At 68.5% G+C, this 57671-nt stretch carries 54 protein-coding genes and 1 pseudogene (2 of these 55 cut by a window edge); 28 read left to right on the top strand and 27 right to left on the bottom strand.

The window, feature by feature from the left end; translation table 11 throughout:
- Positions 1 to 312, bottom strand: partial view of a histidinol dehydrogenase gene (gene hisD, locus D5S18_RS35990; RefSeq protein ID WP_120044782.1) — the 5' end (the start) only. The gene continues 1026 nt to the left of window position 1, outside the view; the window shows 312 of its 1338 coding nt (coding positions 1-312); it begins with the start codon at positions 310 to 312; its stop codon lies off the left edge, out of view.
- Between the two features lie 176 nt (positions 313 to 488).
- Positions 489 to 1658 carry a cytochrome P450 family protein gene (locus tag D5S18_RS31580; RefSeq protein WP_239004115.1) on the bottom strand — a complete coding sequence of 390 codons (1170 nt, stop codon included), beginning with the start codon at positions 1656 to 1658 and terminating at the stop codon, positions 489 to 491.
- A 186-nt stretch (positions 1659 to 1844) separates the two neighbouring features.
- Between D5S18_RS31580 and D5S18_RS31575 the strand changes: the two genes are divergently transcribed.
- The 3 genes from D5S18_RS31575 to D5S18_RS31565 all read left to right on the top strand — a co-directional run bounded on the left by D5S18_RS31575 (position 1845) and on the right by D5S18_RS31565 (position 3613).
- Positions 1845 to 2126, top strand: a complete 282-nt coding sequence (locus tag D5S18_RS31575; RefSeq protein WP_203237011.1) for a type II toxin-antitoxin system Phd/YefM family antitoxin — start codon at positions 1845 to 1847, stop codon at positions 2124 to 2126.
- Between the two features lie 2 nt (positions 2127 to 2128).
- Positions 2129 to 2389 carry a Txe/YoeB family addiction module toxin gene (locus tag D5S18_RS31570; RefSeq protein ID WP_120044930.1) on the top strand — a complete coding sequence of 87 codons (261 nt, stop codon included), beginning with the start codon at positions 2129 to 2131 and terminating at the stop codon, positions 2387 to 2389.
- A gap of 99 nt (positions 2390 to 2488) precedes the next feature.
- The gene (locus D5S18_RS31565; protein WP_120044780.1) at positions 2489 to 3613 is read left to right on the top strand and encodes a DUF418 domain-containing protein; all 1125 of its coding nucleotides are present in this window, start codon (positions 2489 to 2491) and stop codon (positions 3611 to 3613) included.
- Between the two features lie 310 nt (positions 3614 to 3923).
- Here the strand turns inward: D5S18_RS31565 and D5S18_RS31560 are convergent, their stop codons facing one another.
- The 3 genes from D5S18_RS31560 to D5S18_RS31550 form a co-directional block, all read right to left on the bottom strand.
- Positions 3924 to 5474 (bottom strand): serine/threonine-protein kinase, encoded by a 1551-nt coding sequence (locus tag D5S18_RS31560; protein ID WP_120044929.1) that lies wholly within the window; start codon positions 5472 to 5474, stop codon positions 3924 to 3926.
- Between the two features lie 248 nt (positions 5475 to 5722).
- Entirely contained in the window at positions 5723 to 7486 is a 1764-nt protein-coding gene (locus tag D5S18_RS31555) for a penicillin-binding transpeptidase domain-containing protein (RefSeq protein ID WP_203237010.1), read from the bottom strand.
- A gap of 98 nt (positions 7487 to 7584) precedes the next feature.
- Positions 7585 to 8439 carry an arylamine N-acetyltransferase family protein gene (locus D5S18_RS31550; RefSeq protein WP_120044778.1) on the bottom strand — a complete coding sequence of 285 codons (855 nt, stop codon included), beginning with the start codon at positions 8437 to 8439 and terminating at the stop codon, positions 7585 to 7587.
- Positions 8440 to 8851: 412 nt separating this feature from the next.
- Between D5S18_RS31550 and D5S18_RS31545 the strand changes: the two genes are divergently transcribed.
- Complete coding sequence (locus D5S18_RS31545) at positions 8852 to 10027, top strand: winged helix DNA-binding domain-containing protein (RefSeq protein WP_120044777.1); 1176 nt, start codon at positions 8852 to 8854, stop codon at positions 10025 to 10027.
- On the opposite strand, the gene D5S18_RS31540 is transcribed toward D5S18_RS31545, so the two are convergent.
- The 4 genes from D5S18_RS31540 to nadA all read right to left on the bottom strand — a co-directional run bounded on the left by D5S18_RS31540 (position 10028) and on the right by nadA (position 14472).
- Complete coding sequence (locus tag D5S18_RS31540; RefSeq protein ID WP_120044776.1) at positions 10028 to 10768, bottom strand: methyltransferase domain-containing protein; 741 nt, start codon at positions 10766 to 10768, stop codon at positions 10028 to 10030. It lies immediately after the preceding gene.
- A 10-nt stretch (positions 10769 to 10778) separates the two neighbouring features.
- Positions 10779 to 11639: a carboxylating nicotinate-nucleotide diphosphorylase gene (gene nadC, locus D5S18_RS31535; RefSeq protein WP_120044775.1), complete on the bottom strand. Its 861-nt coding sequence runs from the start codon at positions 11637 to 11639 to the stop codon at positions 10779 to 10781.
- Positions 11640 to 11740: 101 nt separating this feature from the next.
- A complete protein-coding gene (locus D5S18_RS31530; RefSeq protein WP_120044774.1) occupies positions 11741 to 13348 on the bottom strand; it encodes an L-aspartate oxidase in 1608 nt (535 codons plus the stop codon).
- An 80-nt stretch (positions 13349 to 13428) separates the two neighbouring features.
- Complete coding sequence (gene nadA, locus D5S18_RS31525; RefSeq protein WP_120044773.1) at positions 13429 to 14472, bottom strand: quinolinate synthase NadA; 1044 nt, start codon at positions 14470 to 14472, stop codon at positions 13429 to 13431.
- A 75-nt stretch (positions 14473 to 14547) separates the two neighbouring features.
- On the opposite strand from nadA, the gene D5S18_RS31520 reads away from it, so the two are divergent.
- A complete protein-coding gene (locus D5S18_RS31520; RefSeq protein WP_120044772.1) occupies positions 14548 to 15297 on the top strand; it encodes an NUDIX hydrolase in 750 nt (249 codons plus the stop codon).
- A gap of 63 nt (positions 15298 to 15360) precedes the next feature.
- On the opposite strand, the gene D5S18_RS35190 is transcribed toward D5S18_RS31520, so the two are convergent.
- The 4 genes from D5S18_RS35190 to bioB form a co-directional block, all read right to left on the bottom strand.
- Positions 15361 to 15504 carry a hypothetical protein gene (locus tag D5S18_RS35190; RefSeq protein ID WP_162500999.1) on the bottom strand — a complete coding sequence of 48 codons (144 nt, stop codon included), beginning with the start codon at positions 15502 to 15504 and terminating at the stop codon, positions 15361 to 15363.
- A 154-nt stretch (positions 15505 to 15658) separates the two neighbouring features.
- Entirely contained in the window at positions 15659 to 16324 is a 666-nt protein-coding gene (locus tag D5S18_RS31515) for a DUF2567 domain-containing protein (protein ID WP_239004114.1), read from the bottom strand.
- Complete coding sequence (gene bsaP / locus D5S18_RS31510; protein WP_439651204.1) at positions 16324 to 16539, bottom strand: biotin synthase auxiliary protein BsaP; 216 nt, start codon at positions 16537 to 16539, stop codon at positions 16324 to 16326. Before bsaP ends, D5S18_RS31515 begins: the two co-directional genes overlap by 1 nt.
- Positions 16540 to 16555: 16 nt before the next feature.
- Entirely contained in the window at positions 16556 to 17569 is a 1014-nt protein-coding gene (gene bioB / locus D5S18_RS31505; RefSeq protein WP_120044770.1) for a biotin synthase BioB, read from the bottom strand.
- Positions 17570 to 17711: 142 nt separating this feature from the next.
- Here bioB and D5S18_RS31500 point away from each other — a divergent pair, with 142 nt between their 5' ends.
- The 4 genes from D5S18_RS31500 (at position 17712) to D5S18_RS31485 (ending at position 21491) form a co-directional block, all read left to right on the top strand.
- Positions 17712 to 18296 carry a TetR/AcrR family transcriptional regulator C-terminal domain-containing protein gene (locus D5S18_RS31500; RefSeq protein WP_120044769.1) on the top strand — a complete coding sequence of 195 codons (585 nt, stop codon included), beginning with the start codon at positions 17712 to 17714 and terminating at the stop codon, positions 18294 to 18296.
- A 350-nt stretch (positions 18297 to 18646) separates the two neighbouring features.
- Positions 18647 to 19681, top strand: a complete 1035-nt coding sequence (locus D5S18_RS31495) for a FecCD family ABC transporter permease (RefSeq protein WP_203237009.1) — start codon at positions 18647 to 18649, stop codon at positions 19679 to 19681.
- The gene (locus D5S18_RS31490; protein WP_120044768.1) at positions 19678 to 20460 is read left to right on the top strand and encodes an ABC transporter ATP-binding protein; all 783 of its coding nucleotides are present in this window, start codon (positions 19678 to 19680) and stop codon (positions 20458 to 20460) included. The genes D5S18_RS31495 and D5S18_RS31490 overlap by 4 nt, the downstream gene beginning before the upstream one ends.
- Positions 20457 to 21491 carry an ABC transporter substrate-binding protein gene (locus D5S18_RS31485; RefSeq protein ID WP_203237008.1) on the top strand — a complete coding sequence of 345 codons (1035 nt, stop codon included), beginning with the start codon at positions 20457 to 20459 and terminating at the stop codon, positions 21489 to 21491. The genes D5S18_RS31490 and D5S18_RS31485 overlap by 4 nt, the downstream gene beginning before the upstream one ends.
- Before the next feature lie 30 nt (positions 21492 to 21521).
- Here D5S18_RS31485 and bioD read toward each other — a convergent pair whose 3' ends face one another.
- From bioD to D5S18_RS31470, 3 genes are read right to left on the bottom strand one after another with little or no spacing between them, the layout of a single operon-like run.
- Complete coding sequence (gene bioD / locus D5S18_RS31480; RefSeq protein ID WP_120044767.1) at positions 21522 to 22199, bottom strand: dethiobiotin synthase; 678 nt, start codon at positions 22197 to 22199, stop codon at positions 21522 to 21524.
- A complete protein-coding gene (locus D5S18_RS31475) occupies positions 22196 to 23338 on the bottom strand; it encodes an 8-amino-7-oxononanoate synthase (RefSeq protein ID WP_120044766.1) in 1143 nt (380 codons plus the stop codon). The genes bioD and D5S18_RS31475 overlap by 4 nt, the downstream gene beginning before the upstream one ends.
- Before the next feature lie 32 nt (positions 23339 to 23370).
- Positions 23371 to 24645 carry an adenosylmethionine--8-amino-7-oxononanoate transaminase gene (locus D5S18_RS31470; RefSeq protein ID WP_120044765.1) on the bottom strand — a complete coding sequence of 425 codons (1275 nt, stop codon included), beginning with the start codon at positions 24643 to 24645 and terminating at the stop codon, positions 23371 to 23373.
- Between the two features lie 208 nt (positions 24646 to 24853).
- Between D5S18_RS31470 and glgX the strand changes: the two are divergent.
- Together glgX and treY are read left to right on the top strand one after the other, a co-directional pair.
- A pseudogene (gene glgX / locus D5S18_RS31465) lies at positions 24854 to 26830 on the top strand (glycogen debranching protein GlgX); the annotation flags it as partial.
- Positions 26831 to 26874: 44 nt separating this feature from the next.
- Entirely contained in the window at positions 26875 to 29292 is a 2418-nt protein-coding gene (treY, locus tag D5S18_RS31460; protein ID WP_439651203.1) for a malto-oligosyltrehalose synthase, read from the top strand.
- Positions 29293 to 29301: 9 nt separating this feature from the next.
- On the opposite strand, the gene D5S18_RS31455 is transcribed toward treY, so the two are convergent.
- The 3 genes from D5S18_RS31455 to D5S18_RS31445 form a co-directional block, all read right to left on the bottom strand.
- Positions 29302 to 30435, bottom strand: coding sequence for a T6SS phospholipase effector Tle1-like catalytic domain-containing protein (locus D5S18_RS31455; protein WP_120044762.1), 1134 nt, complete (start codon positions 30433 to 30435; stop codon positions 29302 to 29304).
- Positions 30436 to 30530: 95 nt separating this feature from the next.
- Complete coding sequence (locus D5S18_RS31450) at positions 30531 to 31040, bottom strand: MspA family porin (RefSeq protein ID WP_239004113.1); 510 nt, start codon at positions 31038 to 31040, stop codon at positions 30531 to 30533.
- Between the two features lie 160 nt (positions 31041 to 31200).
- Positions 31201 to 31422 (bottom strand): hypothetical protein, encoded by a 222-nt coding sequence (locus tag D5S18_RS31445; protein WP_120044760.1) that lies wholly within the window; start codon positions 31420 to 31422, stop codon positions 31201 to 31203.
- An 83-nt stretch (positions 31423 to 31505) separates the two neighbouring features.
- Here D5S18_RS31445 and D5S18_RS31440 point away from each other — a divergent pair, with 83 nt between their 5' ends.
- Both D5S18_RS31440 and ilvA read left to right on the top strand, forming a co-directional pair.
- A complete protein-coding gene (locus tag D5S18_RS31440) occupies positions 31506 to 31940 on the top strand; it encodes a nitroreductase family deazaflavin-dependent oxidoreductase (RefSeq protein ID WP_120044759.1) in 435 nt (144 codons plus the stop codon).
- Positions 31941 to 32020: 80 nt separating this feature from the next.
- The gene (gene ilvA / locus D5S18_RS31435; RefSeq protein WP_120044758.1) at positions 32021 to 33376 is read left to right on the top strand and encodes a threonine ammonia-lyase IlvA; all 1356 of its coding nucleotides are present in this window, start codon (positions 32021 to 32023) and stop codon (positions 33374 to 33376) included.
- Positions 33377 to 33389: 13 nt separating this feature from the next.
- On the opposite strand, the gene D5S18_RS31430 is transcribed toward ilvA, so the two are convergent.
- Positions 33390 to 34619 carry a serine hydrolase domain-containing protein gene (locus D5S18_RS31430; protein WP_239004112.1) on the bottom strand — a complete coding sequence of 410 codons (1230 nt, stop codon included), beginning with the start codon at positions 34617 to 34619 and terminating at the stop codon, positions 33390 to 33392.
- A 91-nt stretch (positions 34620 to 34710) separates the two neighbouring features.
- Positions 34711 to 36450 carry a malto-oligosyltrehalose trehalohydrolase gene (treZ, locus tag D5S18_RS31425; RefSeq protein WP_120044757.1) on the bottom strand — a complete coding sequence of 580 codons (1740 nt, stop codon included), beginning with the start codon at positions 36448 to 36450 and terminating at the stop codon, positions 34711 to 34713.
- 64 nt (positions 36451 to 36514) lie between these two features.
- Here treZ and D5S18_RS31420 point away from each other — a divergent pair, with 64 nt between their 5' ends.
- Together D5S18_RS31420 and D5S18_RS31415 are read left to right on the top strand one after the other, a co-directional pair.
- Entirely contained in the window at positions 36515 to 37087 is a 573-nt protein-coding gene (locus D5S18_RS31420; protein WP_120044756.1) for a TetR/AcrR family transcriptional regulator, read from the top strand.
- A gap of 70 nt (positions 37088 to 37157) precedes the next feature.
- Positions 37158 to 38342, top strand: a complete 1185-nt coding sequence (locus D5S18_RS31415) for a Cmx/CmrA family chloramphenicol efflux MFS transporter (RefSeq protein WP_120044755.1) — start codon at positions 37158 to 37160, stop codon at positions 38340 to 38342.
- A gap of 36 nt (positions 38343 to 38378) precedes the next feature.
- Here the strand turns inward: D5S18_RS31415 and dnaE are convergent, their stop codons facing one another.
- The gene (gene dnaE, locus D5S18_RS31410; RefSeq protein WP_120044754.1) at positions 38379 to 41930 is read right to left on the bottom strand and encodes a DNA polymerase III subunit alpha; all 3552 of its coding nucleotides are present in this window, start codon (positions 41928 to 41930) and stop codon (positions 38379 to 38381) included.
- Between the two features lie 240 nt (positions 41931 to 42170).
- Between dnaE and D5S18_RS31405 the strand changes: the two genes are divergently transcribed.
- From D5S18_RS31405 to D5S18_RS31360, 10 genes are all read left to right on the top strand, one after another.
- Positions 42171 to 43367, top strand: coding sequence for a sensor histidine kinase (locus D5S18_RS31405; protein ID WP_120044753.1), 1197 nt, complete (start codon positions 42171 to 42173; stop codon positions 43365 to 43367).
- 20 nt (positions 43368 to 43387) lie between these two features.
- Positions 43388 to 44170: a LytR/AlgR family response regulator transcription factor gene (locus tag D5S18_RS31400; protein ID WP_120044752.1), complete on the top strand. Its 783-nt coding sequence runs from the start codon at positions 43388 to 43390 to the stop codon at positions 44168 to 44170.
- A complete protein-coding gene (locus D5S18_RS31395) occupies positions 44167 to 44535 on the top strand; it encodes a hypothetical protein (protein WP_203237007.1) in 369 nt (122 codons plus the stop codon). Before D5S18_RS31400 ends, D5S18_RS31395 begins: the two co-directional genes overlap by 4 nt.
- A gap of 34 nt (positions 44536 to 44569) precedes the next feature.
- Positions 44570 to 46315, top strand: coding sequence for a sodium/solute symporter (locus D5S18_RS31390; protein ID WP_120044750.1), 1746 nt, complete (start codon positions 44570 to 44572; stop codon positions 46313 to 46315).
- Between the two features lie 147 nt (positions 46316 to 46462).
- Positions 46463 to 46819, top strand: coding sequence for a DUF485 domain-containing protein (locus D5S18_RS31385; RefSeq protein ID WP_120044749.1), 357 nt, complete (start codon positions 46463 to 46465; stop codon positions 46817 to 46819).
- Complete coding sequence (locus tag D5S18_RS31380; RefSeq protein WP_120044748.1) at positions 46816 to 48450, top strand: monocarboxylic acid transporter; 1635 nt, start codon at positions 46816 to 46818, stop codon at positions 48448 to 48450. The genes D5S18_RS31385 and D5S18_RS31380 overlap by 4 nt, the downstream gene beginning before the upstream one ends.
- A 54-nt stretch (positions 48451 to 48504) precedes the next feature.
- Complete coding sequence (gene acs / locus D5S18_RS31375; RefSeq protein ID WP_239004111.1) at positions 48505 to 50439, top strand: acetate--CoA ligase; 1935 nt, start codon at positions 48505 to 48507, stop codon at positions 50437 to 50439.
- 39 nt (positions 50440 to 50478) lie between these two features.
- Positions 50479 to 51438 carry an extracellular catalytic domain type 1 short-chain-length polyhydroxyalkanoate depolymerase gene (locus tag D5S18_RS31370; protein WP_120044746.1) on the top strand — a complete coding sequence of 320 codons (960 nt, stop codon included), beginning with the start codon at positions 50479 to 50481 and terminating at the stop codon, positions 51436 to 51438.
- A gap of 93 nt (positions 51439 to 51531) precedes the next feature.
- Entirely contained in the window at positions 51532 to 51930 is a 399-nt protein-coding gene (locus D5S18_RS31365; protein WP_120044745.1) for a DUF2076 domain-containing protein, read from the top strand.
- Between the two features lie 217 nt (positions 51931 to 52147).
- Positions 52148 to 52699, top strand: a complete 552-nt coding sequence (locus tag D5S18_RS31360; protein WP_120044744.1) for a DUF6529 family protein — start codon at positions 52148 to 52150, stop codon at positions 52697 to 52699.
- Between the two features lie 34 nt (positions 52700 to 52733).
- On the opposite strand, the gene D5S18_RS31355 is transcribed toward D5S18_RS31360, so the two are convergent.
- Complete coding sequence (locus D5S18_RS31355) at positions 52734 to 53435, bottom strand: hypothetical protein (protein ID WP_147404320.1); 702 nt, start codon at positions 53433 to 53435, stop codon at positions 52734 to 52736.
- A complete protein-coding gene (locus tag D5S18_RS31350) occupies positions 53423 to 54370 on the bottom strand; it encodes a hypothetical protein (RefSeq protein WP_345789824.1) in 948 nt (315 codons plus the stop codon). The genes D5S18_RS31355 and D5S18_RS31350 overlap by 13 nt, the downstream gene beginning before the upstream one ends.
- A gap of 84 nt (positions 54371 to 54454) precedes the next feature.
- Between D5S18_RS31350 and lspA the strand changes: the two genes are divergently transcribed.
- From lspA to D5S18_RS31335, 3 genes are read left to right on the top strand one after another with little or no spacing between them, the layout of a single operon-like run.
- Positions 54455 to 55051 (top strand): signal peptidase II, encoded by a 597-nt coding sequence (gene lspA, locus D5S18_RS31345; protein ID WP_239004142.1) that lies wholly within the window; start codon positions 54455 to 54457, stop codon positions 55049 to 55051.
- On the top strand, positions 55048 to 55974 hold the full coding sequence (locus D5S18_RS31340; protein ID WP_120044741.1) for an RluA family pseudouridine synthase: 927 nt from the start codon (positions 55048 to 55050) through the stop codon (positions 55972 to 55974). The genes lspA and D5S18_RS31340 overlap by 4 nt, the downstream gene beginning before the upstream one ends.
- The gene (locus D5S18_RS31335) at positions 55967 to 56719 is read left to right on the top strand and encodes a hypothetical protein (protein ID WP_239004110.1); all 753 of its coding nucleotides are present in this window, start codon (positions 55967 to 55969) and stop codon (positions 56717 to 56719) included. Before D5S18_RS31340 ends, D5S18_RS31335 begins: the two co-directional genes overlap by 8 nt.
- 62 nt (positions 56720 to 56781) lie before the next feature.
- Here D5S18_RS31335 and D5S18_RS31330 read toward each other — a convergent pair whose 3' ends face one another.
- The 3 genes from D5S18_RS31330 to D5S18_RS31320 all read right to left on the bottom strand — a co-directional run.
- Positions 56782 to 57099, bottom strand: coding sequence for a type II toxin-antitoxin system PemK/MazF family toxin (locus D5S18_RS31330; protein WP_120044740.1), 318 nt, complete (start codon positions 57097 to 57099; stop codon positions 56782 to 56784).
- On the bottom strand, positions 57096 to 57425 hold the full coding sequence (locus D5S18_RS31325; RefSeq protein WP_147404318.1) for a hypothetical protein: 330 nt from the start codon (positions 57423 to 57425) through the stop codon (positions 57096 to 57098). Before D5S18_RS31325 ends, D5S18_RS31330 begins: the two co-directional genes overlap by 4 nt.
- 151 nt (positions 57426 to 57576) lie before the next feature.
- Positions 57577 to 57671 carry the 3' end of a PhzF family phenazine biosynthesis protein gene (locus tag D5S18_RS31320; RefSeq protein WP_120044738.1) on the bottom strand. It continues 745 nt past the right edge of the window, so 95 of the gene's 840 nt are visible here — the last part of the coding sequence; the start codon falls outside the window, past its right edge; it ends in the stop codon at positions 57577 to 57579.

Here is a 57671-nt window from a genome sequence, read left to right as displayed (position 1 = left end):
GGCGTGGACGCGGCGGGCGCGGGCGATGGACTCCTCGAGCGCCGCGCGCACCGTCGAATCCAGTTGGTCCAGCGCCTTTTCCAGCTCGGCGGCGGGCACCCGGACCGCGGCGGGCAGCACGCCGTCGAAACGTTCGCCGTATTCGAGGGCGGCTTCGACGCCGCGATCCCTGATCGCCTCGACCACCGGACGCACATGATGCAGCACCGAGTCGACGTCGACTCCCCCGCGCGGCAGCGCGGAGCGCAGCTCGGCTATGGCGGGAGTGCGGCCGCGCAGATCCACGCGGGCGAGCTCGATGGGGGTTGTCATGTGGGCCACGGTCCTTGTCTACTGGTGCTTCCACGCCGAACGGTCGGTTTCACGGCAACCGTTCGCTTACCAGCCTAATGGGCACTGTCGGCGCAGCCGTCCGCAGACCCGCGCCAGGCCGGAGCGAAGGCGGAGGTACGCGTAGTGATCCAGAGAGAACAGCTTCCCGGCGGTGTCTATATGTGCAGCGGCGGGGATTCCGGGAAGACCACCGGTAGCGCGGTCAGCGCGCGATGGAAGGGATCGCGCCGCCAGGACAGGTACTCGGGGGCGATGGCGAGCGACAGATCGGGCAGGGCGTCGAGTAGCTGATCAATGGCGACCTCGGCGATCAACTGGGCCTGGGCGGCGGCCGGGCATGCGTGCGGACCCGAACCCCAGGCCAGGTGGGCACGGGTGCCCGCGTAGGCGGCGGAACCGCTCGTCGGATCGGCATTGCAGGCGGCGATACCGATGAGCACCGGTTGATGGGCCGGTAGCCACGTGCCGTCGATCTGGACAGGTTGGCCAGGGTAGGTGAGCGCGCCCGTCGCCACCGGTGGATCGGTGCGCAGGATCTCCTCCAGCGCGGCGCGGGTGGTCAGCGCGCCGCCGAGGTAGTCCGCGTGGAAGCGGTCGTCGATCAGGGTGAGCAGCAGGGTGTTGGCGATCAGGTCGCGCAGGGGTTCCATGGCGGAGCGGTAGAGTTCGGCGGCCTGTTCGAGTATTTCCAGGTCGGTCAGCGCGGCGGAATGGGTCAGCAGTCGGGTGAGTACGTCATCGCCCGGATCGGCGCGCTTGGCGGCGAGGAGTCCGGTCATCTCCTCGGGCGCGTCGACCAACCGGGTCCCGAGGTCCGGCGGCAGGCCGAGCACGACCTCGAGCGCGGCCCGCGTCACCGGTGCCGCGTATTCGCTCACCAGATCGGCCGCACCGGCCGCGCAGAACGAATTGATCTGCGGCACCGCGATATTCACCACCGTCCGATGCAGCAGATGCAGATCGACCTCGGCGAGGACGTCCGCGACCGCACCCCGGTAGCGGGTGTGGGCGTCACCGTCACAGTGGCGCAATGTGGGTCGCCACCGCATCCGCGCGGGCACCGGGCAGCCCGGTGCGAGGGCCTGCTCCCAGTTCCGCGCATCCGCCGGAAAATGCTCCGGATCCCGCAGCACCCGCAACGCCGCCGCATGCCCGATCACCAAGGTCGCCGCCACGCCCGGCGCCAACTCCACCGGAACCTGCGCCCCCGACCCGCGCATCTCCCGATACACCCCGTGCGGATCCGCCGCGAACTCCGCCCCGTACAGCGAAAACCCCGAACCCCGCGCCCCTGCTTCATCAGGACCGTGGTCGTATGCGCTCAACGAACAACTCCGAAGTGGTCGAATGATCCGAACCGACAACCAATTCCGGCAGCCTACGGCCTCCGACCCGTCCTCGCCCGGCTACCCGTACCCGCACACCCTAGCGGCCTCGACGCAATCCCGTACTCGATCGCGTACAGTTGGGTGTACCCCGCCCATCCATGCGGGATAGGAGGAGTGTTCACCATGAGAGCGATGCACGCCACGGATGCCCGCGCCAACTTCGCCGAGGTGCTGGACGCGGCCACCGAAGACAACGACGAAGTGATCATCACCCGCAGTGGCGGCAAGGCCCCGGCCGTGGTGATCTCCTTGGCCGAGTATTCGGCACTGAAGGAAACCAACTACCTGCTGTCCAACCCGACGATGGCACGGCGACTTCTCGACTCGATCGCCAATGTGGACGCCGGACGTACGGAGGTACACGAATTGATCGATGTAGCCGATGAGGCGGACGACGACCTGTGAGCCTGAAAGTTCGCTTCGATCCGAATGGCTGGGAAGACTACCTGCACTGGCAGCGCGAGGATCGAAAACTGCTGCGGCGCATCAACCTTCTGATCGAGGACATCCGCCGCAACGGCAACGCCGATGGCATCGGCAAGCCGGAGCCGCTGCGGGCGAACCTCTCCGGATGGTGGTCGCGGCGGATCGATTCCGGACATCGCCTGGTCTACCGCGCCGACGACGATACCGTCACCATCGTCGCCTGCCGAGGGCACTACGACTAACCGCAACCGACCATCGCCAACTTTTCATCCTTGGGAACGATCCCCCCTCACACTGCGGTGTGATCCGGGACGAGAACGGGATGCTTAGCGTCCGGGGGTATGGATCAGCAGGTTGCTTCCGTGCCGCGGATCGAGGCGCTCGATGTGTTGCGCGGGTTTTCCCTCGGTGGGATTTTCGTCGTCAATATCATGGCCATGTCGGGACCGTTCACCTTCGAGGGTGGAGCGGCGCATGATCTGGTCGGGATTTTCTTTCATAACAAGTTCTATGTGCTGTTCGGATTCCTGTTCGGATACTCGCTCACCATGCAATTCCGGTCGGCGGAGCGGGCGGGGGCCAATGCGGTGGCGCGCACGGTGCGGCGCTGCCTGGCGCTGATGGCGATCGGGCTACTGCACCGGGTGTTCTTCTACGACAGCGAGGTGCTGTTCGGGTACGGCGCGATCGCCCTGGTGTTGTTGGCGCTGAGTCGGATTCGGATCAGGACGGCATTGATCACGGCCGCGGTGCCGTTCGGCTTGTTCGCCGTCGTGATGACCGCCATGCAACTGTTCGGCGGCGACTCCGCGTCGAGCGAGTCCGACAGGTCGACCCAACTCGAGGCGATGCGAGCCGGGTGGCTGGACGCGGCGGCGTACCGCTGGGACGGGTTCGTGCACAATCTGCCACAGTTCCTGCTGTTCGGTCTGCTGAATGTGCTGCCGACGCTGCTACTCGGATTCGTGGCGGGCAAGCGGCGCATCCTGGAACAGCCGCAGCGCTACCTGCCGTGGCTGGGGCGCGTCCAGATCATCGGGTACGGGATCGGGCTGCCGATCGCGGCGCTGGAGACGCTGACGGATTTGCCGCTCGCCGGTCCCGCCTATTTGGCCGCGCCACTGCTGACCGCCGCCTACTCGGCCACCGTTCTCCAACTGCTGCACCGGTATTCGTGGCTGCGGGAGGTGTTCGCCCCCGCAGGCAAGTTGGCCGCCACCAACTACATCGGCCAATCGGTCCTCGCGGCGATCCTCTTCACCGGATACGGTTTCGCCATGGCGGGTCGGATGAACGACTGGGTGATCCTCGCCATCGCCGCGGCCGTCTACGCCGCCCAATTGGCCGCCAGCGCTTGGTATATCCGCCGCCACCGCTACGGGCCGATCGAATGGGTGCTGCGGATGGCCACTTACGGCACGCTGCATCCGAATCGCACCCAAATCCCTTCTACGGCAGGAAGCTGACTACCCCACGACTGCCAATCCTCTGCCAGTGACGGGTATTCGCCTTGGCGGGACGCCTCGAAGGTGGCAGCGTAGTCGGTGGGGGCGTGAGAATGGCGATGCGAGCGCTCCGCTCAGTCGGCAACGGGGCCGAACAATCGGCGACACCCTCGGGGCGGACGGCAATGGGGCCGCGGACCGCGGCGGTGGGCCGGGGCGTCCGCTGCGACGCCCGCACCGCCCTTGGGCATCGGATTCGATCCGGTGCCCACGGGTGTCTGTGTGGTGCGGTCGCGCAGCGGGTGGCCCTCGCGGCGAATAGCGCAGCGGCTCAGCGAGTATCGCTGTCGATGAGCAACTGCCCGCTGGAGTCGATCACCCGGTATTGCAGCGAGCTGCGCGCCTTGCCATCGGTGTACACCAGGTTGGGCATATGCATATCCGCCGAACCGTCGCCGCTGTTGGAACCGCTGATCCCGCCGCCGAAATCCTGGATCCCGTGATCGGACCAGTACTGCTGGAAGGAGGACTGATTCCCGTACAACTGCTGGGCGGCGGGCGTCAACTGACCCCACGCATTGCTGAAGCGCGAGTTCAGGATGTCCTTATAGAACTGGACGATCACATTGGCGGCCGAACCGGTATTGACCTGACTCGAATTCTTGGTCTGACCGGGTGCGACCTTGGGGGCGGCACTGGATGGTCCGGCGGACGAGGAGGCCGGGGCATTGGCCTGCGCCGAGGGACCGCTGCCGCCACCGCTGTTCATGGAGGCGACGGTGATGGCTCCGGCCGCGACGACCGCACCGACCACCGAGCCGATCAGCACCGCCTTGCGCTTGCTGCCCTTGGGGGCGGCGGGCTGGACCGTGGTGCGCGGATGCGCGGCGGTGGGCGGATGCGCCGGGCTGACCGCGCCGTTGTAGCGGGGCGGTTCGGGCAGCGGACGCGAAATCGGTTCGGTCTGGCCATTGTTGGGGGCGGCCGGGGGGCGCGGGGAGCGCTTGACGCCCTCGGGGAGGCGGCGGGTGGCATATGCCTCACTGGCGGGGACGAAGCCTGCCGCCACCGGGGTGGGACCGGCCTCGGCGAGCGCGGTCAGGTAGTCGCGCGCGGCCCGCATGGTGGGCCGCTCGGTGGGTTCCGGGCTCAGCAGTTGCAGCAGGAAATCCGTTGCGGGACCGGCATTGCGGGGTTCGGTGATCTGGCCGTTGGCCGCGGCGTACAGCACGGCGAGCGGATTGGCGTTGGCCCCGTAGGGCGGTTCGCCTTCCAGGGCGTGAAAGAGCGTGGCTCCCAGGGAGAATACGTCCGAGGCCGGGCTCGGGTCGGTGCCGCGCGCGCACTCGGGGGCGAGGTAGGCGGCGGTGCCGCAGATGAGGCCGGTCTCGGTGAGGGTGACATCGCCGGTGGCCCTGGAGATGCCGAAATCGGTGATCTTCACCGTGCCGTGGTCGTCGAGCAGGACATTGCCCGGTTTGACATCGCGGTGCACGATGCCCGCCTGGTGCGCGGCGATGAGCGCGGAGGCCACCTGCTCGCCGATGCGCCCGACCTGGGTGAGCGGCAAGGTGCCCTGCGCGGACAGCACCATGGCCAGGCTGCGCGATTTGAGGTACTCCATGACCAAGCACGGGTCACCGTCGTGCTCGGTGATATCGAAAACCACGATGGCATTGGGATGTTGGAAGCGGGCGGCATTGCGGGCCTCGCGGATCGCGCGCTGGCGCACCACGTCTCGCTCCCCCTCGGGGAGGCTGGCCTTGATGTGGATCTGCTTGACCGCGACCGAGCGCTGCAGGCGCTCGTCGACGGCACGCCAAACCACGCCTGTGCCGCCGCTACCAATCCGCTCGACCAGGCGGTAATGTTCCGCGATCAACTGACCGGTATCGATGGCGCCTACTCCGAACCTTCTCGAAATCGTGACATCCCGCGCGTCGACCACCTGCGTGGTCGCGAACGAGTGTAGCGGGCCGCGCCGCGACCTCCACGCCGACTCCGGCGTGCCGTCCGTGCACGGGTGCTGACGCGCGTGACGCGCGCGACACTCACCCTAGTGCACGCTGTCGGCGAAGCCGTCCTTGAACCCGCGCACAGCTGGAGGTACGTCCGGCGCATGCGCGGCAATCAGCGTGTGGCGCGCAGCATTCGGCCCGCGGCGGCGACCGCCGGAGCGGAACTTCCGGCGTCGGCGATGAAGACCGCGAAGGCCATATCGCCCTCGATGCCGACGAACCAGCCGTGCGCGTGCTTGTCGTCGATGTATTCGGCGGTGCCGGTCTTGCCGAGCAGGTCCGGGATATCGCGCAACTCGGTGGCGGTGCCCGAGGTGATGGTCTCGCGCATCATGGGTTCGATCTGCTGCGGGATGCTCGCGGGTAACGCCGCGGTCGGGCGATCCGCTTTGCCGGGTGCGCCGCGCACCACGGTGGGCGCGGGCACCGATCCGTGCGCCAGTGCCGCGGCTACCAGCGCCATCCCGAACGGGGTGGCCGTCACCCGGCCTTGACCGATACCGGATTCGACGCGCTGGGCCGGGGTGTCCGCGGTGGGCGCCTTCCCGGTGACGGTGGTCAATCCCGGTGTCACGAAGTCGACACCGAGTCCCAATTGCGCCGCGGCCTTGGTGAGGCCCTCGGGCGGCAACTGGACCGCGAGCCTGCCCATGGTGGTATTGCAGGATTTGGCGAATGCGGTGTGCAGCGGGACTTTTCCGAGATCGAAATTATTGTCGTTGGGAATCTGTCTGCCCTCGATGTTCTCGGTGCCCGGACAGCCGACGACCGTGTCCGGCGTGGCGATGCCCGCCTGCAGCGCGGCCGAGACCGTCACCGTCTTGAAGGTCGATCCGGGCGGGTAGAGGCCGGTGAGGGCGATCGGACCCTGCGCGTCGGCGGCGGCGTTCTGCGCCATGGCCAGCACGCTGCCGGTGGAGGGTTGCAGCGCGACGATGGCGGCGGGTTTGTCGATCGACAGGAGCGCGGCCTTGGCCGCCCGCTGCAGACCCATATTGAGGGTGGTGGCGATATCGGGCATCGGCTTGGCCTCCGCGCCGCCGACGCGCAGGGTATTGCCACCGGCGGTGGTGGCGCGCACCGCCCAGCCCGCGGCGGCGTCGAATTGCTGCTGCCACAGGTCCGACAGGCCGGAGAAGACGGGGGAGGCCAGCGATCTGTCGGAGGTGAGCAGGCGGGGCTGCGGTGCCAGGGTAACGCCGGGGAGGGCGGCGAGCCGTTCTTGGATCGGCGCGATATCGGCGGCGCGCAGTGTGATGACGGTGGCCGGTTTCCCTTGGGCCGCCGCCAGATCCGTTTGCATCGAGGCGGGGGTGATATCCGGGGCGACCCCACCGAGGAGTGCGGCGACCGCGGCGGTGTCTGCGCCCGGCGCGATATTCACCAGGGTGACGATCTGCTGGCTGAGCAGATCGCCACCGCCGGAGTCGAGCACCCGCGCGGGTGTGGCCGGGTAGGCCGGGCCGTAGCTCAGCGGACCCTGGTCCAGGCCGGGTGCGATGCTCGCCGGATTCCAGTGCACCTTCCAGCCGTCGTGGTCGGCGGCGGTGGCCGGGGCGGTGTAGCTCCACTGTTTGGACCCGTCGGGGCCGAGTTTCCAGGTGGCCGCGAGGGTGAACGCGCCCGCGTCCTTGGTCGTGGGGTCGCGGACTTCGAAGCGCACATTCTTGCCCAGGCCGTCGAAGAGTCCGGTGAGCGCGGCCCCAGCGGCCTGCGGGGCGTCGGTGAGCGCGGCCGCGGCTGCCGGATCGTCGCGGTTCAGCGCGTCGGCGAAGCGCTGGGCGACGGTCTTGGGCTGATCGGGTCCCGAGGCGCAGCCGGTGAGGGCCAACGTCGGGATCGCGATCAGGGCGAGCAGGCGTGGTGGGATGCGCACCCGCTCGACCCTACTCACGCGATTCGCGGGCGGGCATCACTCGCACGGGCGAATCCTTTGGTTTGTCCGAGGCTGCGCACCTGTGGACGACTGGGATGTCAGTCGGCGAATTCGAGGCGGCCGAAGTCTTCGTCGCCCAGTTCGATATCGAAGACCTCGCGCAGGATCTCGGGCAACTCGCCGATGGTCGGCTCGCGAGTTTCGAGGCGGCCGTCCGGATAGCGGGTATTCCAGGTGCGGTTGTTGAGTTCGTGGTGCACGTCGGGGTGGAAGCGCTGCGCGTAGGGCCGGGTGGCGAAAGGCGAACGCGGCGAGGTGGACACGTACAGATTGCCCACCTCGAAATCGATCCGGTACTTCGGTTCGACGGTGAAGGTGTAGCGCTGAATCCACCCGCTCGGGCCGAACTGGTGCAGCGCCCACAGTTCGGAATCGAGCGCGCCGCGCAGCGCTTCGAGGCGGAATCGCCAGTCGCCCGAAGGGAATTCGCCGGTATCGGGGGCGAGTGCGTACGGTTCGAGCGGGCCTGCGCCGAATCCGACGTCGCACAGCCAGATCCGGTCGTCGGCGGCGGTGCGGACTCGCAGCAGCGCGTGCGTCGAGGGCCGCAACCCCGTCGGTTCGCCCATCACCACCCGTCCGGTGTGCGCGGTGAACTCGAAGCCGAACCGTTGCAGCGCGGCCGCGAACAGCGTGACGTGCTCGAAGCAGTAGCCGCCGCGCCGGTGGCGAATCATCTTGTCCTGCACAGCGGCCAGGTCCAACGCCACGCCGCGCCCCAGGACGGCGTCGAAGTTCTCGAAGGGCAGCGCGGTGGTGTGCGCGCGATGCAGCAGCCGCAGCGTCTCGGGTGTCGGCGTCGGCTCCCCCGCGTAGCCGATCCGCTCCAAATACGCGTCCAGATCCAGTTCCGCGCCGTTCCAGTGGTATGCGGGATCCACGTTGGTGGTCATCTCACCTCTTATCTCGCAGCCGCGTTCACCCGGCATGTCGACCAACCGGACCATAACCCGGATTGTTCCCCCAGCGCTGCGAGGTGCCCTCGCTCAACCCCACGAACACGCCACCGGCCAGCGCCAATCCGCCGACCGGATTGTCGCCGCGCCGACCGCCGCGTGTTCGCGCGGCCGCTCCAGGGTGGTGGTCATTCCCTACTCCCAAGTTCGAGTAATCCCGTATTAGTACGATCGGAGTCGAACATCAACGCGGTACGAGAAAATTCGTACAAGGAGTTTGCATGACCACCACCGAAATCGCGGCGGGCCGGATCCCTGGACGCGCGTTTTCCGGGACTGGTCGATCTACTGCGCGAATGGCGGCCCATCGAATGACGCGACCGAACATTCCCTCGACTAGGATTCGCTCATGCGTTCGATAAACAGTGCCGAACGGCGGGCCAGACTCGGGATTCGGCATCTGCTCGCCGCCAAGAACGGCGCGCCGGAGCGGATCGCCGAATCGGTTGTCGCCCTGCACGCCACCGATCCGGCCGGCGTATTCCTGTCGGTGGCGGCGCGCGGGCGCGAACTCGAGCCGAAGGATGTGGAGCGGGCGCTGTACGACGATCGCACCCTGCTGCGCATGCTGGCCATGCGGCGCACCATGTTCGTGACGCCGACCGATTCGGTCGGCGTGCTCCAGGCCGCGAGCGCGAACGACCTGGCGGACAAGCAACGTCGCACCTATGCCAAATACCTCGAGCGATCGGGGGCCGTCGAGGGCGATGCCTTGGCCTGGTTCACCGAGGTCGAGGAGCAGACGCATCAGGCACTACTGGCACGCGGGGTCGCCACGGGCGCGCAGTTGAGCAAGGATGTGCCGCTGCTACGGACTCAGGTGAATATCGCTGCGGACAAGTCGTATTCGAAGCCCACCGGCATCACCACCTGGGTGCTGGTGGTCCTCGGCGCGCAAGGGCGGATCGTGCGCGGCCGACCCAATGGCGGTTGGAGCAGTAGCCAATACACCTGGTCGCCCGTGGAATCCTTGCTGCCGCAAGGCATCGCGCGCCTGTCCGCCGCCGAGGCCAGGGCCGAGCTGGTGCGCAGGTGGCTCACCGCCTTCGGTCCGGCCCCGATCACCGATCTCAAATGGTGGACGGGCTGGCCGGTCGGCGAGGTGAGAAAGGCGCTGGCCCACCTCGATACGGCGGAGGTGGACCTCGGCGCGGCGGGCGCCGGACTCGTGCTCGCCGACGATCTCGAGCCGGTCACCGCACCCGATCCTTGGGTCGCGCTGCTGCCCGCCCTCGATCCCACGCCGATGGGCTGGCAGTCCCGCGACTGGTATCTGGGTCCACACGGCCCGAACCTCTTCGACCGCAACGGGAATATCGGCCCGACCATCTGGTCCGACGGCCGCATCGTCGGCGGCTGGGCGCAGCGCTCCGACGGTGAGATCGTCCATCGGCTGCTGGAAGACGTCGGCGCGCAAACCATTTCGCTGATCGAAGCGGAGGTCGACCGGCTCACCGCCTGGTACGGCGATATCCGTGCCGTCCCCCGCTTCCGCACCCCGCTGGAACGGGAGCTGACGGCCTGATCAGAGGTCGGCGATCACCAGGCGGTAACCGAGATCGAGTTCGGTCGCGTCGAGCAGGTCGGCGTAGCGGCGCTCCCACGCGCCCGAATCGAGATCGGCGCGCAGGCGGGCCAGACCCTCGCGCAACTGCTCGGGCGGCGTGAGCCCGAACATGGACGCGCCCGCCTGCACCGCCTCGTCCAGGTAGGCGTGCGGGCGGCGCCAGAACGCGGCGCCGAAACCGTCGCGGCAATCGTGCGGAACCGGAATCGTCCGCACGGTCGTCGCGCCGAGCAACTCGGTGAGCTCCGACATCGGGACGGCCATCCCCGCATCGGTCTCGGCCGCCGCCGGGAGATAGTCGCGCAGCAGCCAGAATTCGCGGGTGACGGTGTGATCCCAGGTGAACACGACAATGCGGCGGCGGGCGATGCGCCGCAGTTCGGCCACGCCCTCGGCCAGGTCGGTCCAGTGGTGCACGGTCAGCAGGGCCAGCGCGGCATCCACGCAATCCGAGGCGAGGGGCAGGTTCTCGGCGGCGGCGCGCACGGCGGGCGCGCTGCCGGGCGGGCGCTGACCGACCATGACCGCGCTCGGATCCACCGCGACAACGGTATTGGCGGGCTCGTAGGATCCGGTGCCCGCGCCGATATTGGCGATCGACGCCATACCCGCCACCGCCGCGTCGATCGCGGCATCGATGCGCGGATCCGGCTGTCGGGTCACCGAATACGTGCGCCCGAGACTGTCATAGCGTGCCATCTTCCATCCCTCACATATCCAGGCCGAGATCGAGCACCCGCACCGAATGGGTCAGCGCGCCGACCGCGAGATAGTCGACACCGGTGCGGGCGTAGTCGGCGGCCGAATCCAATGTCAGGCTGCCGGAGGATTCCAGTTTCGTCGCGGGCGCGACGGCCTTGCGGCGCTGCACGGCGGCCTGCGTCTGCCAGAGCGGAAAGTTGTCCAGCAGTACCAGTTCCACGTTCTCGGCCAGTACCGCGTCGAGTTGTTCGAGGCTGTCGACCTCGACCTCGCACGGCAGCTCGGGTGCGGCCGCCCGCACCGCGCGCAGCGCCGCGACCACCGAACCCGCGGCCGCCACATGGTTGTCCTTGATCAACGCGGCATCGCCGAGACCCATCCGATGGTTGACGCCGCCGCCCGCGCGCACCGCGTACTTCTGCAGCGATCGCATGCCGGGCAGGGTCTTTCGACTGTCCCTGATCCGGCAGTCGGTGCCCGCCACCGCCGCCACCCACGCGGCAGTGGTGGTGGCGATCCCGGACAGGTGGCACACCAGGTTCAGCATGGTCCGCTCGGCGGTGAGCAGGCCCCGCGTCGGTGCGAGCACCTCCAGCACCGGTTCGCCCGCCCGCACCGCCGTCCCGTCCGAGACGCGCTCGGTGATCTCGTACCCGCCCGCTCCGAGCACCTCGTCCAGCACCAGCAGCCCGACATCCAGCCCGGCCACCACCCCGGCCTGGCGCGGCACCACCGCCGCCCGCACCACCGCTTCGGCCGGAACCGTCGCCGCGGTGGTGATATCCGGCCCGAACCGCAGATCCTCCTCGAGTGCGACGCGAATCAGTCGCACCGCTTCCTCACGATCCAATCCTGCATCGAGACTCATCGCACCACTCCCATACACTCGTCCGCCGCATTGCGGAATCCCATTACTGCCCCTGGTAATTCAGCACGGCCGTCCAGCGCGGGACGGCCGAGACGACCCGTTCACGATCGCGGCGCCGCCGGTGGCCTGGCCGCGACGAGTTGGGGTTTGCCGTCCCGGTTCAGCCGGATCGGCAGACTCTGGCGCAGCCGGCCCTCCTGCGTCGGATAGTCCGATCGCGTATGGCAGCCGCGACTCTCGGTGCGCAAAGCGGCCGCGGTGAGCAGGGCGCGCGCGGTCAGTGTCAGCGCGGCGTCCTCGAGGGCCGAGATGCGGCGCGCCACAGTGTCTTCCGTCGCGGCGCCGGTGAACATCCCATGGGTGAGCGTCGTGGCCGCCGCGTCGATGGCTTTGCGGGCGAGGGCGAGTCCGTCGCCGTCGCGCACCACGGCGGCATGGGTGGTCATATGCTGCTGGAGTTCCCCGCGATCGGCGTACTCCCTTGCCAGTGCGGGAATCTCGGTGACGCGGGCGCGTACGCCTCGACGCTCGACGGCGGCCGCTCCCGCGCGCTCGCCGACGACGAGCCCCTCCAGCAGGCTGTTGGAGCCGAGGCGGTTCGCACCGTGCAGGCCGGTGCGGGCCACCTCCCCTGCCGCGTACAGTCCGGCGATCTCGGTGCGTCCGCCGGCATCGGTGATGACACCACCGCACTGGTAATGCGCGGCGGGCGCGACGGGGATGAGATCCACGGCGGGGTCGATGCCCACCGCACGGCAGGAGGCGGTAATCGTCGGGAACCGGTGGGCGAAATCGGCGATGGCGCGCGCGTCGAGGTAGACGTGATCCACACCGCGGGCGCGCATGCGCCGGGCGATGGCGCGCGACACCACATCGCGCGGGGCGAGGTCGCCGCGCGGATGCACGCCGTTCATCACCGACTTGCCTGCTGCGTCCACGAGAGTCGCGCCCTCGCCGCGCACCGCCTCGCTGATCAGCGGACGTCGTCCGCGCCCGCCCGGCGTGTACAGCACGGTGGGATGGAACTGGACGAATTCCAGGTCCGCCACCGTCGCGCCGGCCCGCAGCGCCAGCGCGATACCGTCGGCGGTCGCGCCCGGCGGATTGCTGCTGAGCGCGTACAACTGGCCGAGCCCGCCGGTGGCCAACAGTACGGCGGGTGTGTGCACCACGCCGAGTCCGCGCTCGGAGACGGCGATCACGCCGCGCACACCATCGGGTCCGGTGACGATATCGGCGGCCGCCGCGCCGAACAGCACCGGAAGTCCGGCCGCGTTGAGCGCGCGCTGCACCTCGGCGCCGGTGGCGTCGCCGCCCGCGTGGATGATGCGGCGGGTGCTGTGCCCGCCCTCGCGGGTGCGCGAGACCTGTCCGTCGCGGCCGAGGTCGAAGACCGCGCCGAGGTCGGTCAGCGCCGCCACCGCCCGCGGTCCGCCGGAGACGATGGCGCGCACCGCCGCCGCGTCGCACAGTCCCGCGCCCGCCTCGAGGGTGTCGCGCAGGTGCGCGTCCACCGAATCGCCGTCCGGCGCGACGACGGCGATGCCGCCCTGGGCGTACTGGGTGGAGGTGTCGGTGGGGCCGCCCTTGCTCAGGGTCAGCACCCGCAGTCCGTGCCGCGAGGCGGTGGTGGCCGCGCTCAGACCGGCGACACCGCCGCCGATCACCACCAGGTCCGCTTCGGCCTCCCAGCCGATCGAGTCGTTCATCACGTGCCTATCCCGGTGTCCGGCAGTCGATTCCGCTCGCCGCGCCAGTGGCCTGCGCACGGAATCGACGCGGGCACCTGCTACTCGCCGCCGCCCGGATTGCCGATGGCGATCATCCGCCGCACCGAATTGCGGCCCAGCGCCGCGGTTTCCGGATCCACGTGCACCTCGTCGCGCCCCTCCACCAGGCAGCGCAGCAGGGCGGCCGGGGTGATCATCTTCATGTATTTGCAGGAGGCCCGCTCGTTGACGGCCTGGAAGTCGATGCCGGGCGCGGCCTTGCGCAGCTGGTGCAGCATGCCGATCTCGGTGGCCACCAGCACCTGGTTCGACTTGGCGGCGCGGGCGGCGTCGATCATGCCGCCGGTGGACAGGATGTGCACCCGGTCCGCCGGGAACGCGCCCTCGCCGGCGAGGTACAGCGCCGAAGTGGCGCAACCGCATTCGGGATGGACGAACAGCTCGGCGTCGGGATGGGCGCGAGCCTGCTCGGTGAGTTCGGCGCCGTTGATGCCCGCGTGCACGTGGCATTCACCGGCCCAGATGTGCAGGTTCTCCCGGCCGGTGACCCGTTTGACATGCGCACCGAGGAACTGGTCCGGCAGGAACAGCACCTCACGCTCGGGATCGATCGAAGCGACCACGTCCACGGCATTGGAGGAGGTGCAGCAGATATCGGTGAGCGCCTTCACCTCGGCGGTGGTGTTGACGTAGGAGACGACCAGCGCGCCGGGGTGTTCGGCTTTCCACGCGCGCAGTTGGGCGGCGTCGATGGAGTCGGCCAGCGAGCAGCCCGCCCGCTGATCCGGGATGAGCACGGTCTTGTGCGGACTGAGGATCTTCGCCGTCTCCGCCATGAAGTGCACGCCGCAGAACACGATGGTGTCCTCCGGGGCCTCGGCCGCGATGCGGGACAGCGCCAGCGAATCACCCACGTGATCGGCGACGTCCTGGATCGCGGGCAATTGGTAGTTGTGCGCGAGGATCGTCGCATTGCGTTCGCGGGCGAGTCGCTTGATCTCGGCCGCCCACTCCGGTGTCGCGTCCACTCCGGCATATCCGCCGGGTCCGTCGACCACCTGCCCCAGTGCCGGAGCGACCGGCTTCACACCCACCGTAGCCATGATGGCTCCCTTCCTCGTGCGTCGGCCAGAGCACCGATTCGCACCCAACCAGGTTTTCGACTTATAATCGAAAACGTGCCCCATAGTAGCACCATCCACGAAACGCTCACCGCCGTGTTCCAGGTTCGCCGCTTCCCCAGCACCATCCGCGCAGGTAACGACCGCGCGGCTGCGGCCGCGCACCGCTGCCCGCCGAATCAGCGCACCGAACTGGCGGTGCTGCTGTGGGAGCGCGCACTCGATCCACAGCGCGGCACCTGGTCGCTACCGGGCGGTCGGTTGCGCGACGACGAGGATCTGGACACCTCGGCCCGCCGCCAACTCGCCGAGAAGGTGGATGTGCGGGAACTGGCACATCTCGAGCAACTGTCGGTCTTCAGCGCGCCGGACCGGGTGCCGGGTCCGCGCCGCATCGCCTCGGCCTATCTCGGCCTGGTGCCGCTGACCGCCGAACCGGAACTCCCCGACGACACCGCCTGGCATCCGGTGTCGGCACTGCCCGCCATGTCCTTCGACCACGGGACGGTCGTCGAGCACGCCCGCACCCGGCTGGCGGCCAAACTCTCCTACACCAATATCGCCTTCGCCTTGGCCCCCGCCGATTTCACCATGTCGACGCTGCGGGAGATCTATTGCGCCGCACTGGGTTACGACGTGGACACCACCAATCTGCAACGCGTCCTGACCCGGCGCGCCGTCATCACCCCGACCGGCGCGACCCGCGCACCCGGCCGTGCGGGCGGACGCCCCGCCGCCGTCTACCGCTACACCGATTCCGGTATCCGGGTCACCGACGAATTCGCGGCCCTGCGGCCACCGACCTGAGCCGCGAACCCGAACGCGCATCGACACATTCGACGCCGCGCCGTTCGAATTCGAAGGCGCGCTTCAGTGTTCGGCCGACTTGCGGTGTTTGGCGCCGCGGCGATACCGCCGCTTGTTGGGCAGCGGCTGCGCGGCACTGCTGCGCCGCAACTCTGCCCGCCGCCGCCACGCCGTCAAATCCGCGCGCTCCCGCGGCTGCTCCGCCACGGACCGCGTCGGCTCCTCTTCGCGCATCACCGGCCCCCTTCAGGTCTGCGTATTCCGGCTGACCCAGGGTAGAGACGGTCGATCCGCGACGCCACCGGATTCAGGCCGGGAACGGATGCGGCATTGCGGATACGGCAGACGATATCGCGTCGGCTCAGCGATAGTCGCGCGCGGATTCCTCGCCGACGGGCCGATATCCCGGCCCGCTCGGCGGCGGACCGTACGGCACAAAGGTAGACGCCCCGGCATCATCGGCCCCGAAAGCGCGCCGCCTGCCGGATCCCAGATCTTCAGTGGGACTCAATACTGCCAGGAAGAACACCACCGCCGAGGCCAGCAGCGGTTGGATCAGGCAGGCCATCCACGCGCCGAGATCCAGCGGCAGCGCCGCGGGCGGGCGCCCCGCCACATCGGGCGAGAGCACCACCTCCGGCGGCAGGGTGACGATCTGTCCGACAGCGGGATTGCGCGGCCGCGGATACAGCAGTTCGGCGACCTGCTCACCGAATTTCGCCATGACGACCGCGCCGAGCAGGCAGCCGAGCAGCAGTCCCACCTGGAGCACCGGTCCGCGCATACTGCGCCAACGCCAGGTGCCCGCCGCCGCGAGCGCGCCGATGACCGCGCCGATGAGCATGTAGATGCCCACCCCGTCGAAGCGGTGCGCGCTCTCCCCCGTCAGCGCCGCGCCGCGCCCCGCCTCCACGACCAGCAGTTGTTCGGGCGGGGCCAACCACGCCCACAGCGCCCCGCCGAGGGCACTGGCCAGCACCACCGCGCCGAAGACGAAAAGGCCCGCCCGGATCTCGCGCGCCCGCACTAGCGCAATTCCGTTCCGGCGGAATCGATCACACCGTGTCGGGAGCATTTCGCCCACCAACCGTCCGGATGCACCTGCACGATCATCCGGCGACCGCAGTGCGCGCAGTAGCGCGGCGCCTCGAGCCCGAGCGCGGCGGCGGCGGGCAGCCGATCCGCGCCGCCCGGTTCGAGTTGTCTGCCGGTGAACGGGTTGTAGCGGGCGTCCATGCCCATGACAGTACTCACGGGTTCAGAGGGTTTCGTTGAGCGCCTTGATCGGCATCCTCAACTCGCCGAGCAGATCGAGATCCTTCTCGGCGGGGCGGCCGAGGGTGGTGAGGTAGTTGCCCACGATGACGGCGTTGACGCCGCCGAGAATGCCCTGTTTCGCGCCCAGGTCGCCGAGGGTGATCTCGCGCCCGCCCGCGAAGCGCAGGATGGTGCGCGGCAGCGCGAGGCGGAAGGCGGCCACCGCGCGCAGCGCGTCGGCGGCGGGCAGCACCTCCAGGTCGCCGAAGGGGGTGCCCGGCCGGGGGTTGAGGAAGTTCAGCGGCACCTCGTCGGGTTCCAATTCGGCCAACTGCGCGGCGAATTCGGCGCGCTGCTCCAGCGTTTCGCCCATTCCGAGGATGCCGCCGCAGCACACCTCCATACCGGCCGCGCGCACCATGCGCAGGGTGTCCCACCGCTCGGCCCAGGTGTGGGTGGTGACCACATTCGGGAAGTGCGATTTCGCGGTCTCGAGATTGTGGTTGTAGCGGTGCACGCCGATCGCGGCCAATTGGTCGACCTGCTCCTGGGTCAGCATGCCGAGCGAGCAGGCCACCTGGATGTCGACCTCGTTGCGGATCGCCTCGACACCCGCGGCGACCTGCGCCATGAGCCGCGCGTCCGGACCGCGCACCGCCGCGACGATGCAGAATTCGGTCGCGCCGGTCTTGGCGGTCTGCTTGGCGGCCTCGACCAGGCTGGGGATATCGAGCCAGGCGGCGCGCACCGGCGACTGGAACAGGCCCGACTGGGAGCAGAAGTGGCAGTCCTCCGGGCAGCCGCCGGTCTTGAGGCTGATAATGCCCTCGACCTCGACCTCGGGGCCGCACCACTTCATCCGGACCTCGTGGGCCAGGGCCAGCACGTCTTCGAGTCGGTCGTCGTCGAGGCGCAGCACCTGCAGGGTCTGCTCCTGTGTCAAACCGACCCCGCGCTCTAACACCTGATCGCGGGCTACCGCCAGAATGTCGGTGTGGACGGGTGCCTGAGTCACTGCGCGACTCCCTTCTCGGAACAAGGCCGGGAAACTTGAACAGCGTTCAGGCTAGGGTAGTGACGAAGGCGCGTCAAAAAAACACTGCGTCCATGTCGAAACACGCGGCAGGCGCCGCATACGGATATCGGAGGGCACCGGGGTGCAACTGCACAGAGCGGACGTGGTCGACGGCGCGATCGCCATACTCGATCAGTACGGGCTCGCCGATCTGACCATGCGCAGGCTCGCGGGCTCGCTCCAGGTGCAACCGGGCGCGCTGTACTGGCACTTCCCCAACAAGCAGGCGCTGCTGGGCGCGGTCGCGGATCGGATCCTCACCCCGATGGCGGACCCGGTCGTGGCCGAGGAATGGTCCGGCCAGGTCGCCGAATTGGCGCACCGACTGCGCGAATGCCTGCTCGCCTACCGCGACGGCGCGGAACTGGTGTCGTCCACCTACGCCTCCCGCCTCACCACCAGCAAGGGCCGAGAACGCCTGGTGAGCGCGGCCATTCGCGCGGGCATGCCCCGGCACGAGGCCGAACTGGCGGGCTACACCGTGCTGTACTACGTCCTCGGTCAGACCGTGGACGAACAGTCACGCATGCAGATGGATTCGGCGGGCGCGCTACCCGAGGGCGCGTCCCCGCTGGAGGACGATTCGGACCCCACCGCGCGTTTCGACTTCGGGCTGCAATTGTTCATCGCGGGTGTGCGGCATCTGCTGGGCGAGCGGGTGCGCTGAGATTCAGTGCGGTCCCGGCGAATTCGGCGCCGGCCGCGCGGCACTCGTCTCGGCGCGCGTCATCCCGGTCGCTGACGGTGGACGGGTGCCGATCGTCCATCGGCAGCATTCATCCAGAGTAGGCACGCGTGGCGCGCCCTGCCACGAATGCCGGTCGACGATTTCGTCTATCCCGGACAAACCCGAAATCGAACCGCCCGGTAGAGTTCTGGCGTCATCCTCGGCGGGTGCGGGAATCCGGTGCAATTCCGGAACGGTCGCGCCACTGTGATCGCCCTCGGGCGAGAGTCAGACCTCCCCCACCGGGTACGCCCCGCGAAAGGCCGCGTTTTGCCTGTGGAGTCTCGGCCGTGATCCGGGTTCGTATCGCTGTCGTCCTGCCCGTCCTCGGGGTGCTGCTGTGCGCCGCGATGATCGTCGCGACCGGATTCGGCTCGGAGAATCTCCCCGTTTCGGCCGTGGTCGACGTGCTCGCGCACCGACTGACCGGCCGAATCCCGGACGATCCCGGACTGGACACCATCGTTTGGCAGTTGCGGGTGCCGCGCACCCTGCTCGCCGCCCTCGTCGGCGCGGGCTTGGCCCTCGCGGGCGCGACCATGCAGACGCTGGTGCGCAATCCGCTGGCCGATCCCTTTCTGCTCGGGGTGTCCTCGGGTGCGGGCGTCGGCGCGGCGGCGGTCATCACCTCGGGCCTGTTCGCGGGCGCGGGCGTGTGGGCACTGTCCGGTGGCGCGCTGGCCGGGGCATTCCTCGCGGCCGCACTGGTTTTCGCGGTCGCCATGGCCCAGGGCGGATTGACGCCGCTGCGGCTGGTGCTCACCGGCACCGTCCTCGGTTCGGCGTTCTCCGCGTTCAGCAGCTACCTGATCTTCCGCAGCGCCGAACCCTCGGCCGCGCAGTCCGTGCTGTTCTGGCTGCTCGGCAGTCTGGCAGGCGCGGATTGGACGCGGGTCGGGCTGCCGCTCGCGGTGGTCGCGGTGTGCGGGCTGATCCTGCTGGCGGCGGGTGGGTGGCTGGACGCGCTGCACCTGGGCGCGGAAACCGCAGCGTCCGTGGGCGTTCCGGTGCGCGGACTGCGGATCGGACTGTTCGGACTGCTCGCCGTGCTGGTCGGCGTGCTGGTCGCGGTGTCGGGCGGTATCGGCTTCGTCGGATTGGTGGTGCCGCACGCGGCGCGACTGATGGTGGGTCCACGCCATCGGCGACTACTGCCGGTCTGCGTGCTGACCGGGGCGCTGTTCCTGGTGGTTGCCGATGCGGCGACCAGGGTGCTGGTGCGGCCCACCGAGATTCCGGTCGGTGTGCTCACGGGCCTGGTCGGCGCGCCCGCCTTCCTGATCCTGCTGGGACGGCGCCGGTACCGATTCGGCGGCGCGCAGTGACCGCCATTGTCGAGGTGCGCGAATTGTCCTGCGCCGCAGGACGCAAGACCGTCGTCTCCGATATCTCGTTCACGGTGCGCGCGGGCGAGACCATCGGCATAGTCGGCCCCAATGGCGCGGGCAAGACGACGCTGCTGCGCGTGCTCGCCGGTGTGCGCAAGCCGACCTCGGGCCGAGTGCTGGTGAACGGGCGCGCGCTGCACGAACTCTCGGGCCGCGAGCGAGCCAGGACGGTCGCCATGGTGGCCCAGGACGAGCAACCGCCCGCCGATCTGCTCGCCGGCGAGGTCGTCGCGCTGGGCCGCACCCCGTATCTACCGCCGTGGGGCGCTGGTTCGGCGGCGGAGCGCGCCGTCGTCGCCGCAGGGCTCGCCGCCGTCGACCTGACCGGTTGCGCCGACCGTCCGGTGCATCGGCTCTCCGGCGGCGAGCGACAGCGAGTCCTGTTGGCGCGCGCGCTCGTTCAGCGCACACCGCTGCTGCTGCTGGACGAACCGACCAACCACCTCGACATCACCCATCGGCTCGCGCTGCTGGGGATGGCCCGCACCCTGGACCGCACCGTCGTCATGGCGCTGCACGATCTGGCCATGGCCGACAGGTACTGCGACCGAATCCTGGTGCTGCACGAGGGCGCCGCCCATCCGTTGGCGGCGCCGGAGGCGGCGCTGCGCACCGAGGTGCTCGACACCGTCTTCGGGGTGCGCGCGATCCGGGTCCCGCATCCGGACACCGGCGAATCCCACCTGCTCATCACCGCGCGAGAGGCGAATCCATGACCCCATTCCCCCGAATTCTGGCGGTCTGCGCCCTCACCGCGACGCTCGCGGCCTGTGGCGCCCCGCAGGCCGAGACGGTCCGGGCCGGCGATATCACGCTGCGCAATTGCGAAGTGGAGCAGCGCTTTCCGGCGCCCGCGCAGCGAATGTTCGTCAATGACGGCAATATGATCTCCATGGCGCTGGCGCTCGGCGCACAGGACCGGGTGGCCGCGGTGTCGAGTCTGCAACGCGACGCCGACACCCTGCGCCGCCACTACGGCCCGGCCGTGGATTCCCTGAAAACCGTTGCCCCGCAGTATCCGTCGCGGGAGACCGTGCTGGCCCAGCGGCCGGATGTGGTGGTGGCGGGCTGGAACTACGGCTACGACGAGGCCAAGAACCTGACCCCCGATTCCCTGCGCCAGGACGGGATCGCCGCGTACGTGCTCACCGAGAGCTGCCGTCAGCACGCGGGTTCGAGCGCGCGCGGCGTGGTGGACCCGTGGACCGCGCTGCGCACCGACCTGACCAATCTCGGCGCCATCAGCGGGCGCACCGAGCGCGCCGTCGAGGTCACCGCCGACCTCGACGCCAGGCTCGCCGCCCTGCGCGCCGCGCCGCAGGCCGAACGCCGCCCGAATATCTTCCTGTTCGACAGCGCGAGCGACACCCTCATGTCCAGCGGCAGTTTCGGTGCGCCGCAGGCGATCCTGGAGGCGGCGGGCGGGCGCAATGTGCTCTCCGACGTCCAGGACACCTGGGTCAGGGTCTCCTGGGAGCGGCTGGCCGCCGCCGATCCCGACGCCATCATGTTCGTCGACTACCCGCCGCAGAGCTTCGCCGAGAAGCTCGCCCTGCTGCGCGCCAAACCCGGTATCAACCAACTGCGCGCCGTCACCGAGAACCGCTTCCTCGATCTCCCCTACGCCATGTGGACCAGCGGCCCGCTGAATATCGATGCGGCCGAACAGATCCGCAAACAACTGGAGCTGTGGCGCCTCGCGCCGCCGTCCACCATCGTGCCGCGCGCGGACGACGTCATCCGCTGAGCACTACTGCGCGACCCGGCAGGCAGTGACTCAGGGAGCGCTCGCGAGCCACCCGGGGGCGAACCAGCCCGGCGCGGCTTGGATGAACCGTTCCCGCGAGTACGCCCCAACGCCCTCGGGCACCGCACCCACCACCTCGATCCCCGTGTGTCGGGGCAGATCGTCGCGATTGCATGCCGCCGCCAGGTCGGGTCGCGCGGGCCAGGACCCGATGACCAGTCCCGCACAGCGCACCCCGGCGGCTGCCAGTGCGCGCGTGGTCAATTCGCTGTGGTTGAGGGTGCCGAGTCCGGCGGCCGCCACCACCAGCACCGGCGCACCCAGCCGCTGCGCCAGTTCGAGCAGTGTGAAATCGCCCAGCCGCACCAGCAATCCGCCCGCACCCTCCACCAGCGTGACGTCCGCCCGCGCGAAATCGGTGATGGCCGAGGCCGTTTCGGCCAGGGTCAATTCCGCCATACCGGCGCGCCGCGCGGCGGTGTCGGGTGCGAGCGGATCCGGGTATCGCACCAGTTCCAACCCGCCGCCGATCCCGGTCAAGCGCTCGACCTCCGCCAGATCCCCCGCCTCGCCCGGACCGACTCCGGTCTGCGCGGGCTTGCACACCGCCACCGATCGGCCGGTGGCCGCGACCGCCGCCGCGAGCGCGGCGGTGACCACCGTCTTCCCCACCTCGGTCGAGGTTCCGGTCACGAGGAGCACGCTCACGAGGCCACCCGCTCGCGCGCCAAATCCAACACCTCGCCGAGGACACCGGCGATGACGGTGAGTTCGGCATCGGTCAGATCGGCCCGCGCCGTCAACCGCAGCCGTGCGGTCCCCTCCGCAACAGTGGGCGGACGGAAGCAGCCGACCTCGACCCCGAGACCGCGGCAGGCTTGCGCGGCATCGAAGGCCGCGGCGGCATCGCCGAGGATCACCGGGACCACCGCCGAATCCGGTTCTCCCACACCGGCGATGCGGGCCAGCGCGGCGGCGCGCTCGCGGACCCGCCCGGCGAGTTCCGGTTCGCGGCGCAGCACCGCGAGGGCCGCGCGCGCGGCCCCGACCGCCGCCGGAGCCAGTCCGGTGTCGAAGATGAAGGTGCGCGCGGCATCGACGAGGTGTGCCCGCACCCGTTCGCTCGCCAGCACCGCACCGCCCTGGGCGGCAAAGGATTTGGACAGGGTCGCGGTGACGACCAGATCCGGCGCGCCGGAGAGCCCGAGTTCGTGCACCAGTCCGCGGCCGCCCCGGCCGCGGACGCCGAGGCCGTGCGCCTCATCCACGACGAGCACCGCGCCGTTGGCCCGAGCGACGCGATGCAGTTCGACCAGCGGGGCCAGGTCGCCGTCGGCGCTGAACACCGAATCGGTCAGGACCAGCGCCCGCTCCTCGGTGCGCGCCGCGAGCAGCCGATCCACCGCCGCCGGATCGCGGTGCGCCGCGATGGCCACCCGCGCCCGCGACAGCCTGCACGCGTCGACCAGCGAGGCGTGCGAGCCCGCGTCCGAGACCACCAGTGCGCCGCGTCCGGCCAGCGCCGTCACCACGCCCAGGTTGGCGGTGTAGCCGGAGGAGAAGACCAATCCGGCTTCGGCGCCGACGAATTCGGCGAGTTCCTGTTCGAGTCGGGCGTGGTCCTCGGTGGTTCCCGTGACCAGTCGCGAACCGGTGGCGCCGGTGCCCCAGCGGTGTACGGCGGCGATCGCACCCGCGAGCACCTCGGGATGGCGAACCAGCCCGAGGTAGTCGTTGGAGGCGAGGTCGATGGCGGGTGTTTCGGCCGCTCGGGGTCGTAGTTCGCGGCGCAGCCCGGCGGCCCTTCGCGTGTCGGCCCGCTCGTCGAGCCAGTGCAACGGATCCATAGTCACAGCACCGAAGCTTACTTGAACAGTGTTCAAGTTCCAATGGCGGCGGCCGCCGCCATCCCGCGCGCGATGGCGGCGATATCGGCCGCACTGCTGATGAACGGCGGCATCGTGTAGATCAGATTCCGGAACGGTCGCAACCAAACACCCGACGCGACAAGGGCTTCGGTGGTCCGCCGCAGATCGACCGGCCGATCCAGCTCCACCACGCCGATCGCGCCGAGCACCCGCACGTCCACGACGCCGGGCGTCTCCCGGATCGGCGCCAATTCGGCACGCAGTCCCGCCTCGATACCGGCGACCTCGGCCCGCCAATCCCGCCGCAGCAGCAGTTCGATCGAGGCCACCGCGACCGCGCAGGCCAGCGGATTGCCCATGAAGGTCGGCCCGTGCATGAGCCCGCCGTGACCCGCGCTGATGGTCTCGGCGATCAACGCGGTGCACAGCGTGGCGGCCAGTGTCAGATACCCGCCGGTGATCGCCTTGCCGACGCAGAGCACATCCGGACGCACCCCGACAGTGTCGGCCGCGAAGAAGGTTCCGGTGCGACCGAATCCGGTGGCGATCTCGTCGAAGACCAGCAGCACCCCGTATTCGTCGCACAGCCTGCGCAGTTCGGTGAGGTAGCGCGGGTGGTGCCAGCGCATACCGCCCGTGCCCTGCACCACCGGTTCGACGATGATCCCCGCCAATTCCGCCGCGTGCGCGGCGAAGGCGCGCTCCAGTTCGGCCACGTACTCGGGTTCGTACTCGCGCGGCGGCCTCGGCACGAAGACCTGTTCGGCCAGTACATCGGTCCACAGCGCGTGCATGCCGCCGTCGGGATCGCACACGCTCATCGGGACGAAGGTGTCGCCGTGGTAGCCGCCGCGCCAGGTGAGCATCCGCCGCTTGTCTGGCCGCCCGAGGCAGCGCCAGTACTGCAGGCACATTTTCACCGCGACCTCGACCGAGACCGATCCGGAGTCGCACAGGAACACCTTGTCCAGCCCGGCCGGGGTCAATTCGACCAGCAATTCGGCCAGTCGGGCCGCGGGTTCGTGGGTTAGTCCGCCGAACATGACGTGGCTCATCCGCCCGGCCTGTTCGATCAGCGCGGCGTCGAGCACCGGATGCCGGTAGCCGTGGATGGCGGCCCACCACGAGCTCATCCCGTCGACGAGTTCGCGGCCGTCGGCCAGAGTGAGTCGGGTGCCCGCCGCCGAGGCGACGACCAGCGGGTCGGTGCTGGCGGGAAATCCGCCGTAGGGATGCCAGACGTGCGCGGCGTCGATGGCCGAGATGTCGTCCTGGGTCAATGTCACGGGGTCCTCGCAATCCGTTCCTGAACGGTGTTCAAGTTAGCATCGCCGCGCATTCCGGGCACAGTTCGGACATCGACTATCCGCGTCGAACCGCGAAAGCTGCTGACCCGCACCGATTCCGCCATCGACCGACCGAATCCGGCGCGGCGCTCGGCACTGACGCCCCGCCCGCGCGGGGCCGCCCACGGCTGACGCTAGGGTCGTTGCCATGGCCCAGCCCGACCCAGCGACCGGTGACGCGACACCCCTCGGTGTCTGGCCGGGCGCGGCCTACCCGCTGGGCGCGACCTACGACGGGGCAGGCACCAATTTCTCGGTGTTCTCCGAGGTGGCCGACGCGGTCGAACTGTGCCTGATCGACGCGGACGGCGACGAGACCCGCGTTCGGCTCGACGAGGTCGACGGTTACGTCCACCACGCCTACCTCCCCGGCGTCGGCCCTGGCAGCCGCTACGGCATGCGCATCCACGGCCCCTTCGATCCGGAGCGCGGATTGCGCTGCGACCCGAGCAAACTGCTGCTCGACCCGTACGGCAAGGCGTTCGACGGCGCGTTCGACGGACATCCCTCGCTGCACACCGCGGGCCTGGATTCGCTGGGGCACACCATGACCGGCGTGGTGGTCAACCCGTACTTCGACTGGGGCACCGACCGCGCACCCAAGCGGCCCTACCACCAGACGGTGATCTACGAGGCGCATGTGCGCGGTATGACCATGACCCATCCCGCCGTGCCACCGCATTTGCGCGGCACCTACGCGGGTTTGGCCCATCCCGCCGTCATCGCGCATCTGCTCGATCTCGGCGTCACCGCGATCGAACTCATGCCCGTGCACCAGTTCCTGCACGACCAGATGCTGTTGGACCGGGGTCTGCGAAACTACTGGGGCTACAACAGCTTCGGATACCTGGCCCCGCACCGCGAGTACGCCGCCGATCCGCGCGCGGGCGCGGCCGTCCCCGAATTCAAGGCGATGGTGCGGGATTTCCACGCCGCCGGTATCGAGGTCATCCTCGATGTGGTCTACAACCACACCGCCGAGGGCAATCACCTCGGGCCGACCATCGCCTTCCGCGGGATCGACAATGCCGCCTATTACCGCCTGGTGGACGACGATCCGGCCCACTACATGGATTACACCGGCACCGGCAACAGCCTCAATGTGCGCCACCCGCACACCCTGCAACTGATCATGGATTCGCTGCGCTACTGGGTGCTGGAGATGCGGGTGGACGGCTTCCGCTTCGATCTGGCCGCCACCCTGGCCCGTGAACTGCACGATGTGGACCGCCTGTCGACCTTCTTCGATCTGGTGCAGCAGGATCCGGTGGTCAGCCAGGTCAAGTTGATCGCCGAACCGTGGGATGTGGGCGAGGGCGGCTACCAGGTCGGCAATTTCCCGAGCCTGTGGACCGAATGGAACGGCAAATACCGCGACACCGTGCGCGACTACTGGCGCGGGCGACCCGCCACCCTCGGCGAATTCGCCTCCCGCCTCACCGGCTCCTCCGATCTCTACGAGGCCACCGGGCGCAGGCCGGGTGCGAGTATCAACTTCGTCACCGCGCACGACGGGTTCACCCTGCGGGACCTGGTGTCCTACAGCGAGAAACACAATGCGGCCAATGGCGAGGACAACCGCGACGGCAATGCCGACAACCGTTCCTGGAACTGCGGCGTCGAGGGTCCGACCGACGACCCGCGGGTGAATGCGCTGCGCGCCAGGCAGAGTCGCAATCTGCTCGCCACCCTGGTGCTGAGCCAGGGCACCCCGATGCTGCTGCACGGCGACGAGATGGGCCGCACCCAGCACGGCAACAACAACGCCTACTGTCAGGACTCCCCGCTCTCCTGGATGGATTGGTCACTGCTGCACAAGAATTCGGACCTGGTCGCCTTCACCCGCACCGTGATCGCGCTGCGCGCCGCGCATCCGGTCTTCCGCCGCCGCCGCTTCCTGGCGGGTCGCCCCACGGGCCGCCCCCGCGATATCTCCTGGCTCACCCCCTCCGGGAAGGAGATGGCGGCGGCGGACTGGGACAACGGATTCGGCAGATCCTTGGCCGTGCACCTGGACGGGCGCGCCATCCCGGAGCCCGGTCCGCGCGGGGAGCGCGTCACCGACGCCGAATTCCTGCTGTGTTTCAACGCCCACGACGCCGCCATCGAATTCGCCCTGCCCGACCGCTGCCTGCTCGTCCTCCGCCGCACCGCATGACCGATACGACTATGACCGAGACGCACCACACCGATTCGCGCATGCCGCGCCGCAAACCCGCCCGCCCGACGACGGTTCGCAGCACCTACCGCCTGCAACTGCGTCCCGACGCGCTCACCTTCACCGAGGCCCGCGCCATCGCCGAATACCTGCAGCAACTGGGTATCTCGCATCTGTACCTGTCGCCGGTGCTCACCGCCGCGCGCGGCTCGACGCACGGCTACGACGTCACCGACCCCACCACGGTCTCGGCCGCGCTCGGCGGCCCGCACGGTCTCAAGGCACTCGCCGACGAGGTGCGCAGCCGAGGTATGGGTCTGCTGATCGACCTGGTGCCCAATCACGTCGGCGTGGCCGACCCGCGCCAGAACGCGTGGTGGTGGGAGGTGCTGCGCGACGGGAAGGAGTCGACGTACGCGCGGTTCTTCGATATCGACTGGAGTCCGGGCAATGGCGCGGGCGGTCGGCTCGCGCTGCCGGTGCTCCAGGGCGAGAACGATCCGGCCGCGCTGACGGTGGACCGCTCCGGTCCCGAACCCATGCTCGCCCTGCACGATTTGCGCTTCCCGATCGCGCCGGGCACCGATGGCGACAATGCCCTGCGCATCCACGACCGCCAGCACTACCGCCTGGTCAGTTGGAAGGCGGGCGTGTGCGCCTATCGCCGGTTCTTCGCGGTGGGCTCGCTGGCCGCGATCCGCCAGGAGGAGCCGGAGGTCTTCGACCTGACCCACCGCGAACTGGCGGCCTGGTGCGAACACGACCTGATCGATGGCGTGCGGGTGGACCATCCGGATGGATTGACCGATCCCGCAGGCTATTTGGCGCGGCTGCGCCGCGTCATAGGTCCGCACCGGCTGCTGCTGGTGGAGAAGATCCTGGCCAATCGCGAACCGCTCGACGCGACCCTGCCGATCGACGGCACCACCGGCTACGACGCGCTGGCCGATGTGGGCGGCGTGCTGATCGACCCGGCGGGCGAGGCGACGCTGACCGAGTTGTCGCGCCGCTTCGCCGGACACGGCAGTGACCGCGCCTGGATCGGCGAGACCGAGCACCGCATCAAACGCGCCGTCGCCGAGAGCATTCTCGCGCCGGAGGTGCGCAGGCTGGTGGCCGCGATCAAGCGCGACTCGGGCGCCGCGGGTTTCGACACCATGGCGCTGACCAACGCGACCATCGAGGTGCTCGCCTTCATGCCCGTCTACCGGGTGGACTACGCGCCGCTGGCGGGTATGACGGGTGCGGTGATCGCCGAGGTGGAGAAGCGCAACAGCGAACTCACCGCGCCGCTGTCGGTGCTGGTGGCGGCGCTGGGCGCGGAGGGCGAGGCTGCGGTGCGGTTCAGCCAGGTGTGCGGGGCGATCACCGCGAAGGCCGTCGAGGACACCATGTTCTACCAGGCCGCGCGGCTGGTCTCGCTGCAGGAGGTGGGCGGCAATCCGGCCCGATTCGGGCACTCGCTCAACGAGTTCCACCTCGCCAACAGCGAGCGGGCGCAGCGCTGGCCCGCCACCATGACCACGCTGTCCACCCACGACACCAAGCGCGGCGAGGATGTGCGCGCCCGCGTCGGGGTGCTGTCGCAGGCCGCCGACACCTGGGCGCGGGCCGTGGAGTCCTGGCACGAGTCCACCCCGGCGCCCGACGGCGCGACCGAACTGTTCCTGTTGCAGAACATGTTCGGCGTCTGGCCCGCCGACGGCCGACCCGCGTCCTCGGTGCCGGGTCTGCGCGAGCGGCTGCACCTGTTCGCGGAGAAGGCGATTCGCGAGGCGGGCGTGCGCACCTCGTGGGAGGAGCCGGATTCGGAGTTCGAGGCCGCCGTGCACGCCTGGGTCGACAAGGTGGTCGACGGTCCCGTCGGCATGGAACTCGGCGATCTGGCCCACGAGTTGGCCCCGCACGCCTGGTCGGATTCCCTGGCACAGAAGCTGCTTCAGCTGTGCGGGCCGGGCATTCCGGATATCTATCAGGGCTGCGAGCTCTGGGAGGACTCCCTGGTCGACCCGGACAATCGCCGCCCGGTGGATTTCGCGGCGCGCGCGGGTCTGCTGCAATCCCTCACCGGCACACCGGCGCTCGACACCACGGGCGCGGCCAAGATGTGGATCGTCGCCTACGCGCTGTGGCTGCGCCGCGAACGCCCGGACTGTTTCGTCGGCGGTGGCTACCTGCCGCTGTTCGCGACCGGTGAGCAGTCCGCGCGCCTGGTGTCCTACGCGCGCGGCAGGCTCGGCGCGGAACCGGAAGTGGTGGTCGCCGCCACCCGGCACAGCCTGGGACTGGCCGAATCCGGTTGGGGCGATACCGCGCTGACCCTGCCGGACGGCTCCTGGACCGACCGCCTGACCGGCCACACCTTCCAGGGCGCCGCCCGGCTGGAGCAGTTGTTCGCCCGCCTCCCGGTGGCGCTGCTGGTGCGATGAGCCCGCGCCCTAGTGCGCGCTGACCACGGCGGTCTTCTCGATCAGTTCCTCCGGGAACGCACCGCCCAATTCGTCGCGCCAGTGCCGAATATTGGGCGGCGCGTAGTCGGGCGCGTCCTGGGTGCTGGAGGCGACGCGCACGCACTGGTCGGTGGGATTGGCCAGCTTGCGCCACGAATTCCATTGGAAGCGCGGATTTCTCGGCTGCCGCAGCGTGCGCAGCGCGTTGAGCACCCGGTACGGGGTCGACAGCGAGTCGTGCAGGTCCAGGTATTGGTCCTGCGCGCGGCATTCGGCGGCCAGACGATCGAGCCGTTCCCGATCGAAGACCAGCCCGATCGCCTCGGCCTCGCGAATCATCCAGTGCAGCGTGATATCCGACAGACCCGATTCGGCGTAGCCGCCGCCGACATCACTGTGCACACCCTCGAACCACACCTGCTTGACCCGCTCGATCCGCCTGCTGTACTTGATATTCGGCTCGACCGGGATCGTCCAGAGGCACGGCTCGAAAACGCGGCGACGCTCATTGATGGCCAGCGCCTGCCGCGCGCAGTGCACATTCCCGGTGAGTTTCACATCGTGGAAGCGGTGCCTGCGCGCGGTCAGTCCCGGAATTCCCAGTGCGCCCACGGTATCGAACACCCCGAGGAAATTGATCTTGATCGGGTATTGGCAATTGTCCCGTCGGAAAGTACGCCACTGATCGGGCTCCACACCGTCCGTCGGCGGGGCCTGCCGGTAGATCCGCATCGCTTCCGGGTACGCGCCGCGAATCATCGCCTCGGGCGTGAGCAACCCGACCCGGTGGATCAACCCGGCCAGGCTGCGCGCGGTATACGCGCCGCGGCTGAAGCCGAAGATGTAGATCTCGTCGCCCGGCTCCCAGTTCAGCGCCAGATGCCAATACGCGGCGGACAGATTGGCCTCCAGGCCGAGGCCGAACGCGCCGCCCATCAGCCGATCCGCGAGGAAGCCGCGCGCACCGGGTCCGGATACGTAGCTGACCCACTGTTGAATGCGCTGTCCGAGCGGGCCGGGCGCGTCGAAGGTCACCGTCTCGGCGATCTTGATGATATTGGAGACCGTGGTGCTCGATTCGGCCTTCCAGGTTCCGTCACAGCAAACAACCAGCCGTTTCATGGGCTTATCCTCCCTAAGGACGCCGGTCGAAACCCGCGTACTCGACTACCCGTAGATCGCGGGCGGGAGGATGGCGTTAATGCGAATCGGGCGAATCAGAGCCAAGTAGGATCGCCGAAAACCGCGCCGGAGTCGTCCACTTCGGCGGATTTCACATCGGCGTAGGTATATTCGCGAATGCTGACCGGCCCGGAACAGGAATTGACCACAATGTGGAAATCGCGCACGCTCAGCTGGGTGAGTTTGCCGGGGACGATATCCTTATCCACGATCGGCACCTCCTTCACCTCGCCGGGATTGAGGTTGAGGGCGATCGTCGGAGCCGGATCGACGCTCGGCCCAGCACCCAAACCGAGCAGCAGATGCGGCGTCGCTCCGAGCGTGAGTGGACCGATGGTCGCCGCGCACCCCACGTGATAGCCGACCCGGAGCTTGCCCGCCGCCGCACCGTCCGCCTTGCCGTAGCCGACCACGCTCACCAGCGCCTCACGGGTGGTGCCCATCTGATTGAGCGGCGGCAGCCGACTGATGAACTCCTCGCGGGCGCCGACCACGAACTGAATATCGCCCCCTGGTGCGACGAAAGACCGTTCATGCGGAGCCATACTGATGATCTCCGCCCGCGACGGTGTCGCGGAACCTATCGCCAACGCGCAAGTCGCGATGGCACAGCCACTGACCACGAATGCCCTGACATGGTTGCACGACATATCCGGAACTTTAGTAGCCGATCGCTATCCATCCCGTGCACGACACGGGCGAATCTCAGCGGCGCTCGATCCTATGGCGGGCGGAACCGGTCACCCAGCGCAGCGCGGCGACACCGGCGGCGGCGAGCACCGCGACCTGCATCGACCCGGTGACCACCGCGAGAATCAGGCAGATGACCGCCGCCGCGGCCAGCGCCTCGAGCTTGTAGCGCGGCCACGCGCTCCCCGCGATGTCCACCGTATCGGCGGATATGTCGGCGGGATGAACAGTAGCCATACGCTAAGGATAAGCGGACAAGAAAGTTCGGTCCACCCAACTTCGCCGGGAATAACTGTGATCCGCACCGCGTTGCCCCGGCCATGCCATTGACAGGAGAGTACGAACCCAGCACCTCTGACTGGGCACGCGAACAGGCCGACACCATCGAGGGGTCCGGCGGCGCCGACGGCACCACCCTGCGCGGTGTACCGGTCATCCTGCTGACCACCCGCGGCGCGAAATCCGGCAAGCTGCGCAAAACCCCGCTCATGCGGGTCGAGCACGACGGCGAGTACGCGATCGTCGCCTCGCTCGGCGGCGCGCCGAAGCATCCGGTCTGGTACCACAATGTCAAAGCCGAACCGCATGTCGAACTGCGCGACGGCGAGGTCAACAAGGACTACACCGCCCGCGAGGTCTTCAACGACGAGAAGGCGGTGTGGTGGGAGCGGGCCGTCGCGGTCTGGCCCGACTATGCCGACTACCAGACCAAGACCGATCGCCAGATTCCCGTCTTCGTTCTGACACCGCAGTAGCTCGTTCCCGACTCGGCTACCTGCCTACCTTCTGCCACCCGCCGCATCCACCCCGCGCGGCGGGTGGCAGCATATTTCGAGTGTCCAATCCGCTTGATGTTCTCGACGCCCTGTCCGAATCCCGCCCCGCGCTGAGCGCGGACGAGATCGATGCGGCCGCCAAGCGAATTGCCACCATTATCGAGCCGACCCCGCTGCAACACAGTCCGCGCCTGTCCGCGCGGACAGGGGCGCGGGTCTACCTCAAGCGCGAAGACCTGACGGTGGTCCGCTCCTACAAGCTGCGCGGCGCCTACAACCTGATCGTCCAACTGACCGACGCCGAACGCGCGGCGGGCGTGGTCACCGCCAGCGCGGGCAACCACGCCCAGGGCGTGGCCTTCGCCTGCCGAGCCATGCGCATCAAGGGCCGCATCTACGTCCCCACCACCACCCCCAAGCAGAAGCGCGACCGCATCCGCGTGCACGGCGGCGAGTACGTCGAACTGATCGCCGTCGGCGAGACCTATGACGCGGCGGCCGCCGCGGCCGCCGATGATGTGGCGCGCACCGGGGCCACCGTGGTCCCGCCGTTCGACGATGTGCGCACCGCCGCCGGTCAGGGCACCATCGCGGCCGAACTGCTCGAACAACTGGGCGGCGCACCGGATCTGGTGGTGGTGCCGGTCGGCGGCGGCGGCTGCCTCGCGGGCGTCGGCACCTACCTGCGCGAAAGATCCCCGCGCACCGGCATTCTCGGCGTCGAACCCGCGGGCGCCGCGTCCATGACCGCGGCGCTGGTCGCGGGCGGACCGGTGACACTGCCGGAGATCGACCCCTTCGTGGACGGCGCGGCGGTGCGCCGCATCGGCGACGTGCCCTTCGCCGCGGTGTCCCGCTTCGGTGGCCGGGTGGTCTCGCACGCCTCGCTGCCGCTACTCACCGCGACCGAATCCCCCAGCGGCGCGGGCGCTTTCCGCATCATGCAGATCGATGAGGGCGCGATCTGCACCACCATGCTCGAGCTCTACCAGAACGAGGGCATCATCGCCGAACCGGCGGGCGCGCTCGCGGCGGCCGCGCTCGCCGAGGTCGATATCGAGCCGGGATCCACGGTGGTGTGCCTGGTCTCCGGCGGCAACAACGACGTCTCCCGCTACGGCGAGATCATCGAACGTTCCCTGGTGCACCGCGGACTCAAGCACTACTTCCTGGTCGACTTCCCCCAGGAACCCGGCGCGCTGCGCCGCTTCCTCGACGAGGTGCTCGGCCCGGACGACGACATCACCCTCTTCGAATACGTCAAGCGCAACAATCGGGAAACGGGTGCGGCGCTGTGCGGCATCGAACTCGGTGAACCCGGCGGGCTGGCTCCCCTGCTGCGCCGCATGGACGCCTCGCCGATCCAGTGCGAGCGGCTCGATCCGGGGTCGCCCGCTTACCGCTACCTCACGTAGGCCCTGTCTCGGGTCAGGCGGCTGCTGCCGCGTCGGCTCGGTCGGCGCGGTGCGCGGTGCGCGCGCCCGTCACGACCAACGGCAGGATCCACGCCGCCGCCGACATGTCCAGGGGCAGGATCGGCAGGGACAGGCGGTTGTGCACGAAGCCGACCGAGAGGCCGAGGCGCGGTTCGGCCCACCCGAAGCAACCGCCGAGGCCGACATGGCCGAAGCCACCGGTCGCGCCGGGAACCGGCAGCGAGTGGTAGCCGAGCCGCCACAGCATCGGGGCGTAGAACAGGCCGTGATCGAGGCGGTAGGTCTCGATGCGGCGCAACGCCGTCCGGGTTTGTTCGCTCAGGTAGGCGTCGTCGGCGGCGAGCGCGCCGTACAGGGTGGCCAAGCCGGGCGCGGTGCACACACCGTTGCCTGCGCCGAGTTCGGTGTCCAGGATCGCGGGCTCCGGCCCCTCCAACACCTGCTCGAGGCCGGGCAGGAACAGGGAGCGGGCCGCCGCGCCCGCACCGCCGGGCAGCACCCTGGTGCCCGATAGCAGCCGGGACAGCACCGGGTTGGCCAGCGCGCCGAGGTGGGTGCCCGCCAGGTGGGCGGTGACGGTCGGCGCGCCGAGCGGCGGGCGACCCAGGTGGATGCCGTCGATGCCGAGCGGTTCGGCCACCTCGGTGCGGAACAGTTCGGCCATGCCGCGACCGGTGATGGCGCGGGCGAGCCCGGCCAGCAACCAGCCGTAGGTGAGGGCGTGGTAGGTCGGGACGCCCAGCAGGCGATCGGGTTTCGCGGCAGCCAGCCGCTCCTCCATCAGGAGGTGATCGAGCACCTCGGCGGCGGTGCGCGCCAGCGGGGCGAGTGCGTAGAGTCCGGCCCGGTGCGACATCAGTTGGCGCACCGTGATCGCGCCCTTGTCGCGGGCGGCGAATTCGGGCCAGTACTCGGCCACCGGCGCGGTGTAGTCGAGCAGTCCGCGATCGGCCAGCCGGTGCAGTACGGCGGAGGTGATGCCCTTGGTGGCGGAGAAGACGAGTGCGCCGGTCTCGGCGGTCCACGGTGCGGCACCCGCGCTGCCGGTCCAGATGTGCACCAGCGCGATACCGTGCCGGTGCACGGCCAGCGCGCCGCCCGCATCCCTGCGGTGACCGACTGTTCGCGCGAAAGCCTTTACCAGCGGCGCGTATTCGGGTGCCGCGAAACCCTCGACCCCGTCGGGTAGTGCCATTCCGATCGGATCGGCCTCGGTGTTCATCTATTCACGGTAGACGCGCACGACGCGGCGCGTCGAGCACCCCGTCCCGGACAGGGATCGGGAACGTCTTGTTACCAGGTCGATACCGGAATCAGATCGGATCTAGATCATCGCGCGCGAGGACGGCGAAGCTGTGCCCCGACAGCTGCACCGCACTGTCCGAGACACTTGCGGGGGGCTCCCAGGACAGCAGGGGGCGGCCGCCGACCGGAATCGCGATCGTCTCCGAGGAGAGGTTGCACACCAGACACAGCGGGCCGCGCGACAGGACGAACCATCCGGCCCGCTCGTCGTATTCGGTGCGCACCTCGGGCAGATACGGGTCGCCTATCTCGAAGCGGTTGCGGCGCAGCGCGATCAGCGCGCGGTAGCAGGCGAGCAGCCGGGCCGCGCGCGGATGTCGCGGCTCGGACCAGTCCAGTTTCGAACGCAGAAACGTGCGCGGGTCTTGGGGATCCGGGATGTCGGTGGCGGGCCAGCCGTGCTCGGCGAATTCGGCGCGGCGGCCCGCGGCCACGGCGGCGGCCAGTTCGGGCTCCGGATGGGAAGTGAAGTACTGGAACGGAGTTCGCGCGCCCCATTCCTCGCCCATGAACAGCATCGGGGTGTAGGGCGAGAGCAGGACCAAGGCGGCCTTGATGGCGAGCTGACCGTCGGTGAGGTACGCGGCGGGGCGGTCACCGCGCGCCCGGTTGCCGATCTGGTCGTGATTGCAGGTGTAGGCGAGCAGGGCGCTGCCGGGAATGACGCGAATGTCGATGGGGTCGCCGTGGATTCGACGACGGAAAGTGGAATAGGTCGCGGCGTGTAGGAATCCGCGCTCCATGGTGCGCGCCAGTGCCTCGAGCGAACCGAAATCGACGTAGTAGCCCTGTCGTTCGCCGGAGATGGCGGCGTGCACGGCGTGGTGCAGGTCGTCGTTCCACTGCCCCGCGAGTCCGTAGCCACCGGCCGCGCGCGGCGTGATCAAGCGTGGATCGTTCAGATCGGTCTCCGCGACGAGTGTCAGCGGACGCCCCAGATGCGCGGCCAGCCTTTCGGTTTCGCGAGCGAGTTCGGCTAGCCACGGCACCGCGCGCCGATCGGGGATGGCATGGACGGCGTCGAGCCGCAGCGCGTCGATGTGGAATTCGCGAAACCAGCGCAGCGCGTTGTCGATGATGAAGCGACGCACCGGATCCGAATCCGGCCCATCGATATTGATCCGCTCGCCCCAGGAATTGCGCCCCTCCCCGAGATACGGCCCGAACCGAGGCAGGTAGTTTCCGGACGGTCCGAGGTGGTTGTAGACCACATCCAGGGCCACCGCCAAACCCCTTGTATGACAGGCATTCACGAATCGCTGCAACCCGTCGGGGCCGCCGTACGGTTCATGCACGGCGTACCAGAGGACGCCGTCGTACCCCCAATTCCACTCCCCGTTGAACGCATTCACCGGCATCACCTCGACCACGGTGACACCGAGTTCGACCAGATGATCGAGGCGCTCGATCGCCGCGTCGAAGGTGCCCTCGGGTGTGAAGGCACCGATGTGCAACTCGTAGTACACCGCCCCCGCCAGCGGCCTACCGGTCCACCCGTCATCGGTCCAGACGGCAGGATCGAGCTCGTGCACCGCCGAGCGCCCGTGCACCCCATCCGGCTGTCGCGGCGATCGCGGGTCGGGCAGGGCTCGCGGATCGTCGTCGAGCAGGTAGCCGTATCGCGCCCAGGGCGCGGCCTCGGCTTCGACCCGCCACCATCCGCGCTCCCCTCGCATCGGATGCACGACATCATCGAGTTCGAGCCGGACCCGACCGGCGCGCGGTGCCCACACCTCGAAGACAGTCACCCGGTCAGCATGTCATAGCCGACTATTTTGGATCGTTCAGTCCAGAACATGGTACGGTCCGAATATGGCGCGACCCAGAGGCTTCGACGAGGAACAGGCGGTGGAAGCCGCCATGCGGGCATTTTGGGCCTGCGGTTACGAGGGGACTTCGACTCAGGATCTCTGCGCGGCCACCGGGTTGGGGCGCAGCAGCATCTACAACGCCTTCGCGGGGAAGCACGATCTCTACGAGCGCGCGCTGCGACGGTATATGGAGACCAAGAATGCCGGGGTGTTCTCGGTGCTCGACGGGGACGGGACGGCCAAGGAGAAAGTGCGCGAGCTACTGGATCGCGCCATCGAGTGGCCCGCGACGGACCCGAGCGGCTGCCTGGTGGTGAATACCATGGTGGAGTTGGGGCCGCGCGATGAGGCGGTGGCAGCCACGCTGCGATCCGATCTGGAGCAGCGCCTGGGGGCGCTGACCGCGACCCTGCGCGCGGGCCAACTCGCGGGGGAAATCGAGAACCGCAGGGATGCGCGGGATCTCGCGCATTTCGTGGTAGCCACCATCAGCGGGATGCGAGTGGCGGCGCGCGGGGGCGCGGATCGGGCGGCACTGACGGCCATCGCCGAGACCGCATTGGACTGCCTGTAATCAACAGCGGCATCGAGCCGCTTTCGTACGGGTTCATTTTGAACCGTTCTATCCAAAAAGAGAGGCACCGATGCCGATAGCCGTCTATGTCCTGGGCTTGTCCATCTTCGCCCAGGGCACCTCGGAACTCATGCTCGCCGGGTTGCTCACCGAGATGTCCAATGACCTCGGCGTCTCCATACCGCAAGCGGGACTGCTGATCTCGGCCTTCGCGATAGGCATGCTGGTCGGCGCACCGGTACTGGCGGCGGTGACGCTGCGCTGGTCGCGGCGCCGGGCGCTGCTGGTCTTCCTCGCGATCTTCCTCGCCGCGCACCTACTCGGCGCGATGACCTCGAACTACTGGGTGCTGATCGGCACGCGGGTGGTGGCCGCCTTCGTCTACGCCGGATTCTGGGCGGTGGGCGCGGCCACGGCCATCGGCATAGTCGCGCCCACCGCACGCGGACGGGCCATGGGCATCCTGGCCGGCGGGCTGACCGTAGCCACCATCATCGGGCTACCGGCGGGCACGCTCATCGGGCAGCTGTGGGGCTGGCGGTCGGCCTTCTTGGGGGTGGCCGTGCTCTCGGCACTGGCCATGATCGGTGTGGCCACCAGGATCCCGAACGAACGCGCCGCCGAGACACCGGATCTGCGCAGGGAATTGCGCAGTCTGATCAACCCGCAGGTGTGGCTGTCCTACGCCACCACCGCCGTCGCCACGGCAGGCCTGCTGGTCAGCTTCTCCTATCTCGGTGCGCTGCTGACCAATACGACCGGACTGCCCGACGCGTGGGTGCCCGCCGTACTCGGCGTCTACGGGCTCGGCGCGGTCCTCGGCATCCTCGTGGGCGGCCGCACCGCCGACACCCACCCGCTCCACAGCATGTACCTGGGTTTCACGGGCCTCATCGCGACCTCGATCCTGCTGGCGCTCACGGCCCAGTATCCGGCGCCGACCCTCATCGCCGCATTCCTGCTGGGGGCCTTCGGTTTCGGCACCAATCCCACCCTCAGCAGCCGTATCTTCGGGCTGGCGAAACAGGGACCGACGCTGGGCGCCGCCTTCAACATCTCCGCCTTCAATATCGGTATCACGGTGGGTCCGTGGTTGGGTGGCCTGGCCATCGGCGGCGGCCTGGGCTATCCGTCCGTCGCGTGGATCGGCGCGGCCCTGGGCGCGGCCGCGATCGGGACGGTCCTGTGGGGTCGGGTGTTGGACCGCACCGGCACGGTGCCCACAAAGCAGCCTCTCGTCGAGATCACCCACTGAGCGAAGGGATCCCCGCATCGGGGATCCCTTCGCTTTTCAGCTCACAAGACACCCGGGGCCGAGCAGCGCCTTCAGATCGCCCATCAGTGCCGAAGACGGTGCGACCCGCAGGTTGTCCGCCACCTTCAGCAGCGTCGTCTTGTCCCTGGCGCCGACATGGCGGATGTGTACATCGGCGGTGCCGGGGTGGCTGGACAGCACCCGCTTGAGCGCTGTCACCTTGTCGGGGGTGCACAGCCGGGTCATGATGGACACGGTCAGCGGCTTTTCCACGCCGATGGCCGAAAGATCCGGCACCGCAAGATCGTTCGCGATCAGCGAGATGCGGTCGTCGCGGACCGAGACGCGCGCCTTGACCAGCACCACCGCGTCCTCGACCACATCCATGCCGTACACCGAGTACGACTGCGGGAAGAACAGCACCTCGATCCCGCCGGACAGATCCTCCAATTGCGCCGAGGCCCAGGCCAATCCGTTCTTGTTGATGCGCCGGTTCACCGAGGCCAGGATGCCGCCGACGGTGACCTGCGCCCCGTCCTTGATATCGCCCTCCAGAATCGCCGGGATCTGGGTGTCGGCCTGCGCGGCGAGCACATGCTCGACGCCGTTGAGCGGATGACCGGACACGTACAGGCCCAGCATCTCCCGCTCCAGGGCGAGCTTGTGCTTGCTCTCCCATTCCTCATCGGGCACTTTGACATTGAAGACCGAAGCGACCGATTCGTCGGCGTCATCGAGCCCGCCGAACAGGTCGAACTGGCCGATGGCCTCGGCCTTCTTGGTGGACATGACCGCGTCGATGGCATCGGAGTGCACCAGCAGCAGACCCTTGCGCGGGTGGTCCAACGAATCGAATCCGCCCGCCTTGATGAGCGATTCGGTGACCTTCTTGGTGCAGGCGATGGCGTCGATCTTGTTCAGGTAATCGGAGAAGTCGGTGAACTTCGATTTCTCCTTGCGCGCCTGGATGATCGAGGCCACCACATTGGTGCCGACATTGCGCACCGCGCCGAGCCCGAACCGGATGTCCTTGCCGACGGCGGCGAATTCCAGTTCGGATTCGTTGACATCCGGCGGCAGCACCGTGATGGTCAGGCGGCGGCAGTCCGACAGGTAGACCGCGGCCTTGTCCTTGTCGTCACCGACCGAGGTGAGCAGGGCCGCCATATATTCGGCGGGATAGTTCGCCTTGAGGTAGGCGGTCCAGTACGAGATCAGGCCGTACGCGGCGGCGTGCGATTTGTTGAACGCGTATCCGGCGAACGGAAGGATGGTGTCCCACAGCGCTTTGATGGCCGCCTTGGAATACCCGTTGGCCTGCATACCCTCCTCGAAGCCCTCGAACTCCGCGGCCAGCACCTCGGCCTTCTTCTTGCCCATCGCGCGGCGCAGAATATCGGCTCGGCCGAGTGAGTATCCGGCCACCTTCTGCGCGACGTGCATGATCTGCTCTTGGTAGACGATCAGACCGTAGGTCTCACCGAGGATGTCCTTCAGCGGCTCCTCGAGTTCCGGATGGATCGGCTTGACTTCCTGCCGCTCGTTCTTGCGATCGGCGTAGTCGTTGTGCGCGTTCATGCCCATCGGGCCGGGCCGGTACAGCGCGCCGACCGCGACGATATCCTCGAACGCGGTGGGCTGCATCCGGCGCAGCAGGTCCCGCATCGGGCCACCGTCGAGCTGGAAGACGCCGAGGGTGTCACCGCGGGAGAGCAATTCGTAGGTCGCGGCGTCGTCGAGCGGCAGCCGATCCATATCCAGTTCGACACCGCGGTTGGCCTTGATATTCAGCAGCGCGTCGCCGATCACGGTCAGGTTGCGCAGACCGAGGAAGTCCATCTTCAGCAGGCCGATGGCCTCGCAGGACGGATAGTCCCAGCCGGTGATGATGGCGCCGTCCTGGGCCCGCTTCCAGATCGGGATCGCATCCATCAGCGGCTCGCAGGACATGATCACCGCGCAGGCGTGCACACCGGCATTGCGGATCAGGCCCTCGAGGCCGCGCGCGGTGTCGTAGATCTTGGAGACATCCGGATTGTTCGCGATCAGCTCGCGGACCTCGGCGGCCTCCTTGTACCGCTCGTGCTCCGGGTCGGTGATACCGGAGACCGAGATGTCCTTGGCCATGATCGGCGGCGGCAGCGCCTTGGTGATCTGGTCGGCGATGGCGAATCCGGGCTGGCCGAACAGGACTCGGGCCGAGTCCTTGATCGCGGCCTTGGTCTTGATGGTGCCGAAGGTGATCACCTGGGCCACCCGGTCGCTGCCCCACTTCTCACTCGCGTAGCGGACCATCTCACCGCGGCGGCGATCGTCGAAGTCGATATCGATATCGGGCATCGAGACGCGCTCCGGATTGAGGAAGCGCTCGAAGAGCAGACCGTGCGGAATCGGGTCGATATTGGTGATGCCCATGGCGTAGGCGACCAGCGAACCGGCCGCCGACCCACGGCCGGGACCGACGCTGATACCGACCTCGCGCGCGTGGGTGATCAGGTCACCGACGACGAGGAAGTAGGCCGGGAAACCCATTTCGATGATGACGCCGAGTTCGTAGTCGGCCCGGTCCAGGTATTCGCGCGGCGGGCCGTCCGGGAAGCGCCGGTCCAGACCGCGCAGCACCTCCTTGCGCAGCCAGCCCGCCTGGGTCTCCCCCTCCGGGACCGGGAAGATCGGCATGCGGTCGTGGTGGTTCCAGACCTCGTCGTAGGGCTGCACCCGCTCGCCGATGAGCACCGTGTTGTCGCAGGCGCCTGGCACCTCCGCATCCCAGATGGCGCGCATCTCCTCGGCGGACTTGAGGTAGTAGCCGCTGCCGTCGAATTTGAAACGCGTTGGGTCGGAGAGGGTTTTACCGGTCTGGATGCACAGCAGCGCCTCGTGGTTGGACGATTCGGCCTCGTGCACGTAGTGGCAGTCGTTGGTGGCCAGCGGCCGGATGCCGAGCTGACGGCCGATTTCGAGCAGGCCCTCGCGCACCCGGCGCTCGATGGACAGGCCGTGGTCCATCACCTCGAGGAAGAAATTGTCCTTGCCGAAGATCTCCTGCCACTTGGCCGCGGCCTCCAGCGCTTCGCGGTCGTGCCCCAGGCGCAGGCGGGTCTGCACCTCACCCGAGGGGCAGCCGGTGGTGGCGATGATGCCCGCGGCGTGCTCGGCGATGATCTCCTCGTCCATGCGCGACCATTTGCCGAGCTGCCCCTCCAGGGAGGCCAGCGAGGACAGCTTGAACAGATTGCGCAGGCCGGTGGCGGTCTCGGCGACCATGGTCATGTGTGTGTAGGAGCCCGAACCCGAGACGTCGTCGCCCTTCTGGCTCGGATCGCCCCACAGCACCCGCTTGGTCTCGAAGCGGGAGGCGGGCGCGATATAGGCCTCGATACCGATGATCGGCTTGATGCCCTGCTTCTTGGCGGAGTTGTAGAACTCCGAGGCCCCGAACATATTTCCGTGGTCGGTCATGCCCACCGCGGTCATCCCCAGCCGGTTCGCCTCCTTGAACAGGGGCGTGATCTTCGCAGCTCCGTCGAGCATCGAATACTCGGTGTGGTTGTGCAGATGAACGAACGATCCGGACGAGGCTGCCAAGACTGTCCTTCCTCCCAAGGTCGCGGCGGGGGTTGGCTGGACCGATTCTAGGGGGCGGCGCCGACCGGTTCGGACAGGCGCGCGACGGCGGCGCCGGTGTCCGGCGTGTCGGTGGCGAAGATCACCGGCGCGTCCTGGCAATGGCTGATTTCCGCCTGCGGCACCAGGACTCGAGACGAACCCGCGGGGCACGGCGGCCGGGGCGATAATGCGGGTCATGGACGCGCCGCTGGACCGCCGATGACCCCGACACTGGTCGCGGTGGCCGCGGCGCTGGCGTTGCTGGCGGGCGCGCTGGTGATGTGGCGACGCACCCGACGCGTGGTGACCACCCCCGCCGAACGCGCCGCGCACGCCACCCTGCACACCGCCTCGCTGGCCGCCGTACCGCTGCGGCGCGGGTTGACCGAGGAGTCGGCGCGACAGGCGGCGCCGCATCTGCGCGCGTTGACCGGAGCCCAAGCCCTCGGCATAGCCGATCCCGATGGCGCGCTGCTCGCCTGGGACGGCCCACATACCGACCTGGCCGAACCTTTCGCCGAGGCGGCCGCGCGGGCCATCGCGGGGGCGCGCCCGGTGCTGGTCGCCGGGCCGCGGCGCGGCGAGCACACCGGGCGCACGCTCCTCGCGCAACCGCTGGTCGACGAGGGCGGCGGCGTGGCGGGCGCGCTCGGGGTGGTGATGGCGGGGCAACCAGGACCCGGTCGGCTAGGCGCGGTCGCCGAGGTGGCCCGATACGCCTGCGGGCAGTTGGAATTGGCCGAACTCGACGCCTCGCGGGCGCGGCTGGACCGGGCCGAGGTGCGCGCGCTGCGGGCGCAGATCAGCCCGCACTTCATCTACAACGCGCTCAACACCATCGCCTCGTTCGTGCGCACCGATCCGGATCGAGCGCGCGAGTTGATCCTGGAATTCGCCGATTTCACCCGCTACTCGTTCCGGGCGGCGGGCGAATTCACCGTGCTGGCCGACGAATTGCGCAATATCGAGCGATATCTGGCGTTGGAGCAGGCTCGTTTCGGCGAGGCGCTGCACGTGCGGCTGCGCATCGCGCCGGAGGTGCTCGGGGTGGTGCTGCCCTTCCTGGCACTGCAACCGCTGGTCGAGAACGCGGTCCGGCACGGACTGGCGGGCGCGGGGCGCGGCACCGTGAGCATCGTGGCCGTCGACGCGGGCATCGACTGCCTGATCAGTGTCGAGGACGACGGCGTCGGCATGGATCCCGAACTGCTGCGCTCGGGGGCGCTCGACGCCGTCGAAACCGGTTCCGGCCCGGCCGGTTCCCGCGAATCGGCCCATATCGGACTGGCCAATGTGGACGACCGGCTGCGTGCGGCCTTCGGCAACGACTACGGGCTGGTGGTGGAGACCGCGCCCGGCGCGGGAACGAAGGTCAGCATGCGGGTGCCCAAGTTCCGCGCGGGCATTCGGGCTTGACGCCGTACGATGGACCGGCTGTGACCCGCACCACCCATGACGCCGCGCTGCGCGTACTCGCCGTCGACGATGAGAAGCCCGCTCTGGACGAGCTGGTCTACCTGCTGCGCGCCCAACCCGGCGTCGGCGAGATCCACGCGGCGGGCGAGGCCACCGGCGCGCTGCGGGTGCTGCGCGCCCACTCGGTGGACGCGGTCTTCCTCGATATCAATATGCCCGGCCTGGACGGGATGGAACTGGCGGGCATCCTGGCCGAATTCGCCAATCCGCCCGCCGTGGTCTTCGTCACCGCGCACGACGACCGGGCGGTGGCCGCCTACGATCTCGGCGCGGTGGACTATCTGCTCAAACCGCTGCGGGAGGGGCGGCTGGCCGAGGCGGTCCGCCGGATCGCCGCCGCGCAACCCACCGCGGCGCAAGCGCCGCGCCCCGATCCCAACGAGGTGATCCCCGTCGAGTTGGGCGGGGTCACCACGCTCGTGCACCGGGCCAGTGTCAGCTGGGTGGAGGCCGAGGGCGACTATGCCAGGCTGCACACCAGCGGCGGTTCGCATCTGGTGCGGATTCCGCTGTCCGCCTTGGAAGCCCGCTGGCAGGATGCCGGATTCCTGCGGGTGCACCGGTCCTATCTGGTGGCCGTGCGGCTGGTCACCGGGTTGCGCGCGGTCGGCAGCGCGACGGTGGTGTGCCTGCGCGCCGACGGGTCGTCGGGCGCGGTGGAACTGCCCGTGAGCAGGCGTCAGGTGCGCGAACTCAAACAGCGTCTCGTGCACGGCCCCCGCCGGCTGTGGACCCAGCGATGACCGGGCCGCAGCCCAAACCCGCTCGGCAGCGCGTGGTGCTGGCGCAGCGGCGCGGGGCGCGTCGGGTGCGCACCAGAGTGGAGGTCGCCGAGCAGACCGAGATCGGGGAGGCGTTGATCGGCGGGCTGATTCGCGCGCAACTCGGATTGGCGCTGCGGCTCGGACTGCTCGGGGTGTCGGTATTGGGTTCATTGCCAGCGCTTTTCGCCCTCGGACGCGTGGGATCTTTTGTGCTGCTCGGAATTCGGCTGCCCTGGCTGATGCTGGGGATCGCAGCATATCCGGCGCTGGCACTGGTCGCGCTGGGGTATGTGCGCCTGGCCGAGCGCAATGAGCAGGACTTCCTGGAGTTGGCGGAGGATTGAGCGGTAGCGGCTGCGTCGCGGTACGGGTTGCGCGGTGAGCGGCACACCCGCGTTGACGGTCGCCGCGCTGGCGTCGGCGGCGCTGGTCACGGTGGCCATCGGCGCCTACGGAGTTCGGTTGGCGCGCACCACCTCCGATTTCCTGGTGGCCTCGCGCAGTGTGGGTCCACGCTGGAATGCCGCGGCCATCTCCGGTGAATATCTTTCCGCGGCGTCCTTTCTCGGCGTGGCCGGATTGATCGCGAAGTACGGCGCCGACGCGCTGTGGTACCCGGTGGGTTTCACCGCCGGATACCTGGGGCTGCTGCTGTTCGTGGCCGCGCCGCTGCGCCGATCGGGGGCCTACACGGTGCCGGACTTCGCCGAATTCCGGCTCGGCTCCCTGCGTTTGCGGCGACTGGCCGCCGTCGTGGTGGTGCTCATCTGCGGGGTCTATCTGATTCCGCAGTACCAGGGGGCCGGATTGACACTGCACATCCTGCTCCGCCTGCCCAAATGGGTCGGTGCGGTGGTGGTCGGCGCGATCGTCATCGGGAATGTGGCGGGCGGCGGCATGCGCTCGACCACCCTGGTGCAGGCATTCCAGTACTGGCTCAAACTCAGCGCGGTGGCACTGCCCGCACTGGTGCTGCTCGGCCACTTCCTGGCGCAGGACCGCGAACTCGGCGCACCCGCACCCGCGCAGGTCGCGGTCAGGACCACCGTCGATGTGAGCACCGATGTGGTGGTCAGGGTCGGTGCGGCGCAGCAGGTCCGGCTGCGCGGCCGAATCGACGGCGCACCGGTCGACGGCGCGGCGCTGCTGACACCCGGTGAGCACGAACTCGCGGCGGGCACCCGACTGGTGCTGGAGGCGGGCGCGGCGGTGCCGGTGGTGGCGGGCGCACCGGTGAACGGTGAGACCTGGCTCTCCCCCGGCGGCGGCTTCGGCGGCGGACATCCGCTGTACCAGGTGTATTCACTGATGATCGCGACCTTCCTCGGCACCATGGGCCTGCCGCACGTGCTGGTTCGCTTCTACACCAATCCGGACGGGCGGGCCGCGCGCACCACCGCGCTCGCGGTGATCTGCCTGGTGGGGCTGTTCTATCTGTTCCCCATTCTGCTGGGTGTCTTCGCGAGACTGTATGTGCCGCAACTGCTCATCACCGGCACCTCCGACGCCGCCGTGGTGCTGCTGCCCGGCGCGGTGCTCGGCGGGCTGCCCGGTCAACTCTTGGCGGCACTGGCGGCGGCCGGGGCCATCGCCGCCTTCCTGTCCACCTCCTCCGGGCTGCTGGTCAGTATCGCCGGTGTGCTGAGCACGGATATGTTGCGCGGACGCATCCGCGACTTCCGGATCGCCGCGCTCGGCGCGGGCGCGGTGCCCCTTGGTCTTTCGATCGGCGTCGCCTCGCTCGATCTGTCCCGCACCGTTGGACTCGCCTTCGCGGTCGCCGCCTCGACGCTGTGTCCGCTTCTGGTGCTCGGCATTTGGTGGCGCGGGCTGACCGCGGCGGGCGCGGCCGCGGGTTTGGCCGTCGGCGGGATCACTTCGGGCGCGGCGACCGCGGTATCGGTGGCGGGCGGATTCGACGCCGCGCTCGGCCATGGCTGGGTGGCGGCATTGCTGGGATATCCTGCGGCACTGACGGTTCCGCTCACCTTCGCCACCATGGCGCTGGTCAGCAAGGTGACGCGGCCCCAGAGCGCGCGCACCGTGCGGCGCATCTTCGTGCGCATGCACGCCCCGGAACGGCTCGGCCTCGGCGCGGATCGCGAACGCGGACTGACCCAGTGATCACGGGCGGACCGTTCGTCGCGCCGCGGCGACCGCTCACCGCAAATCGAACACCGCCGACGGAGTGATACACGCCACATCATTCAAACCTCATGGGCGTCCGGTTACCTTCTGCGCAGTAACGCATGTCACACGCAAGGACGCAGCATGACCAGTATCGACGTCGACGGCGGCGCACCCAGCCTCGATCCACCGGAACGGGACTTTCGCACCGTTCAAGCAAGTCCGGAATTCCAGGAGTTGCGAAACAGGCTGCGACGCTTCATCTTTCCCATGGCTGCGCTATTCCTGGTCTGGTATCTGACCTACCTGCTGCTCGGTGCGTACGCGCACGAGTTCATGTCGACCGAGGTGTTCGGGCGAATCAATGTCGCCCTGCTGCTCGGACTCGGACAGTTCCTGTCCACCTTCGTCATCACCGGCCTCTACGTGCGCTTCGCCAATCGCGAACTCGATCCGCGCGCCGCCGCCCTGCGCACCGAACTCGAAGGGGGTGCGGCATGACCCATCTCGACTACCTCGCCGCGACCAAGGTCGGCAATCCCGTCGCCAATATCGGGATCTTCGCGCTGTTCGTCGTGGTGACCATGGTGATCGTGATCCGGGCCGGACGCGGCAGTGCGGGCGCGGCCGACTACTTCACCGGCGGACGCGGCTTCTCCGGCCCGCAGAACGGCACCGCCATCGCGGGCGACTACCTTTCCGCCGCGAGCTTTCTCGGCATCGCGGGGGCGGTGGCCGTCTACGGCTACGACGGCTTCCTCTACTCCATCGGCTTCCTAGTCGCCTGGCTGGTGGCCCTGCTCCTGGTGGCCGAGATGCTCAGGAACACCGGCAAATTCACCATGGCGGATGTACTGAGCTTCCGGTTGAAGCAGGGGCCGGTCCGCACCGCGGCGGCGCTGAGCACCCTCGCGGTCTCGCTGTTCTACCTGCTGGCCCAGATGGCGGGCGCGGGCGGACTGGTCGCGCTGCTGCTCGATGTCACCTCCAAGACCGGACAGGCCGTGGTGATCGCGGTGGTCGGCGTGCTCATGATCGTCTATGTCCTGGTCGGCGGCATGAAGGGCACCACGTGGGTGCAGATCATCAAGGCGGCGCTGCTCATTGTCGGAGCGGCCTTCATGACGGTGCTCGTCCTGGCCAAATTCGGATTCAACCTCTCCGATATCCTCGGCTCCGCGCAGGACACGGTGCACGCCGCCAAGACCAAGGGCGTGGCCGCGCGCGACGTGCTGGCCCCCGGCGCGCAATACGGCGCCAACGGCACCTCCAAACTGAACTTCGTCTCGCTCGGCCTCGCACTGGTGCTCGGCACTGCGGGACTGCCGCATGTGCTCATGCGCTTCTACACCGTCCCGACCGCGAAAGAGGCTCGGCGCTCGGTGGTTTGGGCCATCGGACTGATCGGCGCGTTCTACCTGTTCACCCTGGTGCTCGGCTACGGCGCGGCGGCCATCGTCGGCCCGGACCGCATCCTCGGCGCGGCGGGCGGCCAGAATTCGGCGGCCCCGCTGCTGGCCTTCGAACTGGGTGGCGTTGTGCTGCTGGGCATCATCTCGGCGGTGGCCTTCGCGACCATCCTCGCCGTGGTCGCCGGACTCACCATCACCGCATCCACCTCCTTCGCGCACGATATCTACGCCAGCGTGCTCAAACGCGGCAAAGCCGGTGAGCGCGAACAGGTTCGGGTCTCCCGCATCACCGCCGTGGTGATCGGTGTGCTGGCCATCGCGCTCGGCATCCTGGCCAATGGCCAGAATGTCGCCTTCCTGGTGGCGCTGGCCTTCGCGGTGGCGGCCTCGGCCAACCTGCCGACCATCCTGTTCTCGCTGTTCTGGCGGCGGTTCAATACCACCGGCGCGCTGTGGAGCATGTACGGCGGTCTGATCTCGACCATCGTGCTGATCGTGTTCTCCCCCGCCGTGTCCGGCAATGCGGGAGCCATGCTGCCGCACAGCAAGTTCGACTGGTTCCCGCTGTCGAATCCCGGAATCGTCTCCATCCCACTGGCCTTCGCCCTCGGCGTCCTCGGCACCTTCCTCGGCGGCAGGAATGAGGATCCGGCCAAGGCGGCCGAGATGGAGGTTCGCGCGCTGACCGGCGTCGGCGCGGAGAAGGCGGTGGGGCACTAGTCACGCGTAATCGGCCACCGACCAAAACCTTTCGACTGTGAGGAGTCAATTCCGTTGAGCACCAATGCGACCGATACCGCCTACCCACCCAGCACCGAATTCGCGGCTGCCGCGAACGCGGACGGGTCGATCTATGATCGGGCCGCGGCGGATCGGGAGGGGTTCTGGGCCGAGCAGGCGGATCGACTGCATTGGCACACACCCTTCACACAGGTGCTCGACTGGTCCGAGGCGCCGGTCGCGAAATGGTTCGTCGGCGGGAAGTTGAACGTCGCCTACAACTGCGTGGACCGCCACGTCCGCGCCGGGCACGGTGACCAGGTCGCCCTCCACTTCGAGGGCGAACCCGGCGACTCCCGCGCCCTCACCTACCGCGACCTGCTCGCCGAAGTCTCCCGCGCCGCGAACTACCTCACCGAACTCGGGCTCAACGCCGGGGATCGGGTCGCGATCTATATGCCCATGGTCCCCGAGGCCGTGATCGCGATGCTCGCCTGCGCCCGACTCGGCCTGCCGCACTCCGTGGTGTTCGCCGGGTTCTCCGCCACCGCGCTGCGTCAACGCATCGACGACGCCGCCGCCCGCCTGGTCATCACCACCGACGGACAATGGCGACGCGGCGCCTCCGCCCCGTTGAAAACCGCCGTCGACGAGGCGTTGGCCGAGGGATCCCACACCGTCGAACACATCCTCGTCGTCCGCCGGACCGGGATCGACACGCCCTGGACCGAGGGCCGGGACCTGTGGTGGCACGACACCGTCGAAAACGCCTCTCCCGAGCACGAAGCGGAGGCATTCGATGCCGAGCACCCGTTGTTCATCCTCTACACCTCCGGCACCACCGGAAAACCCAAGGGCATCCTGCACACCTCCGGCGGCTACCTCACCCAAACCGCCTACACCCACCACCAGGTCTTCGACCACAAACCCGAGACCGACGTCTATTGGTGCACCGCCGACATCGGCTGGGTCACCGGACACTCCTACATCGTCTACGCACCCCTGGCCAATCGCGCCACCCAGGTCCTCTATGAAGGCACCCCCAACCACCCCGACCAACACCGCCACTTCCAGATCATCGAGAAGTACGGCGTCACCATCTATTACACCGCCCCCACCCTGATCCGCACCTTCATGAAATGGGGTCGCGAGATCCCCGACAGCCACGACCTCACCTCGTTGCGGGTTCTGGGTTCTGTCGGTGAACCGATCAACCCCGAGGCCTGGCGCTGGTACCGCGGCGTCCTCGGCAACGACACCACCCCCATCGTCGACACCTGGTGGCAGACCGAGACCGGAGCCATCATGATCAGCCCGCTGCCGGGGGTCACCGCCACCAAACCCGGCGCCGCCATGACCCCGCTCCCCGGCATCAGCGCCCAAGTGGTCGACGACGAAGGCAACCCCGTCCACAGGGGCGAAACCGAAGCCAACGGCTACCTCGTCCTCGACCAACCCTGGCCCGCCATGCTGCGCGGCATCTGGGGCGACATGGACCGCTACGCCGAAACCTACTGGGCGCGCTACAAAAACCACGGCTGGTACTTCGCGGGCGACGGCGCCCGCCTCGACGCCGACGGCGACCTGTGGATCCTCGGCCGCGTCGACGACGTCATGAATGTCTCGGGCCACCGCATCTCCACCGCCGAAGTCGAATCCGCCCTCGTCGCCCACCCCTCGGTCGCCGAAGCCGCCGTCGTCGGAGCCGAGGACACCACCACCGGACAGGGCATCGTCGCTTTCGTCATCCCCACGGCCGCAGCGGGCGACACCGGCCCCACCCTCATCGACGAACTCAAAACCCAAGTCGCGCAAGAGATCAGCCCCATCGCCAAACCCCGCGACATCCACATCGTCCCCGAACTCCCCAAAACCCGCAGCGGCAAGATCATGCGCCGCCTGCTGCGCGACATCGCCGAAGGACGCCAACTCGGCGACACCTCGACCCTCGTCGACCCCACCGTCTTCGAGGCCATCGCCCGAAGGTGAGGTCACGGGCAGGCGCGACCCGGTCACGAATGGCGATAGGTGACCGGGTCCGTCGCCTACCATTCGACGGTGCGCTTCCTCTCACCGCGTTTCCTTGCCGCGTGTCTGCTCACCTCCGCCGCACTGCTCTCGGTCGCACCCGCGAACGCCCAACCCGAGCGGCGCTGTTTCACCAATGCGGCGGGCACCCGCTGCTACTACCTGCATCTGCCGCCCGGTGCTCCCTCGGGCAAACCCCTCATGGTCTACCTGCACGGCTGCGACGGATTGGATGGCGCCGAACCGAGCGGGTTCTCCCTCACCGAGGTAGCCGACGAGATGGGCTTCGTCCTCGCCTATCCACTGCAGGACCGCACGGTCGCCACGAATGGCTGCTGGGGCTGGGACAAACCCGAGAACCAGCAGCGCGATCGGGGCGAACCCGCCATCATCGCGGGGATCACCGAGGCGCTGACCACCGAATTCGGACTCGATCGCGACCGGACCTACCTCGGCGGATACTCGGCGGGCGGTGCCATGACCACCGATCTCGCCGTCCTCTACCCGGACCGCTACGCGGCCATCGCCCCCATGGCGGGTGCGCCGTTCCTGCTGAAAACCGAAGGCCAACCGATCATCGACGCCATGGGTCCGCGCGCCCGACCCGTACCCGCGTACTTCCTGCAAACCGTCTTCGACGAAATCAGCAACTACCTCATCGGGCGCGCCAATATCGCCCAGTGGTTGGCCGCCGACAATCTCGCCGCTCCGGGATCGGCGCCCACCGAGCCGACTTCGGTTCAGGCGCTGCCCGTCGCCCCCGGCCTCCCACTGCCACTCACGGTCGAACACTACGCAAGCGAAAAAGGTTGCGAAATAGCGCAATTCACCACCCCCGTCTTCGCCGAACACGCCATCGGCGCGCGCCTGGTGCAGCAGGAGATCGGTCTGGGAATTCAACGCGACCTCATGCGATTCCTGCTGGCCCACCGCATGACCGCACCGCACACCGCCTGCTGACACCGCCTGTGCCCGTTGACCTTTCACCCCCAACCGGGCGTGATCCCGGCTACGTCTCAGCGAAATCACGGCCCATCCCGGTATAACGACTGTATGACCAACCCGCAGGAACAGCAGGCACTCGACACCTTGTTCCAGAAACTCGCCCAACACTCCACCCAATCCGGCCCACGCGACCCGGCGATGGAATCCCTGATCCAGCAACGAGTTCAACAAACTCCGGGCGCGACCTACGCCATGGCCCAACTGCTCATCGGCCAGGAACAGGCGATCACCCAACTCCGCCAACAGGTCGCCCAACTCCAACAGCAACTCGCCCAACAGCCCCAACCCGGTTACACCCCTCCCCAGCCACAGGAGCGCTCCGGCGGCGGTTTCCTCGCGGGCGCGGGCCAGATCGCCCTCGGCGTCGGCGGCGGCATGCTCGCCGCGAGCGCCATCGAGGGCATCGCCGACAGCATCTTCGGCGACGATGACGACGACGGCTGGTGATCGCACCCGCGAAACCGCTGCCCACCGGCAGAACTGAGCACCCTGCCCGTGCCCTGCGGCGGCCCGTGGGGAATCAACCGCAATGCCCGAGACGTGAGCCTTCCCGCGTCTCGGGAACCACCAGGTAACGGCACGTCGAACTCTTCGCCGTCGGCGAGCGGCACGCTGGGATTCGCGGTGCAATACGGCGGGGCGGGTGTGCGAGCGGAGGGCGGTCATGGCGGAACAACGCGATGGGGTCGGGACCGCGGTCGCGCTCGGGGCGGTCCTAGTAGGGGCGGCGGTGGCTGTCGGGCTCGGCGTGTTCGGGAAGGTGCACGAGCCTCGGTACTTCGCGCTGGATATCGCCGGATTCTCCGGCGGGGTGGCGGTCAAGACCTGGCTCGCCTGCGTGGTCTTCGTTCTCGTTCTGGGGCAATTGGTTTCGGGGCTCGTGCGGTACGGGCGAATTCCGGGGGTCGCCGCGCCATCGTGGATCGGTCCGCTGCATGTGTGGACGGGGCGGGTCGCGGTGCTGGTCAGTGCGCCGGTGGCGGTGCACTGCGGGTATTCGCTCGGATTCCAGAGCTATGAGCCGCGGGTGCTCACCCATTCGGTATTCGGATGCTTCTTCTATGGGGTGTTCGTCGCCAAAACGCTGCTGCTGACCCGACGCGGCCCGGCTTCATGGGTGATCCCGGTGGCGGGTGGGTTGATGTTCGCGAGCTGCACCGGGATATGGCTCACCTCCGCGCTGTGGTTCTTCGAGCACAACGGCCTTACTTTCTGATACCTCCGAAAGCCTTCGCGGCGAGGCAGGCCGACTATCGCGTCCCGCGCAACAGGCGGACCTGCGCGGCGGTCAGGTCGCCGAGGACGCCGGGATCGACGCGTTCGCGGGCGGTGACCGAGATTTGGACCAGCGTCGCACCGACCTGAACGATCGCCACAGAAGAGGACAGGACCAGGCCGTCGCTTTCGGTGCGGACCTGGAAACCGGTTTCCGCATCGCCCGCCGAGGGTCCGGTGCGGCTGCCCAGGCGGTAGTCGATCAGGCGCGCGCCATCGCTGCCCGTGTAGTGGGTGCAGCCGCGCAGGGTGGCCTGGATCTCGGAGAAGGCTTGGGGCACCACATCATTGGCATAGGTGGCGGCATCGATGTCGATACCGGCGAAGTCCGGACCGACGAATTCGACGGAGGCCCTGGCGAGCGCGCCGGTGCGCTGCGTGGCGAGCGGGGTGAGGATCTTCGCGCACGCGGCCGGGGTGGTCGGGGCCAAACCGGCCGCGGCGGTGTCGAGATTGCGGTCCGGGAGCTCGGTGAAGGAGGGCGGCAGATCGGCGCCGCTCAGCAGCAGCCCGCGCAGGCGGTCCGAATCGGTGATCGGCGCACCCGCGACGGGCGCGGCGACAACGGCGGGACCCAGCGGCGACATGGCCGACGGCGCGGGACCCGAGCCGCTCGAACAGCCGGTGAGCAATAGCCCGGCCAGCAGCCCAACACCCCAGCGACCTATTCGCTCCACGTCACCCGTGTATCGATGGTCTGCTGCAGCACCGAGAAACTGTGCGGATCCCGATAGGTCTGGTGGCCACCGACGGTGATGGTGCCCGCCACCGGCAACGGCATCCCGAGATCGACGGTGATGGTGCCGCTACCGTGCATGACATAGTCCTGAATATCGAGTGCGCCCGCGTTATTGGGCAGATTCCAGCTCTCGTTGCGCGGCTTCTGCACCACGGTCAGGTCGATGGTGAGCCGGTCGCCCTCGCGGGCGGCCAGGGTCGCGGTGATCACCTGGTCCAGGTTGACCCCGCCCGCGATCTGCTGGCGCATCGTCCACACCGCGCCCTCGCCGAGCGGTTCGTCCGGGAAGGTGACCGACTGATAGATCGCCTGATAGAACGCCTGCTCCAGCGCGGCGCGGGCGGAATTGGCGGTATCGGGATTGGGGGCCAGGCGCAGCGCGGTGATCGCGCCCAATTCGCTGAGGTCGAATCCGGCGCGCGACCCGTCGGCGGTGCCGAGCGCCTTGTTGAGCGAGGGATCCGGGGTGCTGACCGCACCCAGTGTGCATTCGATGCCATCCGGACCGGACCGGGCCGTCATCGGGATGGTGAGCGCGGGCGTCGAATAGTCGCGCACCGGTTGGTCATTGATCTGCTGGGCGATCCGGTGATCGGTGCGCAGCGTGACCTGCTGCACGGTGCCCTCCGAATAGCGGGGGCGCAGCGGCTCGCGCGGCTCCGCGCCTGGCTGCACGACCGCGGCCACCGCGGCCGTGATGGGGACGGTGACCTCCTTGCCGAGCCCCAGCGGCTCGGTGCCATCGCTCACCGAACGCACCTCGGCGCCGTCACCGCACCCCGCGCCGAAGGCCGACAGGCCGAGGGCGAGCACGATCATGAGCACACCGGAACGCGCTTTCCGGGGAACATGGGGGGAAGACAACACCGTCACAGCTCACAGATTACGACCGCTTCCTGAGTACAAGCTGGGACATGCGGCAACCACCGCGCGGCGGTCGCGGCCGCTCGAGAGATGATGGTCGGCGTGAGTGAAGACCAACCGCCCGAGGAGCCCACCGTCGCCGCCGCCCTGCCCGAGGAACACCTGCCACCCAAACGGCTGCCCATATTCCTGGCGGTGGCCGTCGTGCTACTCGGCCTGGATCTGCTCACCAAATCCATCATCGTCGCCCAACTCACCCCCGGTCATCCGGTGCGGGTGATCGGCGATGTGGTGCGCTTGACACTGGTCCGCAATGCGGGCGCGGCCTTCTCCATGGCCACCGGCATGACGTGGCTACTGACCCTCATCGCCACGTCCGTGGTGGTCGGGGTGATCCGCATCGCGCGGCGGCTGCGCTCGGTGTGGTGGGCGGTCGGACTCGGGATGGTGCTCGGCGGCGCGCTCGGCAACCTCGTCGACCGCTTCTTCCGCGCGCCCGGCCCGATGCTCGGGCATGTCGTCGACTTCATCTCGGTCGGCTGGTGGCCCGTATTCAATGTGGCCGACTCCTCGGTCGTGTGCGGCGCGATCCTGCTGGTCGCGCTGACCGTCTTCGGGTTCGAACCCGATGGCACGCGCACCGGTCGCGCCGTCGGCGAGCCGAAGACCGGAGAGGAGAGCGCGGCATGAGGGAGACCAGAACCATGCCGGTGCCCGACGGGCTCGACGGCATGCGGGTGGACGCCGGCCTTTCCCGGCTGCTCGGCCTGTCCCGGACCGCGGTCGCCGCGCTCACCGAGACGGGCTCGGTCCAACTCGACGGCGTCACCGCGGGTAAATCCGATCGGCTCGCGGCGGGCGCGTGGCTGGAGGTGGTGTTCCCGGAACCCAAGCGGGAGTTGACCATCGAGGCCGAACCGGTGGAAGGGATGCGGATCCTCTACGCCGACGACGATATCGTCGCGGTGGACAAGCCGGTCGGCGTCGCGGCGCACACCGGGGTGGGCTGGACCGGCCCCACCGTGGTGGGCGGGCTCGCCGCGGCGGGCTACCGCATCTCCACTTCTGGCGCGCACGAGCGGCAGGGCATCGTGCACCGGTTGGATGTCGGCACCTCCGGGGTGATGGTGGTGGCCCAGTCCGAACACGCCTATACCCAGTTGAAGCGGGCCTTCAAGTACCGCACCGTCGACAAGCGGTATCACGCGCTGGTGCAGGGTCATCCGGATCCGAGCAGCGGCACGATCGATGCCCCGATCGGCCGAGCCCGCGGCAATGACTGGAAGTTCGCCGTCACCGCCGACGGCCGCCCGAGTGTCACCCACTACGACACCATCGAGGCATTCCAAGCCGCCAGCCTGCTCGATATCCATCTGGAAACCGGCCGCACCCACCAGATCCGGGTGCATTTCTCCGCTATCCGCCACCCATGCTGCGGCGACCTCACCTACGGCGCGGACCCGCGCCTGGCCGAACGCCTCGGCCTGGAACGCCAATGGCTGCATGCCCGCTCCCTCGGCTTCCAGCATCCCGCCGACGGCCGCTACCTCGAGATCACCAGCGAGTACCCGGCCGACCTCGAACACGCCCTGAATGTGCTCCGCCATGCCTGAGCCGACCCCCTCGGAGCACGCGGCTACCGCCTCGAGGGCGACGGGCGCGGCCGCAGCACCGGAGCCGACAGCGCTGCCGGGTGCGCGGCGAATCCCGTTGCGGCCCATCCTGATCGGCGCGGGGGTGCTGGCCTTCGCGGTATTGATCGTGGTGCTCGGGGTGATCAATCCACCGCGGCCGGATCCGGTGCTGACCGATCGGCTCGGGCCGGATCGTGGTCAGCGGATCTCGGAGTACCTCGCACAGTCCGGGAATTCGCTGCAGGGGTCGGACGGGGACCAGCACTGGGCGCTGGTTTCGCTCACCGAATACCTGACGCCGCAACAGATTCCGGCCACGGCAGGCGGCCTGCGAATCTCCGCCGTGATCCAGCACGTGCCGATCCCCCGCGTGCAGACGCCGGTGGTCACCGTGTCGGTCCCGGCGGGAGACGCGGCGGCCGTCGCCACCGCACAGGCCGCCGCCGGACTCATCCAGAGCCGCACGACCGGCGACGACCGCAGCGCGCGCGTGATCGCGGTCGCGGCCAACCGGCTGCGCGGCGACTGCGCCTGCACGGCGGGCCTGATCGTGCGCGGCACCCTACCGGCCCTCCGAGAACTGGCCACCCACAACGGAATTCGTGGCGTGCAGGCGCTGCCCGCCGATGCGGTGTGGGGCAAATTCGCCGTTATCCCCCTCCTGCCCGAATGGACCGATACCGCCGCCCCCGGACCCGATGACGGCCTGGTCCCGGAGAACTGACCGCCCGCGACGCGTATCAACGCCACCCGTCGCGCCCGACGTTCCCAATGAGCGGACCTCGTTCAGGGAATCGCCTGTGCAAGTTTGAGTGCCGTATTGACCGCCAAGATCGTCGCCGGGGCGACGGTGCCGAGCAAGGACTGTAGCCGGATCTTTCTGATCGGCATCAGATCATCGGCGACAACATATCCGACCAGTGGGTCCGCAGACGAAAGCTGCACCCAGGTCTGAAGTTCCGCCCCCTTGCTCGTTGTCGTTATCCGGGCGGCGAGGACAGTCGACAACGATCTGTTTCGACTGTTGTTCGAAATGATCAGCCACGGTTTGGGTCCGACACCGATATCCGCGCGATACACCTGGCCGCGCACCGGCGCCGTCATGCGGGGAGGTTTCGGTCGACATTCTCGGCATAGTCGCGCAGCAATGCCTCGTCCTCCACCGCGAAGCTCTTGAACTCCGCGTCCTCCTCGTACAGCCGCGCCATCCGCTCGTAGCCCTGCTCGAGCAGCCTGCCCCGGATCTGCTGAAGTCCGGACGCCATCAGCACTCGCAAAATGGTTGCCTCCGATGATGTTTCGGTCAGTTCATAGCCGAGTTCGGCGGCGATCAACTGCAACAACGCCCACTCGGGACTGTTCTTATTCGCAAGAATCGTTATCCCCTCTTCCTCGCGATCGGTCAGGGTCACTGTCGTCCGCCTACTCATGCATCACATCTTACATCGATTCCCGATGCACACAACGATGCTCTAGGTGATACATCGAGCGATGCGGTCGGGTCATCAATATGCGGGCAGCAAAAAGGCCCCCAATCCACAAGGGGGCCTTTATCTTTCGGGATTCGGAAGGGCGCCGGACTCACTCCGGATCGGGTAGTGTCACCACACCGTCGAGGTAGCGGCGGCAGCGGCCCGCGAGCAGGACCCGGTCGCCGATCAGCTCGCATTTGAGGG

Source organism: Nocardia panacis (assembly GCF_003598715.1).
GTDB lineage: Bacteria > Actinomycetota > Actinomycetes > Mycobacteriales > Mycobacteriaceae > Nocardia > Nocardia panacis.
Note: the sequence above shows the minus strand (reverse complement) of the source record. Positions and strands in the feature narration are given on the sequence as shown.

Bases quoted from the DNA above. Each gene is read 5' to 3' on its own strand.
- D5S18_RS31575 (WP_203237011.1), top strand. From the start codon at position 1,845: ATGAGAGCGATGCACGCCACGGATGCCCGCGCCAACTTCGCCGAGGTG.
- D5S18_RS31565 (WP_120044780.1), top strand. From the start codon at position 2,489: ATGGATCAGCAGGTTGCTTCCGTGCCGCGGATCGAGGCGCTCGATGTG.
- D5S18_RS31550 (WP_120044778.1), bottom strand. From the start codon at position 8,439: ATGACCACCAACGTGGATCCCGCATACCACTGGAACGGCGCGGAACTG.
- D5S18_RS31545 (WP_120044777.1), top strand. From the start codon at position 8,852: ATGCGTTCGATAAACAGTGCCGAACGGCGGGCCAGACTCGGGATTCGG.
- D5S18_RS31540 (WP_120044776.1), bottom strand. From the start codon at position 10,768: ATGGCACGCTATGACAGTCTCGGGCGCACGTATTCGGTGACCCGACAG.
- nadC (WP_120044775.1), bottom strand. From the start codon at position 11,639: ATGAGTCTCGATGCAGGATTGGATCGTGAGGAAGCGGTGCGACTGATT.
- D5S18_RS31530 (WP_120044774.1), bottom strand. From the start codon at position 13,348: ATGAACGACTCGATCGGCTGGGAGGCCGAAGCGGACCTGGTGGTGATC.
- nadA (WP_120044773.1), bottom strand. From the start codon at position 14,472: ATGGCTACGGTGGGTGTGAAGCCGGTCGCTCCGGCACTGGGGCAGGTG.
- bsaP (WP_439651204.1), bottom strand. From the start codon at position 16,539: ATGGGCATGGACGCCCGCTACAACCCGTTCACCGGCAGACAACTCGAA.
- D5S18_RS31485 (WP_203237008.1), top strand. From the start codon at position 20,457: ATGACCCCATTCCCCCGAATTCTGGCGGTCTGCGCCCTCACCGCGACG.
- D5S18_RS31475 (WP_120044766.1), bottom strand. From the start codon at position 23,338: ATGGATCCGTTGCACTGGCTCGACGAGCGGGCCGACACGCGAAGGGCC.
- treY (WP_439651203.1), top strand. From the start codon at position 26,875: ATGACCGAGACGCACCACACCGATTCGCGCATGCCGCGCCGCAAACCC.
- D5S18_RS31455 (WP_120044762.1), bottom strand. From the start codon at position 30,435: ATGAAACGGCTGGTTGTTTGCTGTGACGGAACCTGGAAGGCCGAATCG.
- D5S18_RS31450 (WP_239004113.1), bottom strand. From the start codon at position 31,040: ATGGCTCCGCATGAACGGTCTTTCGTCGCACCAGGGGGCGATATTCAG.
- D5S18_RS31445 (WP_120044760.1), bottom strand. From the start codon at position 31,422: ATGGCTACTGTTCATCCCGCCGACATATCCGCCGATACGGTGGACATC.
- D5S18_RS31440 (WP_120044759.1), top strand. From the start codon at position 31,506: ATGCCATTGACAGGAGAGTACGAACCCAGCACCTCTGACTGGGCACGC.
- D5S18_RS31430 (WP_239004112.1), bottom strand. From the start codon at position 34,619: ATGAACACCGAGGCCGATCCGATCGGAATGGCACTACCCGACGGGGTC.
- D5S18_RS31420 (WP_120044756.1), top strand. From the start codon at position 36,515: ATGGCGCGACCCAGAGGCTTCGACGAGGAACAGGCGGTGGAAGCCGCC.
- D5S18_RS31415 (WP_120044755.1), top strand. From the start codon at position 37,158: ATGCCGATAGCCGTCTATGTCCTGGGCTTGTCCATCTTCGCCCAGGGC.
- D5S18_RS31405 (WP_120044753.1), top strand. From the start codon at position 42,171: ATGACCCCGACACTGGTCGCGGTGGCCGCGGCGCTGGCGTTGCTGGCG.
- D5S18_RS31395 (WP_203237007.1), top strand. From the start codon at position 44,167: ATGACCGGGCCGCAGCCCAAACCCGCTCGGCAGCGCGTGGTGCTGGCG.
- D5S18_RS31385 (WP_120044749.1), top strand. From the start codon at position 46,463: ATGACCAGTATCGACGTCGACGGCGGCGCACCCAGCCTCGATCCACCG.
- D5S18_RS31380 (WP_120044748.1), top strand. From the start codon at position 46,816: ATGACCCATCTCGACTACCTCGCCGCGACCAAGGTCGGCAATCCCGTC.
- D5S18_RS31365 (WP_120044745.1), top strand. From the start codon at position 51,532: ATGACCAACCCGCAGGAACAGCAGGCACTCGACACCTTGTTCCAGAAA.
- D5S18_RS31360 (WP_120044744.1), top strand. From the start codon at position 52,148: ATGGCGGAACAACGCGATGGGGTCGGGACCGCGGTCGCGCTCGGGGCG.
- lspA (WP_239004142.1), top strand. From the start codon at position 54,455: ATGGTCGGCGTGAGTGAAGACCAACCGCCCGAGGAGCCCACCGTCGCC.
- D5S18_RS31340 (WP_120044741.1), top strand. From the start codon at position 55,048: ATGAGGGAGACCAGAACCATGCCGGTGCCCGACGGGCTCGACGGCATG.
- D5S18_RS31335 (WP_239004110.1), top strand. From the start codon at position 55,967: ATGCCTGAGCCGACCCCCTCGGAGCACGCGGCTACCGCCTCGAGGGCG.
- D5S18_RS31330 (WP_120044740.1), bottom strand. From the start codon at position 57,099: ATGACGGCGCCGGTGCGCGGCCAGGTGTATCGCGCGGATATCGGTGTC.
- D5S18_RS31325 (WP_147404318.1), bottom strand. From the start codon at position 57,425: ATGAGTAGGCGGACGACAGTGACCCTGACCGATCGCGAGGAAGAGGGG.